Below are 57671 nucleotides of genomic sequence, written 5' to 3' on the forward strand. Positions count from 1 at the left end.
GAAAATATATTAAGTTTGATCAATGAGAGACCGGTAAAACATTGTATAGTATTTTACACAGGATTATGGACTTGACTAAATACATCTTTGGTTGGATGTATTTTCCTTGTATCTCTTTTATACTAAAGTCAAACTTACAAAACTGTTTGACTTTTGTCATTTAAAATAGTGGCGCAAAGGCTTACTTTTAAAGTAAAGTAGTAGTATAAAGAAAAGTATCGGAGGAGTTGATAGACGATGAATGTTGCAGTATCACGAAAATTGATTAATTTTATCTCGATCGTTGGATTGGGAATTTCGATTGCTTTAACCATTTACTTCATCAATTTAGGTGTATTCAAAGATTTGGATTCTTTAAGAGGTTTAGTCGGCGATTCAATCATTTCAGGCCCGATCATTTTCATCTTGATCCAGATTTTGCAAGTTGTCATTCCTATCATTCCTGGTGGGATCAGCACTGCTGCTGGTGTGTTGATCTTTGGCCCATATGCCGGTTTTATTTATAACTACGTAGGGATCTGTATTGGCTCCATTATCATTTTCCTCTTAGGAAGACGCTATGGAAAACCATTCATTCTTTCAATGATCAGTGATAAAACATACAATAAATATATTGGCTGGCTGGATAACCAAAACCGGTTTGAAAAATTGTTTGCTTTAGCTATCTTCTTACCGGTCGCTCCAGACGATGCGCTATGCTTGATGGCAGGGTTAACCAATATCTCAGTTAAAAAGTTTACATGGATCATCCTTTTAGCAAAACCACTATCAATTTTCTTATATAGTATGGCTTTGATTTATGGTGGTCATTTCTTGACTGGTTTATTTGGATAAATCGATAGTGAATGTGCGAGTATCACGTAAACAACATTACGTGGTACTCTCATTTTTTTGAATATACGCTATAATATTGGCGAGTAGGTGATTGAATGTTAATGTATTTGAAAAGAAGTTTAGGAAATGCTTGGGACTTTCTTAAAGGGACTCAGGCCTATTTTCGTGATGTTCTGATTATGCACGGATTTATTTTATTTATTTGTTTGCCCTTATTAGGGAGCACCACACGTTTCATTTTACGTCGTGGAGCGATTGATTATCTGTCTAGTGACAACATTACCATCATTATTTCGCAGCATCCAGGAGTGTTACTTTCTTTGATTGCTGTACTATTGACGATACTATTGCTAGTATATTTTGAATTTACTTTTTTATTGATGAGCGTTTATTTCATCAAAAAACAGGTTCCTGTTTCATTGAAGCAATTATTGGAACTAACTTTTTTTCAATTGAAAAAGATCCGTCCACTGACTTTTCTATTTTTTCTCGCTTATTTTTTACTGATTTTACCCATCAGCGGGTTGAGTTTTAATTCCGATCTACTTTCTAAAGTAAAGATACCTGCTTTTATTATGGACTTTATTTTTACTAATCGTTGGATCGTAGTTAGTACCTTTATTATTTTCTATTTGCTTTTGGCATATATCGGCATCCGCTTGATTTTTGCCCTTCCCGAAATGATTTTACGAGATCGCCCGTTCAAACAAGCGGTAAAAGAAAGTTGGTTGCTCACAAAAGCAAGATTTTTTGCGATATTGGGGCAGTTCATTGTTATTGGTGGCAGTATTTTACTTTTATCGACTGCGGGTTATCTACTGATTATCACTTTGCAAATAATCGTAGAAGAATTTCTACCTGATTATTCCTTGATAAGTGCTGTTTTTGCAATGTCTGTTCTTCAAGGCGTATTGTTGTTCAATATCGTGATGTCAACTGTTGGGATCTTCTACATCATCGTTGATTTCATGGATGATGAAGGATTCCTACCTGATATTCCTAAATGGTTCACACCTCAACCAGCAACTGAGAACTATTCGTTAGTAAAAAACACTGGGATTATTCTGTTTGCTGTATTTTTCGGTATCGGTGTTTGCCTATACAATATGGATTATCTTACCTCTGCCGCGCAAACTCGACCAATAACTGTTTCTCACCGTGGGGTTAGTGGGAATAATAGTGCGCAAAATACACTGGCAGCTTTGGAAAAGACGAACGCCGCATATCATCCTGACTATGTCGAAATGGACGTTCAAGAAACAAAAGATGGACAATTCGTGGTGATGCACGATTTCAACCTACGACAATTGACTGGCGTGGATAAAGCACCGCAAGATTTGACATTGAAAGAACTCGAAAAATTAACGGTTAAGGAAAATGGTGTGGAAGAACCGGTCGTCTCCTTTGATGATTATCTAAAAAAGGCCGATGAACTGAACCAGAAACTTCTCATCGAGATCAAAAATTCAAAAAAAGATTCGAAAGATGTCATTACTCGTTTTGTTACAAAATATGAAAAACATATTTTAGAAAAAAAACATATTTTACAAAGTTTAACTTATCAAACTGTTTCTGATTTGAAAAAAGCTAATCCAAATTTTTATGTAGGATATATTTTACCTTTCAATATTGTTGGTCCTCCAGTCACACCGGCTGATTTCCTTACGATGGAATACAGTACAATCAATCGAAATTTTATTGATTCTGCCCATCAAGATGGAAAAAAAGTATATGTATGGACAATCAATGATTCAGATGCGATTAGCCGAATGATGTTTTATGGCGTTGATGGTATCATTACAGATAGAATGGACCTGTTGAATGAGAATGTTAAGATAACCGATGAAGAAATCACTTACTCTGACAAATTATTGAACTTTGTCTTGGGTGTAGGATAAAAAAAGAATGTGGAACAAATCTAAAAATCAGGTTTGCTACAGACTCTCAAATAAACGGCGTCCAAAAGTCAGGTTTCCAATTTCTCAAACCTACATGACTTTTGTCTCGACCTCTTTTTTAAACAAACGATAAAAGAAGAATCCCAAAATCATCCCTAATTTAAGAATTGATTTGGAAATTCTTCTTTTATTTCTTAAAGTAAACTATTTCCCACATAATCACTTTTTAAACTTCTTTTGATCCTTTTACTGCTCGGACAATCGCTAATATTGCAGGTATAGCAGAAATAACCGCTAAAATAATCCCTAATTTACTTGAACTTTTTCTTTTTTGCATGGTTTTTCGCTCCCTTCTCTCTTAATTTCATTATAGTGAAGTTTACAAAATTACTCAAAAAAATTGTTTATGATACCAATTCCGTTTCACCTACTGAATACATATCACAAAACTTAACTAGTAACCTATACTTTCTGTCATAAATGACTGAACGATCTCTTTGATCGTAACGCTCAACATAAATAACAGCTGTATTCGTATATGTACATTCAACGTAACCGATAACTTCGTAATTTGTACCAATTGGTTTGCATATGTATGACTTACCTATTTCTATTTTGCTCATCAGATTATCACCTTTCAGTTATTCTTTTCTTAGATTTATAATAACAAAAAACAAACAGCTTGAAAACGTTTTATTTTATTTTCCATTAAGAACATCTGATTTTATATAGAGAGACGTAATATGAAAGATAACTCACTCAACTAGTGACTTTTACAAAGTGACGTTATTGTTTGATATTGTAAGCTTCTTGTTCGTGTTATTTACTTGCTAGTCTTATAGAATAAGAATAAGGAGGGCTTTTCTATGATTTATATCCAGGCCGCTATTTTTATCATTTTAATCATCTGTTTACTAATTGGGTTAACTGAAAATTGATACTCACAGTCTTAAATAGCAATTAATTGCTAAAAAAAATAAGAGGTGCTAAACTTGTAATAGATAGGAAAGTTTAACAGAAAATTACTCTATCTATTTACATTAAAAATAAAAGGGAGGAAAGTATATGACATTTACAAAAACGAACATGAAGTATCGTGTTGCATTTGATACAACAACGAACCAATTTATGGCTATCGATGCTTCTAATGAAAAAAATGTTGCATTTGGCGTAACAATTGAACAAGCTGTCCGAGCATTGAACGAATCTAAATAAGGAGTGACTCATTTCTAATGGTAGAAGCCAACTCGGAATCTAATAAACAATAAAAGACGTTTGCATGATATTCAGGCAAACGTCTTTTGTTGTTTATTTTTTTACATTCTTTGCTTTTTTCCACTGTACCCTACTCATCCCTAGAAATATCAAAACGATCGCAGTCTGCATGATAGGCACTCCAGCACCTGTATAGACACTTAAAAAGTACTCTTTTTGTTCTGGCGAATAAGAACAGAACCATGAAACTCCAAATAAAAACAGGAATTGCGTCAGAACTAACCCTAAAAAAATCACCAAAATTGAACAATAAAGTTTTTTATCCTTTTTCGCATGGAAGACTCCAATCGCTAAAAACAGGCTGCTTACTAGAGAAAAGATAAGAATCACACCACTGGTCTTCTGATAAAGTGTAATGAAGATTGTAGCTATTTTTGCTGGTCTCGACAGAACCAAGACCGGTGTGTGCGGGTCTTCACTATTGATCCAATTATTTAATAGAGGGACTCGCAATAATTTTTGTGCTTGCTCTACTTCATCATGTGTACCAAAGCTGTAATTTCCTCCTTGATGGAAGTCTTTGTAAAAAAGATTGTAGGAATATGCTGTTTTAAAAAAGTCGAGCAGTACGGGAACATCACTTGCTATCTTTCCATCTCCAGTTCCCATTAAATAGAACTCTTTCTTTTTCTTCAATTCTCCCGTCTCATATGCTTTTGCTAATTCCTCGTTCACTTTTTTCCAAAAATCATTTGTTTGTTTCGCATTATTATGATAATATCCAGATTCACTGATCACGTCTCTTAATGCCCAAAAAATGATATCTCCTTTTAATTCCTTCACTTTTCCTGCTTCCGTCCAAGCATGCGTAGTATACAATTCATTGATTCGATCAGCTTCTTTTGAAAAAGTTGGCGAAGCCGCCACTGCTTTATTTAGTGCTTCATGTGATACCCAAATCCGACTATTTTTTTCATTTATATCTGTTCCATCATCTAAACGGATCAGATTTTTCATTACTTGCGCAAATTCGCCACTGGAACGGTCATTTAGTGTATTTAGCCCATATAATTCCTCATTCTTATGTCCTAAGAATTGTGACGTTAACATGAAAGTCACTGCAGGAAGTACAAATAAACACAGCTTTCCTACTTTTTGTTTATTGATTTTCAACTGGGCTGTCATCAGTTTTTTCTCTTTTTTTATTTTAAAATCTGGTCCTATAATTATTTGTATAAAACTGATCAATAATGCCATTACAACAAATGGAACCAACCAAATGGAGTCCTCGCGTATAAACCAGTAAAAAGGAAAAATAATGGCTAGTATAGTGATCCACGGTAAAATACTTTTGATGGAGCGATATTTTCTAAAATAGATAGCTAATAAGCAAGCAACTATCACTGTCACTGACGGGATAACAATTGCATTTCGATAGATCCGAGTAGAATATTCAGTTGTAAAACTAATCGGTGAAAACAAGAAATAGAGATAGATAATAAGTAAGTACCTTCGATTTTTAGCAATGGGTCGTAAACTTAATGCCATCAAGAAACTCGCAAGAACATTGAAACTTCCAAATAGTATCGAGTATGGAAGATGCAATTTATTTGCTAAAGCTAGAAACAAACTGTAAGAAATCCCTTTTGAAAGAGTTTTCGAATCGTAATCTCCTAACCAATTCCCTTTTAACAAATTTTGTGCATGATGAATAAACAGCTGATCGTCATACACCGCTGTCATATCGATACTGTATGTTGCTTTATAATATAAGTAAAGACGAAACAATGTAAGTATAATGGCAGTTCCTAGAATAAAGTAAATTGCTTTGCCTTTGCAATAAGTAAGTGCTGCTTGTATTTTCTTCATTGATCAAATCCTTTCCTTCGGTTTACCTCACCTTTTATTCTCCTATTGAGAAAATCATTTTTTACCTGATTCAACATCGTCACCCCTTGATTTGTTCTCAAAATAATTATATCAAAAATAAACTGACAACAATGCAACTTTATGGAAATTTATGTACTTGTTCGCTAAATGAATCTCTGTGATACAGTCCATTAAACCAATCATTGCGTCTGTGATAGGCTATTATTTTTTGAATTTCTTTAAAAGGACAAGTCATTACCTCCCCTCTTTCGGTTAGTCTATTTTCAATGATCAGTTACCTACTATCTACAAATAAAAGATTGATCAATTAATATTCTGAATACAAAGTACTGCATCCATAATACTTATTAAATCAATATGCCGGAAAATAAATAACAAATGTGTTTTATCGATGATCTATTATACTTTTACTATAAAAAATCTCTATAATAAATAAAAATTACTTATTAATTCTAATTAATTAAAGAAAAAATCTTTATTTTCCTGCAAAAAAACGTTCTCATTTTTTAAAATGAAAAAATAAGCATAAAATTATTTGCTGTTTTTTTACAAAATTAATGATAAAATTACAAATACAATAATTAAATTATTGAAGATAAAATTACAATTTCGAACAGGAATTTCATGACATTTTCACAGTATAGTTACATTTTTCTATTCTTAAATAGTTATATCATTCGATAATAATTTAAGTGTGTAGCTTGGTGGGGAAAGTCAAATGCACTTATTATTTAGGTCTATTGCATTCTACCTTAAAATGAAAGCGAAATAATTTTTTTAGGAGGAACTAATGGGTAATTTTTTCGTGTTAATTGGATTTATTGGTTTTTGTTGGGGAATAAGTGGATTGATTAAATCTTTTCATAAAAAGAAAACGAGAAAAAGACCACTACTAATTCTTGGAGCTGCATTCATAGTAATGGCGATTGGTTTTGCTAATGTTCAACCTTCAAACAGCGCATCTAGCTCTGAAGTAAAAATACAGTCCGAAAAAAAGGTTGAAACAAAAAAAGAAAAGCAAGGAAATAACCGCAAAGCTCAAGAAGAAAAACAAAAACAAGAAGATGAGCGCAAAGCTCAAGAGGAAAGGCAAAAACAAGAAGAAATCAATCAAAAAACAATAGATGCTACGAATAAATTAGCTCAAGCTGAGGCTAGCCCAACTAATGAAAATTATCAAGCTGCTTTGACTGCCATTCAGGCTATTCCAAACGGAAATCAAGACTTGTCTAATCGTTTAGTAGTTGTTGATTCAACTATCAAAGCAAACGAGGCAGCTGAACAGCAGAGACAACAGCAAGCGGCGGCTCAAGCACAACAACAAAATAACGAACAAGTTGTTTATATCGCTCCTGATCATGGGACTAAATACCATCTTAATCCAAATTGCTCAGGTTTGAACAATGCAAATTCTGTAGTTTCTATGCCGTTAAGTGAGGCACTTGCCAAAGGCTATACTTTATGCAAAAGGGGCTAGTTAAAAATTTTCAAGGTAACACCCAATTATTCTTTATAAATACTGCAAATAGGTTAGCTAGCTGCTAGCCTATTTTTTATATTTCAATGTCTTCTTTAATCATGAATTTGGCTCTGATCTTCTGATAATCTGAGTATTTTTCTACCCACGTACCCATGCTGCTAAGCATATAGTTCTACTACACCATGTTATAGACTTTTAGAAGAACTAAAAGTCTTGTTGGAACATACGTAGCAACACTGATACACATGCCTCTTCTCTTGTAAACGAAAAAGTAATTAAACAAGCCATCTCCTTGAAGAATCAAGTGAAAGCAGTAGCAAAGCACTCATTGATTTCCATACAAAAAAGACAGTCATTAAAGGACTGTCTTTTTGCTTGTAGTACTAAATATAAAATGATACAAACATGTTTCTATCACTGATTTTTTAAATCTAGCGAGAAATCCTTATCTTACAGGCGTTCGTTCAATTCTTTAGCAAGGTCTTCAAAGCCTGGTTTGCCTAGAAGCGCGAACATGTTTTTCTTATAAGCTTCAACACCTGGTTGGTCAAATGGATTGATGCCATTTAGGTAACCTGAGATACCTACAGCAATTTCAAAGAAGTACATTGTGTAACCTAATGTGTAAGCATCCATTTCTGGAATTTTAACTAATAAGTTTGGCACGTCACCATCAGTATGCGCTAGTAATGTTCCTTCGAAAGCTTTTGTATTTACAAAATCAACTTCTTTTCCTTGTAAGTAGCCTAATCCATCTAGATCTTCTGCTTGTTCAGGAATTGTGATTGATTTACGAGGTTTTTCCACTTTAACGATCGTTTCAAAGATATTACGACGACCTTCTTGGATATATTGACCTAATGAGTGTAAGTCAGTAGAGAAGTTGGCACTTGAAGGATAAATACCTTTTTGGTCTTTTCCTTCTGATTCGCCGTATAATTGTTTCCACCATTCTGAGAAGTATTGCATTCCTGGTTCGTAGTTGATCAGTAATTCTGTTACTTTGCCTTTGCGGTAAAGGATATTACGCATTGCAGCGTATTGATAAGCTTCGTTTTCTTCAAGTTTGTCACTTGAGTATGCTTTACTTGCATCGGCAGCACCTTGCATCAATGCATCGATATCTGCTCCGCTAACTGCGATTGGTAATAAACCTACAGCAGTCAATACAGAGAAACGTCCGCCAATGTCATCAGGAATAACAAATGTTTGCCATCCTTCTGCATCTGCTTCTACTTTAACAGCACCTTTTGCTTTATCAGTTGTAGCGTAAATACGTTTGTTTGCTTCTTCTTGTCCGTATTTTTTAACAAGTAATTCTTTAAAGACACGGAAGGCAATCGCTGGTTCAGTAGTTGTTCCAGATTTTGAAATAACGTTAACTGAGAAATCACGATCTCCGATTACTTCGATCAAGTCAGAAATATACGTCGAACTGATTGAATTTCCGGCAAAGAAGATTTGAGGTGCTTGACGTTTGTCCTCATCTAATAGATTGTAGAATGTGTGATTCAAGAAATCGATCGCAGCACGGGCACCTAGATATGAACCACCAATACCGATAACTACTAATACTTCAGAATCAGATTGAATTTTTTTAGCTGCTTCTTTGATACGCGCAAATTCTTCTTTGTCATAATTCGTAGGTAGGTCGATCCAACCACGGAAGTCGCTTCCTGCACCTGTACCCTCACGTAATACTTTGTCAGCCATTGATACTTGGCTTTGCATGTAACCTAACTCATGTTCATTGACAAATGGTGCAACTTTTGAATAATCAAAATGAATATGTGCCATTTTTTTATTCCTCCTTAAAAGATCAATATACAGGTTATACTTTACGTTTTTTTTTACAATTTTTCAAGCAAATAAGTAATTTGAGGTTAATATTTCCAAGAAATTTTCAATTATTACACCAAACCTTGGGCATACATTACTTTTGCGACTTTTTCAAAACCTGCGACATTTGCACCTAATAAAAGATTTTTTTCATTGCCATATTCCGCAGCAGTCTTACGACAAGTTTGATAAATCGTCTGCATGATCTCATCTAATTGCTGATCGACTTTTTCACTTTCCCACGATAATCGTTGTGAATTTTGGCTCATTTCTAGTGCTGAAACAGCAACTCCACCGGCATTTGCTGCTTTTCCTGGACAGTACCAGACATTCGCTTGTTCAAAGACAGAAACAGCATCAAATGTACATGGCATGTTTGCTCCTTCTGCTACGATCGTTACCCCATTTTCTACTAAATTGTGGGCGAGATCTTCAGTGATTTCATTTTGTGTTGCACAAGGAAGAGCGATTTCTCCTTTTTCCTTTAATGTCCAAACAGAAGCATCCGCATGATAGACAGCAGATTGGCGCACTTTAGCATATTCCGTCAATCTCTGACGTTTTTCTTCCTTGATTTCTTTCAATAAAGAGAGATCTATCCCTTCTGGATCGTAAATATAGCCACTTGAATCAGAGCATGTAACTACTTTACCACCTAGTTCATGTACTTTTTCTATCGCATAAATAGCGACATTCCCACTACCAGAAACAAAAACTGTTTTATTTTCGAATGAATCGTTTTCTGCATGTAAGAGATGTTTGACATAATAAACTAGCCCGTAGCCAGTTGCTTCTGTACGAATCTTACTTCCCCAGAAATCAAGCGGTTTACCTGTCAAAACACCAGCATCGTATTGTTTTAATCGTTTATATTCTCCAAACAAGTAGCCGATTTCTCTTGCGCCTACTCCGATATCTCCAGCAGGAACATCGATAGAAGGTCCGATATGTTTCGACAATTCTAGCATGAAACTTTGACAAAAGCGCATGATTTCATCATCCGATTTTCCTTTAGGATCGAAATCACTTCCGCCTTTTCCGCCACCGATTGGCAAACCAGTCAAACTATTTTTGAAAATCTGTTCAAATGCAAGAAACTTTAAAATACTTAAATTGACACTTGGATGAAATCTCAACCCGCCCTTATAAGGTCCGATAGCTGAATTGTATTGGATTCGATACCCACGATTCACTTGCCAGTTTCCTTCGTCATCTTGCCATGGTACTCGAAATTGAATGATTCTTTCTGGTTCGGTCAGTATACCCAAGATGTTACGATTGATGTATTCAGGGTGTTTCTCTAAAAACTTGGTAGCTGATGGCATAAACTCATCAATTGCCTGCAAAAATTCTTCTTGTCCATTGTCTTGATGATGAAGTTTTTCTTGAATCAATCGTACATACTCTGTTGCATTTGTCATCGTTTCACTCTCCTTTTATGATCTTCTTACATTTTAGCTTATTTACCCTCGTTCCTCAAAACATTTTCTGCTTTCTTTCCTCGAAATATGCTACACTTTCTTTGAGGTGAGAAAATGGAAATGACGTACGATGTAATTGTTGTTGGTGCAGGTACGAGCGGCATGATGGCTGCTATCAGTGCTGCAGAACATGATGCAAAAGTACTTTTGATTGAGAAAAACAAAAAGGCTGGAAAAAAATTATTAATGACCGGCGGTGGCAGATGTAATGTCACGAATAACCGTCCTGTTGAGGATTTGATTGCACATATCCCTGGAAACGGTAAATTTTTATATAGTACCTTTTCTCAATGGAATAACTTTGACATCATGGAATTCTTTGAATCCCAAGGTGTGCATTTAAAAGAAGAAGACCACGGGAGAATGTTTCCTGTGACAAATAAATCAAAAACAATCATTGAAGCATTGCTTCATCGATTAAAGGAACTGGGCGTCACGATGTTATTTGGGGCACGTGTAGAAAAGTTAGTCCATCGAGATGGGAAAATTTATGGTGTACGGACTGAATTTGAAGAATTCAATTCACCGTGTGTTATTTTGACCACTGGCGGACGGACATATCCTTCCACCGGTTCTACAGGAGATGGCTATAAAATCCTGAAAAAAGTTGGGCATACCATTACGCCACTTTACGCAACGGAATCCCCGCTGATTTCAGAAGAACCATTTATCACAGATAAGTCATTACAAGGACTTTCTCTACAAGATATTTCTCTAAGTGTTCTGAATAGTAAAGGAAAAGTAGTGACCGAACATGTGATGGATCTGCTCTTCACTCATTTTGGTATTTCTGGGCCTGCTGCTCTTCGATGCTCCAGTTTTATCAATCAAGAACTGAAAAAAACAGAGAAACCTGTTACTGTAGTATTAGATTGTTTTCCTACACGTTCAGCGCAAGAATTAACGAGTGAACTGACACAAAAAAGCAAGCAATCGAAAAAAACTTTAGCAAATGCTTGGCATGGATTTTTACCAGAAAGACTACTTCTCTTTTTCTTAGAAAAAAGTCAGCTAACAGATCAACTAGGTTTGCACACGACTGAAAAAGAGATTCAGGCTTTCATACAGCTTTGTAAGTCTTTCACTTTCAAAATCAGTAAGACTTTCCCGATTGAAAAATCGTTTGTCACTGGTGGCGGAGTCTCCCTTAAGGAAGTTAATCCAAAAACTTTAGAAAGTAAATTGCTCCAAGGTTTATTTTTTGCAGGAGAACTACTAGATGTCAATGGATACACAGGAGGATTCAACATTACCGCAGCTTTTGCAACTGGACATGTTGCTGGAATGAATGCCGCATTTTTGCGCTAAATGAATATAGAGAAATCAAAAAACAGACCAAGATAATTTGGTCTGTTTTTTATGGTTGTTATTGCTTTTCTTTAGAGGATAAGATCTGCAAACTTCCCATTCGTCAACGTACAGATTGCATCTGGTGCTAGTTCCATTTGAAGTCCGCGCTTGCCAGCTGAAATAATGATCGTTTCATGAGTCTGAGCTGTTTTTTCTAAATAAGTGGGAAATAATTTTTTCATTCCAATAGGCGAACAGCCGCCACGGATATAACCTGTTGTTGCTTCTAGATCTCTTAAGTGAAGCATCTCAACCTTTTTGTTTCCCGATTCCTTAGCTAGTTTTTTTAGATCAAGTTCGTTGTTTCCCGGTATGACCGCTACTAATGGGCCTGTCTTGTTACCAACAGCCACAAGCGTTTTATAGATTCGATCCTCACCATCAGAAAGTTTTTCAGCCACAGCAGCAGCACTCAAATGGTTTTCATCCCACTCATACTCATGCTCTGTGTAAGGGATTTTCTTTTGTTCTACCAAGCGAATTGCGTTGGTTTTTTGTTTCTTTTTTGCCACATTCTCACCTTCAAATTCTATTCTCGCCATTTAAAGTCGTTAGGATCTGCTTTAGCTCCTTGATTGGAATTTGTCCTGGAGCAGAAGCTTTTTCGGTTGTTAAAGCGCCAAATGTCATGACTGATCCAGTTAAATGCCCCGATAAACGAGTGACCATCCCAAGTTCGCTCATGGACATCGTGATCAATGGCATAGAAACAAACGCACCCGCTCGTCTTGTCAATTCCATCAACCGTAATACATCTCGCTCATTATTGGGCATAACTGCAAGCTTTCCAAAATCTGCACCAAAGTGTTCCATCATATTCAAACGATACAATAAAACTGGGTCAGCCGGAGTTTCTTTAAAGTCATGACTGCTGATGATCATTGGTATTCCTAGACTCTTGATTTCTTCCAACAAACCTTTTTCGAGACTTTCAATTTTAAATAATTCTAAATCGACCATGTCGATCAGCCCTGTATGAATAATTGCTTGGTATAAATCATGGTATTCTCGGATCGATATGTCTTGCTTTCCTCCCTCTTCCACAGTTCGAAAGGTAAAAAGCAATGGCAAGCCATCCAGCATTTCTTGTAGGAGTACTAATGTCTCAATCACTTGCTCCTGTTGAAATACGTCTTTGTAACAATCTACACGCCATTCAACTAGATCTGCCCCTGCTTCTTTAGCAAGTATCGCTTCACGTAAAAGTTCTTCACGTGTTTCGCCAGTCATGGGAGCACAAATTTTAGGTTGTCCTGTGCCTATAGTAAGTTTTTTAACTTGGGCCATATTCTAACCCTCCTTCTTATTTCCTGATCTGATAGATAAATACCTTTAGATAATCTCCTTCTGGAAAGGCGTCGATGGTTTGAAAATCCTGCGGCAAGTGATAGTGCCCTATTTGTTCAAATTTGACATTTGCTGAGATGAATTCTTCTTCGATCATCTCTCTGAATTGCTCAGTACTCACGTTCGCTGCATTTGTTGAAGCTATCAGCTGTCCATTATTTGTCAAGATGTCGAGACTGTCTTTTACTAACTCGCCATAATTTTTTGCCACTCGAAAAACTTTTTTCTTATTTCTAGCAAAACTTGGTGGGTCTAGTACGATTAAATCATAAGTCATCTTTTTTCGTTTTGCGTATTTAAAGTATTCAAATACGTCCATAACAATAATCTTTTGTGCCGCAACATCTAGTCCATTCACTTCGAATTGTTCCTGTGTTTTTTTCAAACTACGCTTCGCTAGATCCACACTCGTTGTTTCTAGAGCACCGCCCATCGCTGCAGCAACTGAAAACGCACCTGTGTAACTAAACATATTTAAAACCGTTTTTCCTAAAGCTAATCCATCGATCAAAGTACCTCTAATCTCTTTTTGGTCCAAAAAGATGCCTGTCATGAGTCCTTCATTTAGATAAGTTGCGTAACGCACGCCATTTTCTTTGATCACTAAAGGCTCTGGCGCTTCTTTTCCAAAAATAAAGCTACTTTCCGGTAACTCATTGTTTTCGAAGCGGATTTTTTCATAAGCACCTTGGATTTCTGGATACACTTGTTGAAACGCAGCAACTATTAATTGACGGTAAGTATAAAGAGTCTCATTGTACCAAGAAAAAACAGCAAAGCGATCATAATAATCAATGATGAGTCCGCCAATCCCGTCTCCTTCACCGTTAAACAAACGAAAAGCGTTCGTTTGTTCATCCGATAAAAAAGAAGCACGTTTTTCTTTTGATTCTAAAAATTTTCTTTCAAAAAAGGATTGATCGAATAGTTCGTTTTTTCGACTTAAGACCCAACCAATTCCTTTATTCTGTTTTCCTAAATACCCTTTAGCTAAAAAGTTTCCCTGCTGATCGACTAACTCGATCCATTCCGTTGTTTCTCCACAATTTTGGGCTAGATCTTCTTTTTGGATCAGTGGGTATCCTTTTTTTATACGATTTCCAGCTTTTTTCTTTATTTGTACTTTCATGGACTCACCTACTTTAACTTTTTCATTCCTCAGTATACCAAAAATCAGGTCTTCTGTCTTAGTGCTAGCGTTCACAAAATATAAAGAAATCCTTAATCAGGCATGAAAGCGTTTGGTTTCGATTGACACTTATTTTTCATACTAGTAGAATAAAGGGGAATATATAAAATGAGGAATATTAGCTTCACAACACTCAGAAAATTTTTGAGTGCGGAAAGGAAGATAGATGTTGAAACGAATAAAAACGCCCAAATTTTTGAATAAAAGGCTTGGATTTTTTTCTTTATTAGCTATTTTATTATGGCTAAAAACAATTTTTGCCTACTTATTTGATTTTCACTTGGGCATAGAAAGCGGGATACAATATTTTATATTGTTCATCAACCCGATTGCCACAACTTTACTGTTATTAGGGATCGCACTATACGTGAGACGGACAAAGGCTTCTTATATCACTATGATGGTCATTTATTTTCTTTTGACCCTCCTCCTTTTCTCTAATGTGACTTATTATCGTGAATTTACCGATTTTATCACGATCAATACGATTCTAGGTGCAGGAAAAGTAGCAAGTGGTTTAGGAGAAAGTGCCATCCGTTTGTTCAGACCTTACGATATCCTTTATTGGATCGATTTTGTGGTCATCGCTGTATTGCTGATCACTAAAAAAATCAAGATGGACCCACAACCTATCCGTGCAAGAATGGCCTTTGCCATTTCGACTTTAGCAGTCATGATTTTTTCTGGTAACCTCTTCTTAGCAGAAGCAGATCGCCCAGAATTACTCACTCGTACATTTTCACGCGACTATCTTGTCAAATATCTAGGTCTGAATGCTTTCATGGTTTATGACGGTGTTCAAACGTACCAAACAAACCAAGTCCGTGCAGAAGCTAGTCCGAATGACATGAAACAGGTAGAAAGCTATGTCAAAGAGCACTACGCTCAACCAAATGAGGATATGTTCGGTATCGCCAAAGGCAGAAATGTCATCTATATCCATTTGGAAAGCTTCCAACAATTTTTACTGGATTATAAGTTAAAAGATGAAAATGGTGTCGAACATGAAGTTACACCATTCCTTAATAGCTTATATCACAGTAATAGCACATTTAGTTTCGATAATTTTTTCCATCAAGTCAAAGCAGGTAAAACAAGTGATGCTGAAACACTGATGGAAAATTCATTATTTGGATTAAATCAAGGTTCCTTGTTTACCCAACTGGGTGGCAAAAATACCTTCCAAGCAGCTCCTGATATTTTGAGTCAAACACAAGGTTATACAAGTGCAGCCTTCCATGGTAATGCTGGGACATTCTGGAATCGGAATGAAACATATAAAAACTTGGGATATGATTATTTCTTTGATGCTTCTTACTATGATGTCAATGATGATAATTCATTCCAATATGGCTTGCATGACAAACCATTTTTCCAACAATCTGTACAATATCTAGAACATCTGCAACAACCGTTCTATTCAAAATTTATTGCCGTATCGAATCACTATCCTTATTCGAAATTCACGAATGATGAAGGTGGGTTCCCGTTAGCTTCTACAAATGATGAAACGATCAATGGCTATTTTGCAACTGCAAATTATCTAGATACAGCTGTTGAGGAATTCTTTAATTATTTGAAAGCAAGCGGTCTTTACGACAATTCAGTGATCGTGTTATACGGTGACCACTATGGTATTTCTAATTCAAGAAATAAATCATTAGCTGAGCTTGTTGGCAAAACAAGTGATACTTGGAGCAATTACGACAATGCCCAAATGCAGCGGGTGCCTTACATGATCCATGTACCAGGACAAACCAATGGTGGCATCAATCATACTTACGGTGGTCAAGTCGATGCACTTCCTACTCTGCTCCACCTTCTAGGGGTAGATACAAAGAATTATATCCAATTGGGACAAGACCTGTTCTCTAAAAATCATGAGCAACTTGTTGCTTTCCGGGATGGCGATTTTGTTACACCTAAATATACGTTCTATGGTGGCACGATATATGATAACAACACAGGTGAAGCAATTACTGAGCCAAGCCAAGAAGTACAAAATGAGATTGATGCACTGAAAGAAAAAGTAAACAAACAATTGGCTGTTTCTGATCAAATCAATAATGGCGATTTACTCCGCTTCTCTACGGACACCGGTTTAAAACCAATCGAAGCTACTGATTTTGATTATAAGAAACAACTTGAACAATTGACCGAAAAAGAAAAAGCACTTGGCGATAAATCAACAAGTGTCTTCAGTAAAAACAATAATCAATCAACAAAAAATCTCTACGAAACAAAGACATACCAACAATTACACGGTACACCTTCCACTGAATCATCAGAACCAGCAGAAACAGATAAATAGCACTAAAAGCAAGCTCGATCTATTGGGCTTGCTTTTTTTATCAAAAAATGGAATTCGTTATTTCACTATACGAATTTCATAATTTATTCATATTCATTTTTTATAATTGATTAGAGGTGAAAAAAGATGCGAATTATTCGGTATTCAACAGCTCGTTTAGTCTACTATAAAAAACAGACGATATTTCATTGTCTTTTTTCAAGTATCGCTGCCTTTTTATTGATGCTTGCCTGTAACCTTTACCATGTACAAACGACTATCTATAGTCAAGTACAGGAACGTCTCAATTTTTTAGATATTACCGCAGTAAAAGCAAACTTGCCCTCAATCGTTACGATAAGACAATTCTATTTGAAAGTTATTGTCATACTATTGACTATATTTTCTGTGATGTTCATTTTTTTCTTTCAACGATCGCTTCGTCAGGATAGTCAAGAATTGATCAACTGGCGTTTAGCTGGACTATCTAAAGGAAAAATTTTTCTTTTTATTGCCTGGCAATTGATGTTGCCTCTATTGATTTGTTGTACGGTCTTGTTACTATGGATCGTGCTCTTCCAACGTTCTTACCAAGAAATGATTCAACAAATCAACTTTCTCTGTTTGAAATTCTTTGATATGCCAGATATCCATTCTTTAGCAACTACATCAAAATTAGCTATTCCAATGGATCAACAAACATTCTTCAAGATTGATTTTGTGAATGATCTTTTTCTTATTGACACATTAAAAGGATTTTACCAAACAGTTCTTATGCTGGCAGGTACCAGTATGACCTTGAGTATTCTCCAATTTTCTATATTTTATCATCGGTTAAAAAAGGAAGGATGATTTTTTTTGACACCATTTGATCGTACCCTTTCCAACGGTAAACTCACTGCGATACTCTATCAAAAGAGTGACCACAACAATCTTGAAATTTTGAAGGAACTAAAAAAGCAAGTTTTTCTTACAAGTAAAAATGAACCTCTACTTGTTCAGAAAGATTGGCCATTGTTCCCTTATTTAAAAGTTAAAGATCAAGTACTCTTGAACATTCCCGAAAATAAGCAGTCTCGTTTGATGTTCCAAGAAGAACTAAATCTAGACTCGTTTTTACTAGATCAAGAGCCAGATGATCTTACTCTTTTTGAAAAGATCAAATTACAATTATTACATGCTTTATTAGCAAAAAAACAGCAAATCATTCTAGAAGATTTTTTTGATCTATTAACTGTTGCCGAAACTCAAGAACTGCTTGATTTACTTGAACGTCTAGTCAAAAAGCAAAACGTAGCACTATTACTTCTTACACATGATGAGACGATTGCTCGCAGTCAATACGTAGATTCTTTACAAGATAAATAAAAAGAATGTGGACAAATCTAAAAAACAGGTTTGCTACAAACTCTCGAATAAATGGCGTCCAAAAGTCAGATTTATGGAAAATTTCAAAAAAAAAAACGAACAATACAAAAAACGTATTGTTCGTTTCTTTTCTCCAATTTCTCAAATCTAAATAACCTAAACGACTTTTGTCTCGATCTCTTTTTCCATATACTCTAGAGTTCAACATCTGGCAGTTTAACTGTAAAGGTCGTTCCTTTCCCTAGTTCGCTCTCAACTTCCAATTTACCTTTGTGGAGTCGAACCAATTGCTGAACGATCGGCAGGCCTAATCCAGATTCACCATATTTGGTATTTTTTCTTGACGGGTCTACTTTATAGTAACGATCCCAAATGCTCTTCATCTGCTGTTCTGACATCCCGATACCGGTATCTTGTATTTTGATGATCGTTTCCAGATACCCCTTTTCCAAAGAGATCGTAATCGTTCCATTTTCTGTAAATTGAATCGCATTTTGAATGATATTGACCATGATCTGAACAAAGCGATCATAATCTGCATATATTTCTATATCTGGTTCTGCATTCAGTACCAAAGCATCGCCAGCCGCCTCTGCTTTCGCTTCTAATTGTGCAACGATATTTTCCAGCGTTTCTGTTCCATTGAATTTCTTGATGACCATACTGATCTGATTCGTTCGTATTTTTTCATAGTCTAAATTCTCGTTGACCAAGCGAATCAATCGCTCTGTTTCATTTTTCATCAACTTGATGGCATTGTCCCGTTGATTCTCTGGAATTGCATTATATTCTAACCCTTCAAGTAATCCATTAATCGTCGTTAAAGGTGTACGCATTTCATGCGACGCATCTGCCATAAACTGCCTTCTACGATTTTCTTGCTCTTCGATCTCTGCTTGTGACTCTTTTAGAGAATTCGTCATTTTATTGAAATCATCAGCTAGTTCGTCAAATTCGTCTTTATCATGTACAGGTAATTGAACATCAAAATTACCATTCGTCACTTCTTTTGTCGCATTTCTTAAACGATTGATCCGTTTCACCTGGAAAGCTGCAAATCCATAGCTACCGATAATAGCAATAATACTCGAAAAAATGAATCCTTTGAAAAGATTCAGAGTAACGGAACGTACACTATTATCAATGTTTCTAGCTGGCTGACTAACCACTAATCCGCCATAAAATTCATGGTCTAAGTTAAAAGGAACAAGTGCATAAGAGGTTGCTTGGTTTTGTCCTAAAATATTCTTGTTCGAGGTATATTTTACTTGTCGACCACTTCGCAGATTTTCCCACTGATTCGAATTTATCGAAAAATCCAATATCGTATTATTTGTTGGATAGATGACTCGCTCATTTTTGTCAATAAAAATAAAATTGACATTTTGTTCAGACAATACTTGTTCAGTGAAAAAGAGTGCATTTTGAAATGCTTGATCTTGTGTCATCTGCGGAAATGTATCCGAATAAGTTTGCGTCGATTTTTCAACTGACTCTGCATAACCAAACAATTGTTGATAGTTGTTTTCTTCGATCGTTTGTTTCGTCAATTGTGTAAACGAAACCCCTACGATCAAAATAATCAGGACGATCATTCCACAAAAAGCTAATAATTGTTGATAAAGATACCGCATTAGGCAACACCAGAATCATCAAATTTGTAGCCCACACCCCAAACTGTTTGGATGACTTGCGGCCCTACTTTTTCAATTTTTTGGCGTAATTTTTTGATATGTGCATCAACCGTGCGTTCATCTCCAAAATATTGATAATCCCACACCAATTCCAAAAGTTGTTCCCGTGAAAACACCTGGCGAGGTTTTTTGGCTAACGTAAACAATAAATCAAATTCTTTGGGTGTCAATCCTTCGATTGGTTTTTCATTTAAATAAGCTTCTCGTGTTTTCGTGTTCATTTTAAAATGGTCCGTTTGGATATCAAAATGCTGATCGAAGCTCCCAGCTTCATCTTTTGTTTCAACTAATTCACTGCGGCGATGCAATGCCTTCATACGTGCAATCAAAGTCAACGGGCTAAAGGGTTTTGTAACATAATCATCTGCCCCCATCTCTAAGCCGATCACTTGATCACTCTCTGAATCTCGTGCCGTCAGCATAATGATCGGTACCGTACTGGACACTTTTCTGATCTCACGTCCGACAATCATCCCATCCATCGTTGGTAAATTCAAATCTAACGTCACCATATCCCAGTAGCTCGGTTTCTCTAGAAATGCATCCAGTCCTTCTTTACCATCGTATTTGAATGTTGCTTCCCATCCTTCATTCAAAAAAAACATCTGCATCATTTCTGATACGGATTGATTATCTTCGATCATCAAAATATTCATCTTTATTCCTCCCAAGTTCATCATCCATTTTTTGAAGTCTTTTTTCCGTTAATATAAAAATAGGCATGATTGGAAAAACCAACACCAGCATTTCAATTATAAAAAAATTCGTATGTCCTGTAATTTTTAGCCAATAGCCAATAAGTGCCATCAATAAGCCAAAAAGCAAAAAGTATTTACCACTCGTTTTTTGCGCTAAGCGAAAATGTTCTTCTGACTGGACTGCACGTGGTGAATGGTAGCCATAAAACGGGATATTCCCTTTAGAAGGTACAAGTAAAAATAGTATCCCAATGAATGACAATCCGATTCCGACAGTAAAAAAAATCATCCAATCCCCTCCTAAGTCTCTCCTTCTAGTATACTCTAAAAGTTGGTTTGAACCAATATATTCAGGAATTCTTCACGAAACGTTTGTCTTTTATTCAAACTTTGTTAAGATAGAGTTAATCCAATAATAAAGGGGTTTTTTGTGTGTCAAATTATCGTGCGATTACTTTTTTCGATCTTGATGGAACCTTATTAGATTCTCGTTCAAGGATCACACCCGAAGTGGCAAACGCTATGGAAGCATTGAAAAAAAATAATGTTTTGCCAGTCATTGCGACGGGCCGAACAGAAGCGGAGATCAAGCATATCATGTCTGATGCCGGTATTACTTCTGCGGTAACAATGAATGGTTCCTACATCAGCGTAGATGGAAAAGAAATCCATTCAGAAAAATTCTCTACCGATGAGTGTCAGAGAATGCTCGATCATGTCACTAGCCAAGGTCACCAGTTATCTTTTTATAATCATCAAAATATTTGGTGTACTGGCCACGATCAAACAATGATCGAAGCGTACGATTTCATTCATTCAACTGTTCCAGAAATCAATCCGTATGCTTTCTTGGATCATCCAATCAACATGCTATTGATCCTGTCAAAATCAGGTGATGAATACTACCATGAATATTTTCCAGAATTGACATTTTATCGAAATGGCCCTTACTCTATCGATACCGTCAAAAAAGGGATTTCTAAAGGTGTTGGTGTCAAACATCTAAAACAAGAAATGGATTTGGCAGATGTACCGACATTTGGATTTGGCGATGGTCCAAACGACTTTGCTCTACTAGAAGCCTGTGACAATAAAATCGCTATGGGAAATGCGTATGATGGCTTGAAAGAACTTTCGACCTTTATTACAAAGAAAAATACTGAAGGTGGGATCGTCCACGCATTGAAACATTTCGACTTGATTTAGATCAAACAGGAAATGATGCGGTAACTCCTTATACTAAATACTGTTGGTGCTTACCGTATCATCCAATGTTTCCGTATATAGATGAATTAACTCTTTATCCTTGAAAAAAAGAAAGATTATGGTATACTATGCTTTGTATGAAAATATACGTAACCCTTGTATCTTTACGGGGACGTTACGGATTCGACAGGCACAGTTCGAGCTTGAATTGCGTTTCGTAGGTTACGTCTACGTTAAAACGTTACAGTTAAATATAACTGCTAAAAACGAAAACAACTCTTACGCTTTAGCTGCCTAAAAACAGTTAGCGTAGATCCTCTCGGCATCGCCCATGTGCTCGAGTAAGGGTCTCAAATTTAGTGGGATACGTTAAACTTTTCCGTCTGTAAAGTTTAAAAGAGATTATCAGACTAGCAATACAGAATGCCTGTCACTCGGCAAGCTGTAAAGCGAAACCTCAAATGAGTTGACTATGAACGTAGATTTTTAAGTGTCGATGTGTTTGGACGCGGGTTCGACTCCCGCCGTCTCCATATATGTATTGTTGAGACAGATAAACATGTATGAAAAACGTTGTTAAATCAACGTTTTTTTATTTTGACCAAGAAGAAGAATGAAAAAATTTTGCATTTCTTTCGCATCACAATATCCTTCTAAGAAAAGGGAAATCCAAAGAGTTAATTTATCGAATGGTCCCCAAATGAAATCTTTTGTAGTCTGGATTTTTAAATCTTCTTTTAGTTCACATCAAAAAGCTTAATAATAGCTTGACGTGAATGCTACTTTAAGAATTCTTGTTCATATTCTTGAATGATTTCTTCCGCCCTGAATTGCTCGGATCCACTCAACTGTTGCTTCACATCTTGATACTCTTCCCTCATATTTTCTAAAACTAACGGAGCCTGATACGCAGACCACTCTGACATGGATTTTTCTGGATACTTTTTTTATATTCTGGATAATCCATAATCGTGATCATTACTCATCAACCTTCCAATAATTAAATCCATAAATCTAAATGTTTTTCTTATTTGGTTTATCTGCTATTTTAGTTGTCGACTTTCTCGCCACATTACCACTATTCATTTGATAATATTATTATAAATATCATCATAATTGTATTCTTTAATAAATCCAATTTGCTCGAAATTTTATGTAACAAGTATTAGTCAGCAGTTTCAGTAACAACTAAAGTAATACGGATTTCTGCATTTATTTCGTTTTCTCCTAAAAAATTCCTAAACTATTTTTCGACGGTTCTATTTGTAAACTAAAATTCGACTAACTCATTGACACACATCAGTTTTTAAGTCATCATAAATATATAGTTCATCGTAGATATTGATTTACTATTCCTATGCATTTGTGAATACATGATCATGAAGATCAAGTATATTCTTTAGTAAAAAACTAAAAAGGACTTTTAGGAAGATATCTTATCAAAATTTATGAATGCAAACTGAATTATTCGGAGAAAAATGAATCGGTTCTATTAGAAAGTCTTGTCGCTTTCTTTTATAAAATTAAAACCCGTGTTGCCACACGGACCATCTTTTAAAAATGACAAATCTATTATATCAGAAATGAGGAATCAAGAAATGGGATTATTCGATGGACTAATGGGAAATGCTGCACAACATGATAATAAATCTGTAGAAAACGAACTACAAGGGGTTTTAGTCCCTAATGAAAACGTGGATTTAGCTTTTAAATTAGTAAGAGACTTAATTGTTTTTACAGACAAACGATTGATTATTGTTGACAAACAAGGCGTCACTGGTAAAAAAGTAGAATATAAGTCGATTCCTTATAAATCGATCTCACGTTTTTCTGTAGAAACAAGCGGTCATTTTGATTTAGATGCAGAGTTGAAAATTTGGATTTCTAGCGCTGAACTTCCAGCCGAGAGTCTACAATTCCGCAAGGACAAAAATATTGTAGCTATTCAACAAGCATTAGCTTCTGCTGTTTTATTCTAACTATTGAACCAATCTAACAGTGATCCGTCCTTGTTTTTGACAGAAAATCCACCGAAAAATCAATTTTTTTGATAATAAATAAGTCAATGAGGATTTCACTAACAAACAAAAACTGGAAGACTGAAAATCGTAAAAAAGATTTTCAGTCTTCCATTTCTTTTGTCTTGAGACATATATCCAAAACTCTAGCGAAACGGATTATAAAAGCGTCCGCCATTGATGAACAATAAAGAGATCCCTGCGGCACACAATAAGATTACCAGTAATAATGCCAAATAATCGTTGCGCTTCAAGGGTTTAGCTAACAACCAAGTGCGGCTTTTTTTCTTACCGAAACGACGAAGCTCCATCGCCGAAGAAATCGTTTCGATTCGTTCTAAACTGGAGAAAATCAAAGGAATCGCAATCGTTAAATTGCCACGTACTCGTTTCATCAACGAGGCTTTCTTGGATAGCTCATTTCCTCGAGCTTGCTGTGCTTTTGAAATCGTTCGAAAATCTTCTTGAATGTCTGGGATATAACGCAATGCTAAAGAAAAAGCATAAGCTATCTTATATGATCCACCTACTCGATGAATACTTGATGCCAATTCACTAGGGTTCGTCGTCAAAATAAAGATCAACCCTGGTGGAATCGTGACGAAATATTTGATTAGCAGATTGAACTCATAAAAAAGTTGTTCTTGTGTGAGTGTATACCGGCCGATTCCTTCAAAAATCACATGTCTTGTTCCATAGATCGTCACACCATATTCTGGTGCAAATAGATAAACTGTCAGCAAATTCAAAATCGAAAAGAATGCGATAAATTTCAATACAAAGGAAATCTCACGATACGTAATTTTTGCTGTTCGAAAAAGAATAATAGAGAAAAGCGCAAGAACTAGCAAAAAACGTGTGTCATAAGAAATCATCCCAACTACTGAAATCATTAAAAAACACAACAATTTAGTGAAGCCGCTAAGTTGATGGATCACCGTTTTTTTCGGCAAATAACCGATCAAATTATTATCTGCCATCAGTAGACATCTCCTCATGCTGGATGAATGCCGACACAAAATCGGTGGCATTTGCTAAATAATTGTTTTGTGCCAAACGATAGAGACTCGTTTCACGCAGACTTGCTGAGGCAACTAATTCTGCCGAAGATAAGACATTGGCAGGGGGCTCATCCGCGATGATCTGTCCTTGTTTCAATACCAACGTCCGTCGGGTATGTTCCAACATCAGGTGCATATCATGGGTGATCATCAAGATGGTAATCCCTTGCTGGTTCAACGTGCGTAAAAAGGTCATCATTTCATTATAATGGTAATAATCTTGCCCCGCTGTAGGTTCATCAAGGATCAGCAATTCAGGCTCGAGTACTAAAATAGCTGCAATTGCTACTCGGCGTTTTTGCCCATGGCTCAATGCAGAGATTGGCCAATTACGAAATTCGTAGAGTCCGCAGACCTTCAATGTGTCAAAAACTTTTTCTTGGATCTCCTCAGGATCGACACCCTGGTTCTCCAACCCTAATGCGACCTCTTCAAAAATCATATTCTTCGATAGCATTTGATTGCTATTTTGCAACACGTAACCTATTTTGTCGGCTCGCTCCTTGATACTTTCATTTGCAATGGATTGCCCTTTCCACAATAGTTCACCTGTTTGAAGAGGATAAAAACCTGTGATCAGGTTCGACAGCGTAGACTTGCCTGCCCCATTATGCCCAACAAGACTGACCATTTCTCCTTGATAGAGTGTCAAGTCAATTTTTTTGATGACTTGCTCATCCCCAAAGACAAAGGAAATATTTTTCAGTGTCAGTAATGGCGTTTCTTTTAACGGAATTGCTTTGAATTCTCCCTGATCCTTGGATAATGCCGTTGCTATTTCTGGGGAAACTAGTTGATCGACCTGCGTTAGATCAGAAAACTCTTCCAAAGAAATACCCGCACGTTTCAAAGCAGAGATATACAAAGGTTCGCGTATACCATACATTGTCAAAAGGTTACTTTTTAGTAATTCTGTTGGCGTGCTATCTGCGATGATCGTTCCTTCGTTCATTAGAATAACACGATCGATTGGTGCTGCTAAAACTTCTTCCAAACGGTGTTCGATAATGATTGTTGTAAATTTTTGCGACTGATACAACTGGTCGATCATTTGAATCGCTTCATACCCCGTTTGTGGATCGAGATTGGCTAAAGGTTCATCAAACAAAAGGATCGGCGTTTCATCGATCAACACGCCAGCCATCGTTACACGTTGCTTCTGACCACCAGAGAGATCTTGTGGGCGTTTTTCTAATTGTTCCGATAGATTGGTTTTTTCAGACCAATAATTTACCGCCTTGCGCATCTCCGTTTGCTCAATCATCTCGTTTTCCAATGAAAATACAATATCTTCAGCAACGGTCAAGCCAACAAATTGGCTATCCGTATCTTGCAATACTGTCCCCACATCTAACGAAAGGTCATAGATGGTGGATTCGCCAAACAACTTCCCGTTGATGTTCAAACTCCCAGTAAAACTACCTTTTTCATTTTGCGGGATGATACCATTCAAACATTTCCCTAAGGTAGATTTTCCTGAGCCACTAGGACCCATGATCAAAATCTTTTCTCCTTGTTTGATGGACAAATTGATATTTTTCAGTGTGGGTTCGGCTTGGCTATCATATTGAAATGTAAAATCATGAAACTCGATCATTTTATATCCTCACGTTCTAATCTTCTTTATTTAAGCTACCTTTTTTCGTTTTCGTCTGCGCATAGGCTTTTAGCAAAATAACACCGATAACACCTGTTACAATCGCGTTTGTGATCCCTGCAACGATACCTTGTGTAAAGACCTTGCTTGGTGCCTCTGCATAGATCAAGATATCTCCGATTGGTGCAATCACTACCCATGTAATCAAATTGGCGATCGTTTCACCAACAAGAAACGTCCCAATTTCTTTTTTCCCAAAAGTTCCTTGTTCGATCGGGATACGTTTAGCTAACAAGCCAAAGAAGACACCTAAAATACCTGAAGCAATAATCCATGACCACCATGCCCCATAGGTCGTCAAGTCACCAAGTGCATGGCCGATAAAGCCTGCTAACCCTGCAACGATAGGGCCATAAACAACGCCTAACAATGCCAAGAAAGGATACGCCGTTGCGATATCCGTATTAGGAATCCCTGTTGGAATAGTTACGAAACGTTTCAAAATGAAGAAGACCGCTGCGCCGATACCAATTGCTACAATGTGTTTTACCGTGAATTTCTTACTCATACTTTTTACCCCTTTTTTAATTAATACGTAATAAGTGCTTCTTTTCTTAGTTCTTTGTCAGTTCGATCGTCCAGTCATTGCCTGTTCCGATCTTATATACAGCTGAAAATGAATCCAGATTGATCCCCTGACCCAACGTTCAATAATGAATTGATGTATAATACCGATTTTTTTGACGCTACTTGAGCAAACGAACGTCCAAAGACAACCTCATCTTGGTAACGGACTATACCTTGATAGTATATTTTTACTAGTAAACTTTGTCCATATTCAATTTGCCAATTTTTGAAAAAATCCACCGGAATATTCGTCCAAAGTGAGCCGAAACGAATATCGGTGATATCGATCGTACCTGTCGTCTTATGTTCATTTTGAATAGGAGCAATCAATATGTTACCAACTTGCTCGTTGGAATAACTGAACCTAGTTCGTCAAATCGTACATTTCCACTAGCTAGTCGAGCCCCCTTGTATACATAGACATCGCGTCCATGGAATGTATGACTTTCTGATGAACCAAGCAAGTGCTGTGTTTCTTCATCAATTTGACTGACTTCTTTGGTTCCTACGTATTGTGCCAAATATGTCAATGTCCCATTGTCTGGCGTGATAATATATTGCCCATCTTTTAATTCTGCCACGACACTTCGACGCGTTGAACCAACTCCAGGATCAGCAACCGAAACAAATACCGTGCGCGCTGGCCAATAACTTGCTGCTTGCAATAGACGGTAACTTGCATCATGAATATTGTATGGTTCAAACTCGTGAGTGAGATTATTGATGATCAAGTTGGACTCAACTTGATAAGCCACTCGATACATTGCATTTACCGGACCCTCTTGCAATCCAAAATCGGTTTGTACTACCTAAAAAGCCTGCCATAATTCGTCCACCTTCCAATTCTTTATATCCGATGAGTCTCTTTATGAGATAGTCATCCTTGCTTAAAAGCAAATACAAAAAATGCCCCTAGCAAAAAATTTGCTAAGGGCATTGGACATGCGTTACCACCTTTAATCATAAAATCCTCACAGATTTCATCTCGATCAGTACCCAAAAAGTTTGCATCTTGGAGACTGTGCCTTATTAACGGGGACAACCGTATTTCCTTCATAAATTCGGGAAATCCGCTCAAAAGCCATTTTCAAGTAATTGATGCGCATCCCCTCTCACCAAGCAGGAATTCTCTTTAGCGTACATGGTTACTCTACTTTCTTTTTCATCGCGTTTTAATGATTGGTAATAAAATAACAGAGTTCATTTGATTTGTCAATCAAGAATAAAATTTTATTTTTATTAATGGTGAAAATAAACCTAATTAAGATTGGTTACTTACTATTAGGAGGTCGAGACAAAAGTCGGTTAGGTTTGAGAAATTTCAAAAAAACTGACTTTTGGATGCCATTTATTCGAGAGTCTGTAGCAAAACTGAGATTTGTCCCAGACTCTATTACTGAATTTCCGATGTAAAATGAACCGTTTCAAGCATTCTTCTTAATTGCTCAGAGCGCTATCAATATGATACTAGTGATGAATTAAGAAACAACTGCATGTTCATAAATTCTAGCTGGTGTGGTAAATACCGCTTCAATCTCATGCAATGCACAAACTTCCGAATACTTTGCGACAACTTTACCGCATTTTTCTAATATTTCTTCATGGTCGCACTCTTGGTATTCCTCTACACATAAAACGATACAATTTTCCATTTTACTGATCACTTCACCAATTACTTTGTTTTTTAAGCCAATCGGTCGGCAAGCATATTTTTGTCCTAAAATGATTTCTTCGTTACTCATATCTCATCCACCTTTAATCGTTTTATCATTTTATAAAATGATAATAACATTGAAATTAGATTATGAAAACTAAAAACTATTATAATATTTAAAAAAAATAAGGCAATAGTAACAATACTTTCACCTCATCCGCTAAATTTTGAGAAATCATAGAAACAGAAGGACTTTCATCGAAAAAATAAACAACATTTTCAAAAATTGAACCGCAACTCTCTCAGTTTCTTCTTATTTTTTTCAGCTCGACACTGCTATTTCATCCTCATTTTTTATTTAGAAATAACACTAATTGGCATATTTTCAACTAAAAGCGCTACATATTTCTCCAAGTTTTCTTGATCGATGTGGTCGTAGCCATTGGTGACGCCACAGTCAATGTCTAATACTCCGATCAATTGGTCGTTTTTGACCATTGGTACGACGATTTCAGACTGCGCTGCTGAATCACATGAAATATAGTTTTCATGGGTTTTAACATCGTCAACGATCAATGAGATCCGTTTTTGTGCAGACTCCCCACAAACACCCTCGCCCATTTTGATTCGCGTACAAGACACTCGTCCTTGGAAGGGTCCTAAAATCAATTCTTCGCCCTCGAAAAGATAATAGCCGGCAAAAACTGTTTCTGGTAGGGTCTCATTTAAAAGTGCGGAAGAATTGGCTAAGTTAGCTAACCAATTGTCTTCAGCTTCCAATAGTCCTTCTTGCTGTAATAATAATATCTGGTATGCATCCTTTTTTTGTTTCTCTGTCCACATGACCCCATCCACTCCTTCTATGCAAGAAATTATAGCCTAGAAATTGTGGTCTGACTAGTCTATAAATTTAAAAGAGTTGAAAAATTTGTTTTTTCCGCATGCCACCGCTTTCTATTCATCCTCAAACAATAAAAGAGCGTGAGAAAAAGCCAGTCACACTTTTGTCCCACGCTCTCTCATTTTTATTGGTAACACAACCACGATTGCTTGATTGCCGTATCTATTCTGCTTGTTGGATTTCTTTTTCCAAATCTGCATAGTCGATTTCACTTTGAACAAAAGTCGAATCATTTACTGGAAAATGTTGGACCAAGCTTTCGATTTGGCTACTTTCAACAGTACCATTCGCTAATTCAAATTCCATGACATGCCCACCAAATTTTCTGGTATCATCAATAAAATGCAAATGGAACCCAGCTGCTGCTACACCTTGGAATAGTTCTGGGGTAAAAAATCCTACGAGCGTACCTTGGACATTCTCTTGATAGAACTCCGGTTGCGATTCAGAAATTTTGGCTAATCTTCGATAAGGTTTTTCTTGTTTTGGCATGATTCGGATATGCATTTTTTTGAAGGTTCCTGTGATTTTTATCGCTAAAAACAAGTTTTTCCCATCTTCTTTGTCAAGGATGTCTTTCTTTAATGTTTCGCCTTTTGTTGCTGCTGTTACATCAAATGAACGATCGGCTGTGAAGTCTGTAATGGCAGAATAAGGCGTCAGTTCCTCTCCTGTCAATCGTATGACTGCGCCATCAGAACGACCTTGATAGGCTTCTCCATCCAAGAAAATGACTTCTCCATCTAATCCATGTAATGTGCCTAGTCCCAACGTTCCATGTTCGAGTACTTGACCGATCGTTTCAGTTCCATCCATCAAGCCGGCCATCAATGCGCCTAAGGTTCCGTGTTGATACAATACCTTTTCACTCATGCTCGCATCTCCTTAATAAAATTGATCTGGTAAAATCGTTTCGCCTAATTTTTCATTGTCACGGTAATCAATCGGAATATCGATGATCACAGGACCTTCTGTTTCAAATCCTTCTGCTAATGCTTTATCCAATTCTTCCACATTTGTCACACGTAACCCTTTCGCACCAAATGCCTCTGCATATTTTACAAAATCAACTGGGCCAAAGTTGACACCAGATGAACGTTGATATTTCATGATCTCTTGAAATTCTACCATGTTGTAGCGACCGTCATTCCAAATCAAATGAACGATATTCAATTTTTTGCGTACTGCTGTTTCAAGATCTTGTGCAGAGAACAAGAAACCGCCATCCCCTGATACTGAAATGATTTGTGTATTTGGTCGAACTAACGCCGCAGAAATAGCCCAAGGTAAGGCAACTCCTAATGTTTGCATACCGTTACTGAACAATAGATGACGTGCTTCATAACTTCTAAAATGACGTGCCATCCAGATATAATGACTACCGACGTCAACAGTTACAGTCATGTCATCTGTTACTTTTGCTTGAAGTGTATTGATCACTTCTAATGGGTGCAAGATTCCTTCTTCACTTTTTGATTCAACGATATCTCTTGCCGCAAGTTTTTCTTGTAAAGAAGCAAGATATTCCTTCGCGTCAACAGATACTTGTTGAGGCTCTAAGGAAACAGTCAATAGGTCTAATGTTTCTGAGATATTTCCGATCAATTCTCTTTCAGGCTGCATATACGGATCAATTTCTGCTGGCGTTTCATCAATCACAATAATGCGCGCATCTTTTTCGGCATTCCAGTTTCTTGCTTCATATTCGATAGGGTCGTAGCCAATTGCAATGACCAAATCACTACGTTTCAACAACATATCTCCAGGTTGGTTTCTAAATAGTCCGACTCTACCAAAGAAATGTTCTTCTAACTGACGAGAGATCACTCCTGCTGCTTGAAAGGTTTCTACTACAGGCAAGCCTGTTTTTTCAACTAAATTCCTGATTGCTGTGGTTTCTTTTTCACTTGACCCACGCATTCCTACAAGCAGGACGGGTAATTTAGCTTCACGGATACGTTCAGCCAAATAGTCGATATCTAAAGCTGATGCTGATCCCAATTGAGGGTCTCTCAAAGGTTGGATTACTGCATTTTTAACAGGTGCATCAACTACATCTTGTGGGATACTGATGAAGCTTGCCCCCTTTTTAGAGCTTTTTGCCATACGATAGGCATTTGCGATTACTTCAGAAATCGTTTCTGGATCTTGGATTTCAGCACTATATTTTGTGATAGGCTGGAACAATGCCGCGTTATTCATGCTTTGATGTGTCAATTTTAGCAGATCACTACGTTTTACTTGACCAGCAATTGCAAGAACAGGATCACCTTCTGCAGTAGCAGTAACTAACCCAGTTGCTAGGTTGCTTGCTCCTGGTCCACTTGTAGCAATCACTACGCCCGGTTCACCTGTGATACGCCCGATTGCTTGAGCCATAAAAGCCGCATTTTGTTCATGTCTAGTAACGATCAACTCAGGGCCGCCATCTTCTAGTTCATTGAACACACCATCGATTTTTGCACCTGGAATCCCAAATACATAATTCACATGATGATTGATCAGACTTTCTACTACAGTTTTAGATCCTTGTTTCACTTTATCAGCCATTGTTTTTCTCCTTTTTCATTCCATTTAATTAAAAACAGAGACATTGATTAGTACAGTTTTAAAACCTGTTTCAAAATGAAGTTTAGCACTAATCAAGCAATTTGTGTAGTGATATGTAAAAAAAGATAGCGATAGAAGTGATACACTTCAAAAATAAGCAGGAATCCAAAAAACACTTTTCACATTTTTGAGGACTTCGATTTTCCCTTTGACAGTTTGCTTCTGTACTTTTCTTCAAATTTAAAGGATGAGCTAAAAGTAATTTTTACTTTAGTCTCATCCTCTTGGCCTATTCTCATGAACGATACGTCTTACCTAAAATATTTAATCCGATCACACGATCTTCCATGTGTGCGATTTTTGGTAGATGTCCCCAAGTCCCATAGCCATTTTTTTCAAATAGGCGTTGACTTGCTTGATTGATATCAAAAATAAAGGCTAATACTGTTTCAATCTTCAGACGTGACAACTGACTTTCGACAAAATGCAACGCTTTTTGCCCAAGTCCAAGCTTCTGACAGAATTGATCAATGTAAATACTGATTTCTACCGTTTGATCATAGGCTGGCCGTCCATAAAAATCACTAAGACTGATCCAACCAACAACTTCTCCTTTTTCTTCGATAAGCCATAAAGGCCGATGATCAGGGTGATGCGCTTCAAACCAGTCAATTCTTGACTCTACTGTGATTGGTTTCAAATCTGCTGTAGCCATCTTGCCAGGAATTGCTTGATTATAGATTTCAACGATTCGTGGTAGTTGCTCTATGGTTGCGTTCAAAAAATTCGTCACTGCTTCTATCATCCCATTCATATTAAGGTAAAATTTTTTAAGGACAATTATAGCATTAAGCACGTTAGATAGCCATCCTTGATCGTCAAAATAAAAAAAGGCGAGATCAGCTCATTTTTTCTGATTCCATCTGTTCAAATATCCTATAAGAAAAAGCTGGCGATGCGAACAGGGATACTGCATCTAAAACCATTTGCCACCGACTCTCTTCGATTTTTCTAATGAAAGCGACAAGCATACATGATATGATAGAGGTAATAAAAAATTATCAGGTGATAAAATGGATAAAAATAATTTGAATTTTTATAGTTCATTAGTCAAATTTCTTGGCCAAGCTTTAGGTGAAAATTATGAAATCGTTCTACACAATCTTGAAGAGGACCACTTTCATATTGCCGCCATCGAAAACAATTATATCAGCGGTCGAGATATCGATTCACCGGTAACTGGATTCGCTTTGGACTTGATTCGTTCAAAAAAGCATCTGACACAAGACTATTTAGTGAACTACAAATCCCAGACAATCAACGGAAAAAATTTGAAGGGTGCTACTTTTTTTATTCGAAATGATCAAAATGAATTGGTTGGATTGTTGTGTATCAATCAGGATATAAGTAAATATCAGCAGTTGTCACAAGAAATACTGGGATTAGCTGGCTTAGCAAAAGAATCACACTCTCATATCGCATTAGACACTGCTTTATTCTCTGACTCTGTTGAGATCTTGGAAGAAACGATTGAAGGAATCATTTATTCGATTGTTTCGCCAGACTTATTGAATCAACAAATCACGCTAAATAAAGATTTAAAAGTTGAGATCATTCGTCAGTTAAATGAAAAAGGGGTATTCCAAATCAAAGGGTCAGTCTCACAAGTGGCTAAGATCCTAAATATTTCTGATCCAAGTGTCTATCGCTACCTTAAAATAGCCGAAAAAACAAAATGAAAAAGAAAGGACGAGCGTGGGACAAAAGTAAGAAACACTTCTATCTCATTCTTTAAAAACGAATAAACGGTGGGCGCAGAAGCAACTCCTTCTTAAATAAGCCGAAATTCACAAAAATTTGAAAAGCAATTTTCGTGAATTTCTTCTTATTTCTCGGAGTTAAACACTTCTGTCCCAACCTCATCCTTTCTACACTTTTTTTCTTTTATTTATTCTTCACTTGTCTTTTTCGTTACTGGTGCCAAGAAAGCTTCCTTATCAAATGTCCCTTCCCACTTATCTACCATGATGGCAGAAACCATCGCACCAGCTACATTCAACATGGTACGTCCCATATCAACGATCGGATCGATCCCAAAAATCGCACCGATACTTGTCAATGTGTGACCAAAACCTAATCCATTCAATGTAACGGTTGCAGCGACTGTCGCTGTACCTGGTACGCCGGCTATACCAATTGAGCCAACTGTAACTACGACCACCACTAAAATATAAAAGGAAAGGTTCATTTCTGCACCAACAGCCGAGCCCATCAACACACCTAACATCGCAGGGAATACCCCAGCACACCCATTCATTCCAATCGATGTTCCTAATGTAGCGACAAAATTTGACGTCTCCAATGAAACACCCAGATCTCCATTCAATGTTTTTAGTGTATAAGGCAAAGTACCTACACTAGAATGGGATGAAAAAGCGAATAATAGAGTCGTGAAGGCGTTCTTATAAAAGATCCACGGGTTGACACCCAGTACCATAAGAAGGAACACGTACACGATAAGCATGAGTATAACACCTGTATATAATGCTACGATAAAGCCGATCATCCCCATGATTGCTTGGATACCTCTGGAAATGATCGTATTACTCACTAATGCTACCACACCGTAAGGCATCAATTTGATGACATTTGTCAGCACCGAATTCACAGTCACTTTCAAGGAATCAAGCAGAGTCACAAAGGGCGCAACTTGTTCTGGTTTTTTTACTTCTAAAAAACGGATCGCGCCGGCAAACATTGCCGCAATTATCACGACTGAGACAATACTACCATTGTTCCCCATGACACTGATGATGTTATTAGGCACAAGATTAAGGAAAAATTCCGGGAAACTTTGCGAAGCGATATTAGCCATGTTTTCGACTCGTTCTGCTGCCAGATCACCAGCAAACTCTGCACCATTCAGTTGAAACAGCTTCACAACAAGTATACCTAACAATGCAGAGATCGCAGTTGTTCCGAGTAATGTGGCAAAAGTTTTCCCTGTTAGATGCTTCAGGCGCTCGCCTTTTACTTCCACCACGACTTTGATGATCGATAAAAACACGACCGGAATAGCTAATAATTGGATCATTTTTAAAAAGCCCGATCCAACTAATGCATACCATGTATTGATTTCTGTTCGAGCAAATTTCGCATAGACTTCATTAGTGGAACCAACTAGATCCACAACAACCCCTAAGATCAGACCCAGTATCAAAGCATAGATCATTCGTTTTGAAAAATTGACTCGTTTATCTTTCATATATTTCATGATAGCTAATGAACCTAACAATAAGACCAGTCCAAAGACTGTATAAAAATTACTTAGTTTTAAAAATTGAGTAAAAAAAGGGGCATCGATCACTTTATCCATCTCCTTTATTTTGCAGTATTTGCAACGACATTGATTGCTTCCCACGTGGAAGCAAATGGAGGAGCGTACGCAAAATCAATAAATCCTAGTTCTTTAGTCGTCATTTGTCCATATATTGCCACAGCTAACCCTGTTGAACGGAGTACCGTTTCATTTTTACCAAATAATTGGGCTCCATACACTACTTTTGTCTGTTTGTCGTACACAAGCTTGATTTTTATTTTTTCCTGCACACTATAATAGTTCGAATGGTTTGCTACCTCTACGCAAGTAGTACTGTAGTCCAATTTTGCTTGTTGTGCTGTCTTTTCTGTAAGCCCGACACTAGCGGCTTCATAGTCTCCGATTTTGATCGCACTACTACCTAATGCACCTACGTATTCTTCTGTTACCTTCTCGCTACTGATATTGATCCCCACGATTCGTCCCATTTTATTCGCTGTCGTAGCTAATGGTAGATAAACATCTCCCAACAAACGGTGAGGTATCGAGGCACAGTCACCGGCGGCAAAAATGTCTTTTTGCGAAGTTCGTCCGTAAGTATCAATTCTGATAGCACCATTTTCCAAACAATCGAGTTGTCCATCCAAGAATCCAGTATTCGGGGTGAATCCTATTGCAAACAGCACTGCATCAGTTTTATATCGCTGTTTACTTGTCTGTATAGCATGGACACGCCCATCTTGCTGCTCTATAGCTACTACTGACTCTCCTAAATGGAGGTTCACACCTTTTTCTTGGATCGCTTCTGCTATTTTCTCTGAAAATTCCTGATCGAATGTTCGGTTCATCAATTCTGTTTTTGTTTCAATTATATGTACTTCATTTCCTGTTTTCACCAATTGGTCCGCTAATTCCAACCCAATAAAACCACCACCAACGATGGTGATTTTTCTATAGCTCGGTAGCGCTTGTTTAAATCTATTGATCTCTGATAATTTAGTTGCCGTATAAACATCCTTGGAGACACTGCCCGCAATAGCTGGAAGCAATGGACTGGCACCTACCGCCAACATCAGGCGATCATATTTCTCGTAGAATCGTTCATTTGTTGCTAGATCCTCCACTAGCACTCGTTTCTTCTCGCTATCTAACGCTTGAGCTTTGTGCTTTAATAACAAACGAATGCCCAAGCGCTCTATTTGTTCTGGTGTCCTTGCAAACATTTCGTTTTCATCACTGAATTCCTCCCCTAAATAATAGGGAAGTCCACATGCCCCGAATGAAACATACTCTTCTTGTTCAATCACGATTATTTCAGTGGATGGGTCCAGACGCTTAGCCTTTGCTGCTGCACTCATGCCGGCCGCTATCCCACCGATGATCACAATCTTCATTTTCCCCCTCCTAACTTTCTTCCATTAGAATCAGTTCGATCTCGATCAAAGCACCTTTCGGCAGAGCCCCTACTTGAAAAGCAGAGCGAGCAGGAAAACGCTCACCAAAATATTCTTGATATACTTGGTTGAATGTTGCAAAATGTTCAATATCCGCCAAAAAACAAGTAGCTTTTACAATATGATCAAAAGTTAGTTCTAAATCCTTGAGTATATCAGTTATATTTACCATTACCTGCTTCGTTTGTTCTTCGATCGTTGAGCCACTTAGTTGATCTGTTTTTGGATCTACTGGCAATTGTCCTGAAATAAAAATAAAATCATTTGCTCGACGGTACTTCTCATAAGGCATTTTTATTTCTTCTTTCGTCATTGTTCCCTCCTTGAGTGATAAATTTTTATCAAAAAAATATTCCAATAAAAAATTATCACAATAAGCCATATCAGTCAAATGTTTTTTAGTTTTTTTATATGTAGAAAAATTAGTATAATTGTATATTTTTATAATAAACGACGTTATTAAATGAAAAATATCTTTGATAATTTTTTATCAAGAAAACGTTGACATAGAGAGAATGAGTATGCTACTTTTAATGCGCAAATGAAAACAAACTTTGGAGGAACGATTCATGAAAATCAATACGAAGTTACTGCATGACTATCCGATGATCGACCCTGTTACTGGTGCTTCATCCATCCCCAAATACCAAGCATCGACTTTTCATCAGCAAGATGTCTTTACCCATACAGGATTTAGCTATACGCGTTTTGGGAACCCTACGGTCGAAACTGCTGAAAAATGTATTGCCTCTTTAGAAGATGCTACTTTTGGATTGGCCTTTTCTTCTGGGATGGCTGCCATCAATGCGGTCTTGTTTTTACTGTCAAAAGGTGACCATCTGGTATTAGGAAAAAACATTTATGGTGGCACCTTCCATAGCATCCATTTGTTTCTTTCACGATTTGGGATTGACTGTACATTCGTAGATGAAACAGATAATGATTCTTGGGAAAAAGCAATTAAAAAAGAAACAAAAATGTTTTATATCGAAACACCTTCAAATCCATTATTGACGATCACTGACATTAGAAAAGTAGCGGAAACTGCCAAAAAACATGGAATTCTTACCGTTTCCGACAATACTTTTATGTCCCCACTCTCGCAACACCCTTTATCCTTAGGCGTAGATATCGTCATACATAGTGCAACTAAATTTATCAATGGACATAGCGACGTAGTAGCTGGCTTAGTTGCTACAAATCAAGAAGCAATTTATAAAAAATTAAAGGAGCATCAGATCGCATTAGGTGGGATCTTAGGACCAGAAGATGCTTGGCTACTATTGCGTGGAGTAAAAACGATGGGATTACGAATGGAGAAATCCATCAAGAATGCTTCTAAAATCGCCACCTTTCTATCTGAACACACTAAAGTAAAAAAAGTCTATTATCCTGGATTAGCACAACATCCAGGGTATCAAGTGCATCACCAACAATGTGAGAACTCTGGAGCAATTCTCTCTTTTGAATTGGAAATGGTCGATCAGATCCAGTCTTTATTTACTAACTGTCGATTGCCAATCGTTGCGGTCAGTCTTGGTGGCGTGGAATCGATTCTTTCTTATCCCTGGGCAATGTCACATGCGAGTATGCCAGAAGAAGAACGGCTAAAAATGGGGGTGACGGAAACACTCGTCCGTCTATCTTGTGGGATAGAAGATGAAGAAGACTTAATAGAAGACTTGGCACAAGCACTTGAATGACAGTGTGCTGATACAATGTTTGAGACAACAGTTACAGTAAGAAAAGAATGTAGGACAAATCTAAGTTTTACTACAGACACTCGAATAAACGGCGTCCAAAAGTCAGTTTTTTCGTAAATTTCAAAAAACGAGCGTGGGACAAAAGTAAGAAACACTTTTGTCTCAACATCGTTTTTCTCACCATAGTTTTTAATATTTGTTTGATCATTTTGTCTATGCTTTTTTCTTTAATTTTGATATTCTTATTAGTGGACATTTGGTTTTCCTTCTATGACTTGGTTTGGTGATTTAATTATAGGGCAACCAGATGTCTTTTTGTTATAAAAAAATAATTGGTGTTCCTACTCCTAAGAGTAACAACACCAATTATTATAGAACCCAATTTCTCAAACCTAAACGATTTTTGTCTCGACCTCTTTTTATACATTCTTTATTTCTTTACTAGGAGTCGATCGTAATTTTTTATTTTCCCTTCTAATCGATCAAAACATTCCTGCATCTCTTCGATTTTTTTCGCTAATTGCTGACTCTCTTCAATCAGCAAATCTTTTCGTGCTTCGATTGTTTCATTTCCTTGTTCACATAATTTATTGTAGGTGATCAAAGAGTCGATCGAAAGACCCGCATTGCGCATACAAATGGTAAAATCTACCCAATTCAAGTCTTCTTCCGTATAATCTCTGATGCCTCCTTTTGTCCGATGAACAGGAGGGATCAACCCAATCTTTTCATAATAGCGCAAGGTATCTGGAGATATTCCCTTTTTTTCACTTACTTCTCTGATATTCACTAGTTGTTCACCTCATTTTAACTGATATGTATGGTCCTTTGATCAAGATCAAACATCCAACTAATGGTGCAATTGAGATCTGCTTTTGTTTGATTGGAGGAAACCATTTTCTATTTTGTTACTAATCAATCGTGTTCGTAAAAAATAGCTTGATTCTCTAAGTTCATACTTCTCACGATATACTAAAAGAATCATACGTTTCTCCAAGTCAAATTGCAAATGAAAATTTTTAAGATCAAATGTCAGTTATTTCCGTGATGGACAACAAATATGAACAGACTCTCCTCAATCAGCTATGATAATCAGTGTTCCTTATAGGTATCATAAAGCGATTATCTTAGTCATATGGTAAACTTTACAGTATAAAATCTACTCAAAGGAGGTCATGATGATGTTCCTTTTTCGTGCAACACTTAAATTGTTTCAAACATTTTTTTCTATTTTGAGAAAAGAAGAAATGCGGGCACTGCTTTCTGTAATGTTGATTACTTTAACCATTGGTACGTTCTGCTTTTCTTTTCTCGAAAAAGTATCCTTATTTGACTCTTTTTACTGGAGTTTCATTACACTGACCACTATCGGTTTTGGTGATATCCATCCTGTTACAGTATTAGGAAAATTATTCACCATCCTATACGCGACATTCGGATTAGGAATTATGAGTATCTTTATTTCGATCCTAGTGAAAAATTACGTCCATACCTATGATTCAAGACACCACAATCATTGAAACTGTTGATGCCAGTAACTAGAATAACGAGTAATCAATTGATCGAGCGCCTGCATCTCGAACGGGCGCTCGGGATCGTCTGCCCAAATGCCAAACATGCTTCCAATAATCGGCAATTTTTCAACAGCCGCTGGCACCTGACTTATCTTGGTCCTTTCGATGCCCTCTAGCACTTGTTCAAAATGGTAATACCCATCTTTTTCTGTATTACGCCCAATCACCCAGTACCAGCTGTCATTCGTATTCAACAAACGATGCCCTTTAGCTAGTAAAAATTCTGGTGGGCATACTTCATACCCCTTCCAACCAGCTGTCCAATATGCAACGATGATCGCGGGGTCAAACTGCCCATAGCGTTCATCTGCATTATAGTAGATACCATCGTTGAAGACGATTGGTTCCATTTTATTGTTTTTGACCATTGCGGCAAGTTCATTCGTATAGTCTATAAACTTCGCATAATCCCCTTTATCTAGGAGTCCTAGCCACCCTCCTTCTGTTTTTACATCGTTCGCATACTCATCACAGCCAAGGTTGAAGTAATCTACTTTTCCCGAAAAATAGTCTATATATTTTTTTACTAATTGACGCGTAAAGTCAACCGCTTCTTGATTCGCTAAATCGATGGTACTTCGTGATGTGCGAAAAGCAGGAGCTTGAATACCTAAATGTCTCATTCCCTCAACTATAGCATCCATGTGTCCGGGACTATTAATTACCGGTATCAGTTCGATGCTTCGTTTTTTTGCGGATTGCAACAAATAGTCCATATCTTTTTGCGATAAATAACAGCCATTTGGATCATCATAATATTTTTTCGTTCCTTTGATTAATGCCTCTTTTACCTTTTCACTTTCATAGTATTGGACTTGTCCATTGATCGCCATGTCGTCCAAGATAAAACGTAGTCCGTTGTTTGCTAAAATCACTTCGATTCCTGTAAAACCAGCTTGAGAAGCTTTTTCAATGATGGTTTCCAATTGTTCTTTTGAAAAATATTTTCTGCCTGCATCGATCGAAAGTATTTTTTTCACAGTGCCCTCCTTATTTAAAACGTTTTCAAGAAAAACTATAAGCTACTTTAGTAAAAAAATCTACTCCTAATTAAAGTAACTTGTAGAAAAGTGAGATAAAAGCAAAGAATACTTTCACCCCACATTCTAAATACGAATAAACACCCAAGGCAGAACCAATCTACTCAAAATAGGCTGTAATTCTCAAATAGTCGGATCATAATTTTCGTGACATTTTTCTTCCTTCTTGTATCTATGCTTCCATTTGATTCTTTCCACAGATATTTTTATGTCACCCGTAAAGCTTTTGTTTTTGCCAAATAAAAAGGTCTAAGGTAAGCAACCGTATTCGAAAGAGGCAAAATATCCTTATTCAAGCAGACATTCAGTTCTTTCTCAAGATAGTTTCGACGGATACAGATCCTTTCCCATAACTCAGGATAATTTTCTTTGATCGAGGTACGAAGGTCTTCATCTGCAATTGCTACACATTCTTCTGCACTGACCCCAGTATAACCGGGAACAGATGGGATAATATCCAGTTGGAAAATCATGCCACTAGCAAGGCATTCTGTGGAATCCTCATAGATAGGAGAGGCCATCCATTCCTCATCGGCTGTTAAATGTCCAGGATTCAAATGCCAATGGAACAGCTGCTTCGGTAATACAGATTCAATCAATTGATACATTTCTTTTCCGATCAAACCAACTCTGAGATTCTCAAGCCAAGTGACAATCGCCTTGAAATAAGGTTTCGCTACCCGCTCTAAATAATCGGCTTGCTCCACAGGTAACTCCTCTGCTTTTTCAACAACGAATCCTGTTCGACTAGAAAGCCCTCCTTTAAACCCAGTCGTCAAAGACAAGGCATCACCTTGTTTGATTTTTTTATGTGTGGGGTAGAGATTAGCATAGTCAAAGCGCGTTCCTGTAGCTGCGATCGTGACCACTGTATTGGTTTGCCCCTCGCCATTCAGTTGTTCTGCCACTTCAACTTCTTTGATACCAACTTCAATTTTATTAAGTGCGTTGAGCATACATCTTGATGCTAAATTTGCTCCATACTCATAATGCGCAAGTTCATTTGCATTATTTTCTCTACGAACACCGTTTTCTCCAATCATCAGATAAACAGCATTTATAAGTTCAGTTTTGGCATCAATAGCTTGTCTGATCGCTTCAACAATGAAATATGGAAGGTCAAATAATTTGGAAGCGGCAACTTTCTGAGTCTTGAACATCTTCCAACCGATCAATCCGATCTTATTTTTTTCCTTAAACCCTAGAGTAGCAAAAATTTCCGCTAAAGATTCTTCATTTGTCATCGGTTGATTTGGTAGTGAAAAAGGCGGATAATGGATCAATTTCGTTGAAATCCTTGAATGAGCATGCATCTTTAGATTTTCATTCCCTACGATCAAAGTATCGTTGCCACTTGCTTCAACCACCAATAATCCCTCTTCAAATCTTGGAATAAATCCTGTCAAATATTCAAAATTCGCTCCATGTTCTTTGTCTGCATAAATAACTAGTGTATCGATTCCTTCTTCTTTCATACGTGTGATCAACTTATTTTTTCTTTCTTCCATTGTTTCTTCAGTCAAGAAAACAGGTGGGACATCTAAAAATGTCATTGGCTCCTTCACTGTGGTTAGAATGATTTTTTTGCTCATCTTTTCGTGCTCCTTTTCTCTAAACATACGCAAATTACATGATTTTGAATTAATGCTTCCTCTAGCATTTTTGATAAAGGACGATCCGTAACTAGCACATCGATTTCCGCCAACTCACATACTTTAAAGAACCCAGTTTTGTCCAGCTTCGTATGATCCGCAATAGCAATGACAGTAGCGGCTTGTTTGACCATCTGTCTTTTGACCAATCCTTCCTCTTTCGTATGGATGAACACTCCCTCACTTGATAAAGCATAGATTCCAAGAAGAGTATAATCTACTTTATATTGCTTCAATTGTTCAATCGTTTCTGTACCATGAAGAAACAATTGCGTCTTGTGTAGTTTTCCAGGCAAAAGAGAAATAGTCGTGCCATTTAATTTTGCTAGTAACATTGCATGCACCAAGGAATTTGTAACAGCATTTATTTTTTTATCAGATAAATGATGGATCACATTCTCAACTGTAGTGGAAGAATCGAAGATGACCGAACAGTTCTCTTCAATGAATGAACTTGCTTTTTCACCCAATGCGATTTTCACTTGATTGGCTTTGCTTGCTCGTTGTTCATAGTCAAAAATAGGTGCTTTTTCTTCCGGCAGAATTGCCCCGCCGTGTGTCCTCCGTAAAAATTTTTGTTTTTCTAGTTTAATCAAATCGCGACGGACCGTATCTTTTGATACACCTAGCTCTTCTGCCAAATCCTCTATAGTGACACTCTGATGTTCTTTTAAACTATTTTTTATCTTCGTCAAACGATCTTCCATCAGCATGAAATCGCCTCCTAAGTGATAGTTTAATTCGCCGTGCATTTTTTTGCAACATTTTGCAATATATTACCCGTTCTTTCATGGTATACTTTGCTTGAACTTGTACCTCTATATCAACCAGTATAATGAAAGTTGGGTAATCAATGAAGATCATACCGCCTAAAATCACGGCACAATTAGAAAGTAAGCATTTCTCAGATATTTTTTATGAAGAAGATCCCATTCTCGAAATGTGTACTGTTTCTGGTTCTGAATTCACGGATTCGTCCCTTGAACGGCCACGTTTTTATCATATGGAATTTGACCACTGTCTTTTTACGAATACTGATTTCAGTATGCTTGAAGTTGTTGACGTTCGCTTCAAGAATTGCGATTTTTCGAATGCTGATCTTTCCAAAGCATCGATTCATCGCACGGAATTCGTCAATTGCAAACTCTTAGGGACGTCTTTTCCTGAATCCTCGATCCACCATGTTACTTTTCAAGATTGCATCTTAAATCTTGCAACTTTTGGTTTTTCAAAACTCGAAAACATTCGCTTTGTCCATTCACAATTGAAAGGAACTGATTTCTATCGATGTAAATTCAAACATCTGGCTTTTGATACATGCGATTTAAATGAAGCTAATTTTGTGCAAACTCCTTTAAAGGGGGTTGATTTGAGTACTTCTTACTTTGAGACCTTAACTGTTTCAATGGATGATCTAAAAGGATGCAAAGTCTCGACTTATCAGGCTTTACGCTTCTCCACTTTGATGGGCTTGATCATCAAAGAATAACGTCATGAAAAAATTGCTATGCTGTTCTTTCGAATGACAAATGTAGTAGGGTATATATTCTGAAAAATAAAAAAATGGTCAGGACACTTGGAGAAACGGTATAACGTTTCTTTGCGTTCTGACCATCTTTTTGACTATAAAGGAAATGAGTCCCCCTCAATAAAATTAGTATAAATATGTTCACTTTCGACTGTTTCTTCTTGAATCAAATGAATGATCTTTTCTGCTGCGACCATCCCCCAGCGATGCTTAGAATAGGCGATCGTCGCTAGTCGAGGTTGTACAAAAGCGCCTAATTCTGAATTATCAAATCCGATGATCCGAATATCCTGCCCAATTTCATAAGGTGTTTCCTTCACATATTTGTACACGCCGATCGCCATTTCATCATTAAGCGCAAAGATATCAATAGGAAAGTTTTCTGATTGTTTGATAATTTCTTTTGCTGCTTGATAGCCAGATGGTTCAGTAAAATCCCCTTGAAAAACTTCATACGTTATTCCGAAACGTGCTAATTCTCTCTGACTGATAGTCAACCGTTCTTGACTATCATAGCCATTTTTTGGGCCAGCAATCAAATGTACTTTTTTAGAATGACCATTAAAAAATTGTTCGACCGCTAATGTTGTTCCTCCACGATTATCTAAAAGGACTTGTCGCACATTTTCATGTACCATGATCCGATCCAGAATGACGATTGGATGCCCACGATCAGCAAAAGTCTGGATTTCTTCCGTTGAAAACGTCCAATCCAAAATAATCGCTCCGTCCACCATTTTTTCTGGGATAAATAAATGAGATTTATGACCGCTGCAGACGATCATCTCATAATCAAATAGTGCTAACCCTTTTTTGATTCCTTCAAGCAGTTCGCCGTAAAAACTTCCTCCATAATCGGCCAAATAGACACCGATGATTTTTGTTTGGCGCCGTTTTAGTGTTCGAGCTGCCATGTTAGGAACATAGTTAAGTTCATTTGCAATCGCTTGGATACGTGCTCTTGTCTCTTCAGTTACTTTAGGACTTCCATTAAGTGCATAAGAGACTGTTGAGATCGAAACACCCGCTTTTTTTGCAATATCTTTGATTCCTGCCATGGTCTGCTCCTTTCTAATGATAAATTTCAATCACTGAATTTTCTTCAAGAGACGAAAGTACTTCCTTTTTTTTGAGAATCAATCCACCTTCGCGGTAGGGATTTTCTTCGAGATCAAAAGAGAGTGCTTTTCCGTCAATTGTTACTTTAGCTGGTGCTTCGGGATAAAATTTGATTGTGATATTTTTTCCAAGCAATTGATAACGTAGCTCTAAACCCTCGAGTTCTTTCGGTAGTACAGGATCAAACACAAGTGTTTCTTCCTTAATCCGTACCCCTAAAACCGTTGTGATCAACTGATTCAAATAGATTCCCGGACCACTAGAATAAATACGCCAACCGCCTTTGACACCAACTTCTCCATTCTTAAGTTTACCAAAATTTTTCTGAGATTCATACCTTGTTCTAAAGTTCCCATCTGAACTACTGAAGTAAGCATTTGCCTGTCTTAATTCAGCATTGTGAACATTTTCTCTAATTTTTATTGGATTGATTGTCTTTAGTGCATGCCACGTTTGGTCTCTCTGCCCAATTTTTGCCATTGCTTCGGTATAGCGAATGTGTGCATGGACATATTGTAAGCCGATCTCACGGCCAAAATTTGCTGCTTGTTCTGCCCGCTTGAAATTCGTGCTCACTCCACCATGATAGGCTGCAGGACGATCCATCAAACGTACTCCGTCAGGGAAAAGCAAGTGGAACTTGATGATTCTTAGATGATGCACCACTTCTTCTGGCGACAAGATTTCAGCGATCATGCTACGAGTCATTGGGAGTAATCGATACTTGATCCCTGTTTTCGTATCCTTTGGATGAATGATTGACTCCACTTCATTTACATTTTCCATATAAATAAACCCTGGGATCGTCCCATCTTTTAGCATGAATTTTTGGAAATCTTTTTTGATCTTTTCGGCTAACTCATTTAAATAATCACTATAATCAGGCGCATATTTTTTAAGAAGCATTCCTAATTTTTTTATCACTTGATATGTTAGAGCGACTGTCCAACTACTTGCCATTTGTTCCTTTAGTCGATTATCGTAGGGTTGGAGTGTATCGTCCCAGTCACCATCTCCATAACAGGATAAATAGGTTCCAGGAAGAAAGTGGCTCGTGATATAAGTGATTTCTTTTTGCAAATGATCCATCAATGGATAACGTTCTCGTGTTTTGTGAAAATTAGCATAGGAGGTATAAGAAATTTCTTTTTGTAAAATGGTCATGTCGCCTGTTTGCTCCAAGTAGTCTGCGACGACTTTCAGTGGCCAGACAATAACATCTCCATGGCTTTCAGTGGCTTTTTGCTCTTCGTATCTATCAAACATGAACCATTGTGGCCAATGACCATCTTCGATAAATTGATTTTCAAATAAATGTTCAATGATCGATACCACTACGTCTGGTCGATTGACAGCTAAGAAAAATTCTGCTGGTCCTTGAGAAACATCGCGAGTTCCCCACGCGGCACCACCAAACTGTTCTAGTCCATGTGGAGATAGATAATGTACCAACATATTGTGTGTATACCACCGAGTGAGTAGATTTATTTTGTCCATTGAGAGAGAATCATGACGTAATTCAAATCGATGGATCAACTGGTCAATAAAATCTTGATACTCCTCTTGTGCTTCATCAAAGGTCACAAGCCCATTCTCTTTTTCGTTTTCCCCACTTAAGCTACCATGAATAGTTAATGAAAAGCCAGTTGTATCATTAAATGTCATGACAAGCAAATCAGCAGATCTCGTAAATAGCTGCTCATCATTCGTAAACTCAAAAGCGTTGTCACTTTCTATATAATACGTCAATTTTGGATAGTATTCCTCTGTAGGCGAATTTTCTCCGGTTATTTTTAATTCATTGTATTGCCTACTTACTTTATAAGTTGCTTTCTCCTCTGGTCCCATCAATAAATGGTTCGTTACTACTCAGCTATAGGATTTCTCTCCTTTTACTTCTAACAGGATCTCTCTGGTGTCTGGCAAGGTATACGTACGAACTTGAATTAGTTCTTCTGGCAATTGATAATACCAAGTTGCCGAATTCAATCCCATTTCAAAAGCAGAGGGCATCGTGAGCAGTCGCCACTCTTCATCTACCAAAAGATAGATACGTTGTCCAGAGCGTTTCATCACATTCAACGAATTCCGACTATTGCTCATCAACTTGTTCATCGTTGTATTTCCCAGCACAACTTGAGAATTAAAAATACCATACATATAGACTGTCGTACTTAACAAAGGCTGATCCATCTTTAAATCCGTTCCACTTAATAGAATATGCCCATGCGCCCGTTCCATCTCCAACTCTTTTTTTGTAGGACTACGTGATGCCCATCTTTTGTAAAGAAAGAATACGTTTGATTGTCTACTACTTCTACTTCTTTTTGTTCTGGAAACCAGATTTTGATTGTTGCTTCGCTTAACTCACTTCCTACAAGTGGTCGACCTATTTTTTTATACCCACTTGTTACTTTTGGTGGATGTTCAAATGTCAGAGAACGATATGCCTCAATTAACTCAGTTTCTATAGAGACTGGTTCAGTGACTTCTTCTTGCTGGTTTTCTTTTACTGCACTATAAAAAACAATTTCTGCAACTTCATCCCTCAGTGTAATTTGTTCAGTCTGTAAAGCAACAAAAGCAAATTCATATTGGTATACTTCATTTTCTAAGCATTCTTTTTTCAAACATTCAGGTTGATTCGTTAGCTTATACTTTCGATCAAAAAACTGATAACCATCAGTTGAAAACCCAACTGTCTTCTGGAAACAGCCTTGTGAAATGGTAGGGAATTTCCCATTTTGCGGTTGGTTCTGTCGTGAAGTGATCACAAATTTATCCTTACTTTTTGTAACATGATGGTCAATATACTGCGACACATACGCTTCATTCGCAGTAACTGTGGTTTTATTAGCTAAACCTAAATCTTGTCCGTAAATGATATCTACTTGCCCTTTTCCAGAAAGAAGCACTCGCCAAAACCATTGGTTATTTGTTGCTAATTTAAAATCAACCTGATAATTGATTTCTTCAAAATCACCTTTCCATGTTTGCTGGTCTTGAGAAGAATAGAATGTACTCAGACTATTTGAACCAACCATTGATGCATAATGATATCCATCTTTTGTTTTCTTTCTTAGATATAATTGATTTAAACTACCGTCTAAAGTGTTTCCTTCCAACTGGTTGATCATAAAATCAAAACTGTTGATTTCTTTGATATCGCCTGTATCAAGAAAAGTGATAGTGGTGTTGTCTCGACTTTGCGTTTGCATTGAATGATCCTTTCTTAGCTATTCATTTAGTTCGGCGGGAACAATTAACACATCTCGGCTATTCCCACCTACCATGATAGTGAATTTGCCGCCCTCACTTCGGCGTTTCTGATCAGAATGAACATAGCGAACCATGGCTTCTGTCAGCTCAAATCGTACGAGCTTTTCTTCATTCGGCTCCAACCAAATTTTTTTAAAATCTTTCAACTCTTTCACAGGTCGTACCACTTCACCGATAAGATCTCTTATATACAACTGAACTGTTTCTTCTCCTGGCATACTTCCCTCGTTCTTAACGCTTACCGAAATCTTCAATGGCGTTTGCGCATCAAACCATATCTGTTCAACTTGAAGATTACTATAAGCGAATTGGGTATAACTAAGACCAAATCCAAATGGATACTTTGGATCATTTCCTACATCTAGATATTTGGAAACATATTTTTCATTCGGCGCAGAATCATAAGGACGTCCTGTACTATCTGAATTGTAAAAAACTGGTACTTGACCCACTGTTTCTGGGAATGACATACTTAAACGTGCACTTGGATTATAATACTCCCACAGGATTTCTGCTAATGCATTACCTCCTTCCGTTCCAGGCATCCAAGCTTGAACGATTGCTTTAGCTTGGGAAATCCCATTTAAATCTAATGGACGTCCACTATATATAGTTACAACAACATTAGGATTTACTTCAGCAAAAAGACGTGATTTACTTAAACCATAAGCCACTACTGCGCAAAACAAGGTATGTGTAGCTGCGCCAATGACTGTCTTTAAAACGGATATCAGGAAAGCTCTTGGGATACTACTATCTGAAAGTACCTTTCGATAATTTTCGATTGTAAATCCTTTGGGCCATAGAACTAGTCCTTCACTTGCCAAACCTGAACTAGAAGAAACCGAAGAAACAAGAATATTCCAGATGGGCACAATAATCAATAATGAAAATAGCACCAAGATCAATGTGTTAAAAACATAGAACCATTTATTTTCCTGCGTTTTTCTTCTTATCAATAGTTAACTCCCTCCTTATAAAGTGACTGATCTGCCATTATTCATTTTTCTTGTCATTCGATCAGTGAGGATCAACAATATAATCGAGATAATAGATATTCCTAAACTAACTGCTGTTGCGTAAGAAAAATTCCCTTGAGTTAATCCCATACGATAGACAAAGGAGTTGATTACTTCTGATTTATTTTGATTTTGAGCATTCATCAACACGAGTGTTTGATCTAAGTTCGACCCCAGTAAACCACTGACATTCAAAATCAGATTCAAAGAGATTATGGGTGTCAATAAAGGAAGAGTGATGGTTCGAATTTGTGTAAGTTTTGAAGCCCCGTCGATTCTAGCAGCTTCATAAAAAGTTGGATCAATCCGTGACATTCCCGCTAAGTACAAAATTGTTCCCCATCCAACTTCCTTCCAAATATCTGAAAGTACAGCGATCCACCAATATTTATCAGGGTCAAGTAAATGATTGACTCCTTGATCCATCAATCCCAGAGCCATTAGTACCTGATTGATAAAACCGTTAGTGGAAAGCCATGAGATCATCATACCTCCCAATACGATCCAAGAAAAAAAGTGAGGAATGTAAGAAACCGTTTGGATAACTTTTTTCAGCCGTCCGTCTTGCATTTCAAAAATCATTATTGCTAAAATGATAGGAATAGCAAACCCAAGTAATAATTTCATTAAACTAATTGCCAGTGTGTTACGAACAGCTTCCCAGAAAAAACTATCTTCCATAATGATTTTAAAGTTATCCAGACCGACCCAAGGAGCCGATGACATCGTATCAACGATCGTATAATTCTTAAAAGCAATAATGACGCCATAAATCGGAATATAGTTAAAGACAATCATAAATGCTACACCTGGAATTACCATCCAATGTAGTTGCCGCTGGTCATAAAACTTTTTAAGTTTCTTCATACACGTTTTCCTTTCTTTTTAGTGAAACGTTTCTACAAAAATGATCATAGGCTTTCTCTTCTTGTTTGTAAACCCTTACAAAAAGTTTTTTTCTTAAATAACGGCAAATTCAAAGGATTATATCTCAATTTATTTTTATATAAATTATTGTAAGTTTTACTGAAAGTTGACGATTATTCGCTTATTTAAAGATAACAATAGAAACGTTTCACTTATAAAAATAGAAAAAAACGCCTTTTTTATAATTTAAATAACTACAAAAAAGTGTCTTTTTACTTTACGGTTCCATCGATTTTTTTGACAGTTCTGTCGATCTTTATTGAAAATAAACATACTTTAGCCAATTGTCAATTGTTTGGTCTGCCTTGCTGACACGAGAACCGCGAATGGCTAAGCCTGTTTTGATCATTGCTTCAGGACATGCTTTACGGAGTTGATCCAGACTATGGCCGAATGAAGAACCTTCATGTGTACAAAAAGGATAGATTATCTTCTTCGTGGTTGACGTAGTAGCTAAGAAACTCTCGACTGCTTGCGGATAACAGCCCCACCAATTTGGATAGCCTAAAAATATGATGGATTCTGTGAGAATACCAGATGGGATTGCTTGGATGCGAGGCGATATGCTTTTTTCTTTTTCTAGTTTTGCCTTTGCTACTGCCTCTGGATATCTACTTGGGTAAGGATCGATCGTTTCTACTCCATAGATTTGTCCATTCACTTTTAGTGCGATTTTCTCAGCTACTATCTGGGTGTTCCCTTTAGTAAGCAACTGATGGGTACCATTGATCAAGTTCTCTTCTGCTCTAGAAAAATAAACGATAGCGGCCATTCTTCCACCTTCTCTCGTTTTTCATTTTACTGGCGGAAACTAAAAATGTATAATACCTAACTACCGAAATATATATGCTTACTAAGTATAGATGTGAGAATTTTTCAATTTAAAAACGCAGTGCTGAAACGGTGGATCAATTCTTTTACAACTGGTGAAAGGGAGCGTTTCTTTTTCCATACAAGTACGCAATTTGTTTCAATCGTTGGTGACAAAGGCAAAAATCTTAACGTATCTACTTCTCGGCCAGTGATGGCGCCTTCAATCACAAATGCTGAACCAACATTATTTTCAACTAATGAGAAGATGTTGAATATCAAATTAAACGTACCGATGATCGTTAAATCTGTTACGTCTTTTTCCATAAAGCGACTTAACAATTCTTGAACTTCCGATCTCTTGGAAATGAGTAATGGTACGCCTTGTAGTTCATCTTTTGTGAGCTCTTCTTTTTGCGCTAAAAAAGAATCTGTTGAAACTAAAAGACCCCATTTTTCTTTTCTTGGCAAAACAATCGTTTCATATTTTTCTGTTGAAACTGGCTCCAGCAAGATCGCTAAATCCAATAATCCCTTATCTAAACGATCAGTTATCTCATCCCCAGTTCCACTATACAGATCGAAATGGACTTCGGGATAATCGCTGAGAAGTTCTTCTAGCATCATAGCTAAAGTATCTGAATTATCTGCTTCAACGCACCCAATCGAGAAATGACCACTGAATAATTGATGTTTCCGATTTTTAAATTCGCGCTGCGTCTGTTCTGTCAAATTCAATATTTCTTCTGCACGATCTTTTAAAAAGCGCCCCGCCTCAGTTAAAACCATCTTGCGTTTTTCACGAATAAATAATTCTGATCCTAATTCTTCTTCTAGTTCTCGTAATTGTCGACTCAATGTTGGCTGCGTGAGATGCAGAACTTCCGCTGCTTGCGAAATCGTTTCCTCCTGCGCAATTGTATAAAAATATTTCAATAAACGAATTTCCATTTGTCCCCTCCATGACTCATTTTCTCTCTTATTATCCTCGTTTAAGCCTACTACTTAGAGTATACTCTAAGTCAATGTTTTTTGCGTGATCGTATAGTAACTTACACTGAATTTCCCACTATTTTTTTCATTATTGTCCCTAAAAAAGACAAATTATGGTTGACTTACCCTATCCTACAAGAATATAGTAATAACAATTATTTATTTGAAAGGAGAAAAACAATTTGAATGGTAACCTTAATCAACGTACAGCCATTACTGATACTCTACCTACAGTTTTCGGCTACATTGGAATCGGTATTGCTTTTGGTATCGTCGGAAAGGCAGCGGGTTTTTCACCTTTTGTCGTAACCCTCATGTCTTTGCTGATCTATGCAGGGTCTGCACAGTTCATTACTGTCACCATGCTAGTTTCTCACAGCCCGATCCTGTCGATTATTTTTTCAACTTTTTTAGTAAATGCGCGCATGATCTTGATGAGTATGACTTTAGCGCCTTTCTTTAAAAAAGAATCACTTGCTAAAAATCTGTTTCTGGGTACTTTGTTAACAGATGAAAGTTTTGCTTTAGGAATGAATAAATTGAATCATACAAGTGGAAAATTGAATTTTTCATGGATGAATACTGCAAACTGGATAGCTTATCTTACATGGGTAATCTCCACATTTATCGGTTCAGTCATTGGTAATCTGATTACTGATCCAAATAAATATGGACTAGACTTTGCAATCGTTGCGATGTTTATTGGCCTACTCTATCTACAAGTCATCAGTGACCGTTCCCTTCATCACTTACTGCAATTATTAGTTATTTTGTTTACATTGATTCTCGTTTATCTTGGTTTGATCGTTATTCCAAGTAATTTATTGATAGTAATTGTGACCTTACTTGGTTGCGGATTTGGAGTGATAATTAAACATGCCTTCTTTTGATTTTACATTACTGACGATTGTCGGCTGCGGAATTGCTACTTGGTTATCAAGAACTGTTCCTTTTGCCTTATTAAAAAAATTTGACTTACCTGCTCCATTGTTGGAATATTTGGGTTTTGTTCCTATTGTGATCATGTCTGCTTTATGGTTCAATAGTCTCTTTATCCAAGATTTAGGTCATTTACCTCAAATAAATATGGAAAATCTACTTGCTTCTGTCCCTACGATCCTCGCTGCGATACTTTCTAAAAGTCTGCTCGTGATCGTGATCATTGGGATCATTTCGCTTGCAATCATTCGACTGTATATTTGAGTCACCGATTATATGGACTTCTAGATAGCCAAACTCGAGGCAGGATAAGTTGATTTGCTTAAAAAAGTTGAACAAAAACAAATAGTAATGCAAAGCTAGTTTTCAAAAAATAGAACGGATCATCTTATACGAAGTATAAACTCATTTAGATGATCCGGCTTTTCATTGAATTGGTTTGATCAACTTTTTCAATCTATTTGAATCGACTGTACAAATGTCGGACAAAACTAAAAATCAGTTTTGGTACAGACTCTCGAATAAACGGCGTCCAAAAGTCAGGTTTTTCGTAAATTTCGAAAAAAGAGGCTGGGGCAGAAGTGTTTAACTTCGAGAAATAAGAAGAAATTCACGAAAATTGCTGTTCAAATTTTTGTTAATTTCGGCTTATTTAAGAAGGAGTTGCTTCTGCTCCCACCGTTTATTCGTTTTTAAAGAATGAGACAAAAGTGTTTCTTACTTTTGTCCCACGCTCTTGTCTCTCCAATTTCTCAAACCTAAACGACTCTTGTCTCGACCTCTATTTTTACAAATGTGCCTCTCATTTAGAAACTACAATATCCGTACTCAACGCTTTAAGTTCACCAACAATCGAAGAATGCCTCAGTTCAATAAGTAAATCTAAGATTATTTTACAATTCTCAATGGCTTGGCCATCCCTGCTGTTTCTTTTTATGGATAAGATATTGTCAAAATATTTTGCTAATAATCGATGGAAAAATTCTTTATAGTCTGAACTAAGTAGCTGTAATTGATAGATCAAGACTTCTGCATAATCAAAATAGCCATGGCGGATAGCTTGAGTAATTACGTTTACCAGCATCACACAAAATATCTCTCGTCCCTTGTCATATTCAACATATAAAGGAAAAGATTTGGATAGGTTACGAAATAAAGGAAAATGTTGTTCAAAATCCAAAAACTCAATCGTGTTTCCAAAAAACTGGATCTCTCTTAATGTCCAAGTTTCAATTTCCACTAGATAGTTTTGAATCATTTCACGATCTTCTTCGATTGTTGCTGAACCATCAAACCTTCCTGTTCGATTAAAATTCTCGATTGCCTGTATACGACATCTTATTTCTGCAAATCGTAACTGATCAATCACTCTAATTTTATCTGCATATTTTTTTAAAAGTTCATACAAAGATTTTAGATCATGTGTATTAGAATACTTGGATAGTTTATAGATGTAAGCAGAATAATCATTTAAAAGATATCCCTTGTCTATGAACAGAAATTCATCTATATCCATTGACAAACGATCTAATATCTCAATCAAAAGGGTCGTCGCTATACTATGTTTTCCTTTTTCAAATTCTATAGCATACGATTTAGAGATGATGTCCTGATAGATTGCTTTTTGGGAGTATCCTTTACTTATTCGAATTTCTCTGATCTTTGGACCAAAATTCATAGAATTCCTCCGTTCTTATAAGTGGGCTCGTCTAGCTAAATCAAAGATTGCTCCCAATTGTAACACACAGTAGTCAAATTCCTTGATCGTTTGGCTTTTCTATCACTACTCTTCCTTAAAAAACTGGTTTTTTTGCTAAAAATTATCAAGTGATCTTTGGTCAAAAAAATTTCTAAAAAATCATTTCATTGAAAGTAGAATAACAATGAATGCTATCCAATCATATGCAACATGGACAAAATAACCAGCCCATATCGAATCACTCTTTAAAGTTGCCACTGTAAAAGGAATCCTTCCTACACCAATGATTAAAAGGCATTGCAACAGATTCCATTGATAAGTCGGTAAATGCAATAATCCGAATATCACATAAGAAACAAGAATCTCAGCTACTATTGCTTTCCTCGTCCCACCAAGTAAGTTTGCCACAATAACTAAGATAACGATTGCCAAAAGTTCTTCTCCTAATAGCATTGGCAAGGTTTCGATGATGAAGGTCGCGGATAAGTGATCTGTAACTTCATTGGCTGCAGTTGACGCGTGTAAGATATTTTTTACAACAGACGACATTACTAAACTTAAAACAATCGCACAAGCATGCTAACTAGAAAAGTAAGTATTCCTTTTTTGGGTTTCTTGAAACCGACTTTTAAGCCTTCTATTCCAAAAAGACTATATAATCCTACAAATCCTCCAGCTGCCAGTAAAATACTTTCGATGATAGGTACTCCTACTGTTAAGATAGCATACCCGATCATTAAGCTAAGGATAGCTATAGGAATACCTATATTGTTCATTTTTTGTCGTTAATTCTTTCATTATACATTTCCTTTCTTACTTTTCTAATTAAGTCATATTTTTCACCTTTTACTTACTGGTCGTTATAGGAATTTTTATTTAAACAAATGGTACCTATTCCTACTAGTAGTAGAAATAGTCCGCTCCATTTCATCACTGCAGATCGTTTCCTATTTTCTCCTTTTTTAGGCAGTTCCTTTCGAAGCATCTACGCTGTTGAACTACTCGAAGAGTTTTTTATAGTTGAATCAATTGTTCCTTTTTCTATAGAGACATCATTTTCCGTATTTTCTCCTTCAGTCATCGTGGACAAATTGTCCTCTTTTTGTGAAACTTTTGGTACAGATTCATTACTATTATGATTCTGAGGTTCTTCTTTTACTTCTGTTAAAGAAATATCTGCTTTAGCTGAGCTAGATTCTACTAATTTGTTGCTTGTTCCACCTTTTCTTTTTTCATTACTTATTTGAGTAGGCACACTTGTTTTTTCGGAAAACAAAGTACTTGTACTTGAAGATGTGTCCTCTACCATATCTGCCTTCTTATTTGGGGTAGAAGGCACAGATTCGATTACTTCACTTGTTGATTCAATCGTTTCTGATTCTTTCACCAATTCATGATGAATGAGATCCGCTACTTTTTTTGTTTCATTTTGAGCATACCCCTGCCTATCAAAGCCCATTCCTCACCATCCTCAGTATATGCAACCTGTCCATCATTACTAATCACTTTAACCCCATTCAATGTATCATATCCCTCGATTGTCGTTGCCTGTGTTCTCGTGACAACTCCTATTACACCAAAAACTCCAAACAATACTAAAAAACAAGTGATAAGATTTTTTTACTATCCTTCATTGACTACTCCTTCAATCATTAAATTATTTGTCTATTATAGATGGGGAGTTTATCGTATTCTTTTTTTAGTCCTATATGTCAGATCTCTAAATGCAAAAGTAAACCATTGTTAACAAAAAAATTTCTTAATTGATATTCCATTTTATGTATAGTACTGAATCATCAAACAGTTTCTTATTTTAATGATCCACTAAATTTAGTAATAGTCTTTTACAATAACTTGAAAAAAAGATTTCTCTATTTTTGTACATACTAAAAAAGCGATGAACATCTGTGTTACAAGATGTCCTGTCGCTTTTTTAATCGACTCCTTATCTTTCACTAAGATCAATAAGGACTTTTATGGCTAAAAAGATTACTTTGTTGTATCAATGGTGGCTTTGATGATGTTTGATTTTAGATTGTCTGTCTGGTAAAGATAGTATGTTCACCAATCATGTCATTCAATGCAGTTTTCATATGTGCAAGATGTTTAAATCGCAATTCTTCGTAATCGATCTTAGTTTTATCTAAAATTACGTGCTTTTTAAAAATCATGTGGGGTATTTCTAAGATAAATGGGTGCGCGAATGAGTTTGGTAAAAGATTGCTATAAGTCAGTAACAATGACGCAATCGTATGTAAGTCAAAGATTCGATCATCAAATCTAGCTCGATAAACAGCAAATTCATCTCCGTTGGCATATTTGGAAAAACAGCTTGCTTGTTTGTTCGTATAAACTAAATGGTCTTTTTTGAAAAAAACGACTCCATCTTGTTGAAGTAATGAGATGATGAGATGGATAAATGGTTTGAT

Annotated in this window: 51 protein-coding genes, 1 other RNA gene, 3 pseudogenes and 1 other annotated feature (1 of these 56 running past the window's edge); of the genes and pseudogenes, 17 read left to right on the forward strand and 38 right to left on the reverse strand. The window is 36.8% G+C overall.

The features are described 5' to 3' along the window. Positions 1 to 237 precede the first annotated feature (237 nt). Together DVW83_RS07020 and DVW83_RS07025 are read left to right on the forward strand one after the other, a co-directional pair. The gene (locus DVW83_RS07020; RefSeq protein WP_104661053.1) at positions 238 to 834 is read left to right on the forward strand and encodes a TVP38/TMEM64 family protein; all 597 of its coding nucleotides are present in this window, start codon (positions 238 to 240) and stop codon (positions 832 to 834) included. A gap of 95 nt (positions 835 to 929) precedes the next feature. Then, the gene (locus DVW83_RS07025) at positions 930 to 2732 is read left to right on the forward strand and encodes a glycerophosphoryl diester phosphodiesterase membrane domain-containing protein (protein ID WP_104661052.1); all 1803 of its coding nucleotides are present in this window, start codon (positions 930 to 932) and stop codon (positions 2730 to 2732) included. 404 nt (positions 2733 to 3136) lie between these two features. On the opposite strand, the gene DVW83_RS15955 is transcribed toward DVW83_RS07025, so the two are convergent. Next, the gene (locus DVW83_RS15955) at positions 3137 to 3355 is read right to left on the reverse strand and encodes a hypothetical protein (RefSeq protein WP_104661051.1); all 219 of its coding nucleotides are present in this window, start codon (positions 3353 to 3355) and stop codon (positions 3137 to 3139) included. A 442-nt stretch (positions 3356 to 3797) separates the two neighbouring features. Here DVW83_RS15955 and DVW83_RS15215 point away from each other — a divergent pair, with 442 nt between their 5' ends. After that, positions 3798 to 3947, forward strand: coding sequence for a hypothetical protein (locus DVW83_RS15215; protein ID WP_005879449.1), 150 nt, complete (start codon positions 3798 to 3800; stop codon positions 3945 to 3947). A gap of 93 nt (positions 3948 to 4040) precedes the next feature. Here DVW83_RS15215 and DVW83_RS07035 read toward each other — a convergent pair whose 3' ends face one another. After that, a complete protein-coding gene (locus DVW83_RS07035; protein WP_104661050.1) occupies positions 4041 to 5816 on the reverse strand; it encodes a glucosyltransferase in 1776 nt (591 codons plus the stop codon). An 811-nt stretch (positions 5817 to 6627) separates the two neighbouring features. Here DVW83_RS07035 and DVW83_RS07040 point away from each other — a divergent pair. Continuing rightward, a complete protein-coding gene (locus DVW83_RS07040; protein ID WP_104661049.1) occupies positions 6628 to 7314 on the forward strand; it encodes a hypothetical protein in 687 nt (228 codons plus the stop codon). 453 nt (positions 7315 to 7767) lie between these two features. Here DVW83_RS07040 and DVW83_RS07045 read toward each other — a convergent pair whose 3' ends face one another. Then, positions 7768 to 9114: a glucose-6-phosphate isomerase gene (locus DVW83_RS07045; RefSeq protein WP_104661048.1), complete on the reverse strand. Its 1347-nt coding sequence runs from the start codon at positions 9112 to 9114 to the stop codon at positions 7768 to 7770. 113 nt (positions 9115 to 9227) lie between these two features. Beyond that, on the reverse strand, positions 9228 to 10577 hold the full coding sequence (gdhA, locus tag DVW83_RS07050) for an NADP-specific glutamate dehydrogenase (protein WP_104661047.1): 1350 nt from the start codon (positions 10575 to 10577) through the stop codon (positions 9228 to 9230). A gap of 114 nt (positions 10578 to 10691) precedes the next feature. On the opposite strand from gdhA, the gene DVW83_RS07055 reads away from it, so the two are divergent. Next, the gene (locus tag DVW83_RS07055) at positions 10692 to 11945 is read left to right on the forward strand and encodes an NAD(P)/FAD-dependent oxidoreductase (RefSeq protein ID WP_104661046.1); all 1254 of its coding nucleotides are present in this window, start codon (positions 10692 to 10694) and stop codon (positions 11943 to 11945) included. 71 nt (positions 11946 to 12016) lie between these two features. Here DVW83_RS07055 and ybaK read toward each other — a convergent pair whose 3' ends face one another. Genes ybaK through DVW83_RS07070 form a run of 3 tightly spaced genes read right to left on the reverse strand, consistent with a single transcriptional unit; the run spans position 12017 to position 14463 of the window. After that, the gene (ybaK, locus tag DVW83_RS07060) at positions 12017 to 12499 is read right to left on the reverse strand and encodes a Cys-tRNA(Pro) deacylase (protein WP_174784264.1); all 483 of its coding nucleotides are present in this window, start codon (positions 12497 to 12499) and stop codon (positions 12017 to 12019) included. Between the two features lie 10 nt (positions 12500 to 12509). Next, positions 12510 to 13274, reverse strand: coding sequence for a type I 3-dehydroquinate dehydratase (gene aroD / locus DVW83_RS07065; protein ID WP_104661044.1), 765 nt, complete (start codon positions 13272 to 13274; stop codon positions 12510 to 12512). Positions 13275 to 13290: 16 nt separating this feature from the next. Next, complete coding sequence (locus DVW83_RS07070; RefSeq protein ID WP_104661043.1) at positions 13291 to 14463, reverse strand: class I SAM-dependent rRNA methyltransferase; 1173 nt, start codon at positions 14461 to 14463, stop codon at positions 13291 to 13293. A 229-nt stretch (positions 14464 to 14692) separates the two neighbouring features. Here DVW83_RS07070 and DVW83_RS07075 point away from each other — a divergent pair, with 229 nt between their 5' ends. From DVW83_RS07075 to DVW83_RS07085, 3 genes are all read left to right on the forward strand, one after another. Then, positions 14693 to 16834: an LTA synthase family protein gene (locus DVW83_RS07075; RefSeq protein WP_104661087.1), complete on the forward strand. Its 2142-nt coding sequence runs from the start codon at positions 14693 to 14695 to the stop codon at positions 16832 to 16834. Between the two features lie 126 nt (positions 16835 to 16960). After that, entirely contained in the window at positions 16961 to 17665 is a 705-nt protein-coding gene (locus DVW83_RS07080) for a hypothetical protein (RefSeq protein ID WP_137239177.1), read from the forward strand. Between the two features lie 6 nt (positions 17666 to 17671). Beyond that, on the forward strand, positions 17672 to 18181 hold the full coding sequence (locus DVW83_RS07085) for a hypothetical protein (protein ID WP_104661041.1): 510 nt from the start codon (positions 17672 to 17674) through the stop codon (positions 18179 to 18181). Between the two features lie 194 nt (positions 18182 to 18375). Here the strand turns inward: DVW83_RS07085 and DVW83_RS07090 are convergent, their stop codons facing one another. Genes DVW83_RS07090 through DVW83_RS07100 form a run of 3 tightly spaced genes read right to left on the reverse strand, consistent with a single transcriptional unit; the run spans position 18376 to position 20862 of the window. Continuing rightward, positions 18376 to 19815, reverse strand: a complete 1440-nt coding sequence (locus DVW83_RS07090; protein ID WP_104660705.1) for a sensor histidine kinase — start codon at positions 19813 to 19815, stop codon at positions 18376 to 18378. After that, a complete protein-coding gene (locus tag DVW83_RS07095) occupies positions 19815 to 20531 on the reverse strand; it encodes a response regulator transcription factor (RefSeq protein WP_104660706.1) in 717 nt (238 codons plus the stop codon). The genes DVW83_RS07090 and DVW83_RS07095 overlap by 1 nt, the downstream gene beginning before the upstream one ends. Further along, on the reverse strand, positions 20506 to 20862 hold the full coding sequence (locus DVW83_RS07100; protein ID WP_104660707.1) for an SdpI family protein: 357 nt from the start codon (positions 20860 to 20862) through the stop codon (positions 20506 to 20508). The genes DVW83_RS07095 and DVW83_RS07100 overlap by 26 nt, the downstream gene beginning before the upstream one ends. Positions 20863 to 21005: 143 nt before the next feature. Between DVW83_RS07100 and DVW83_RS07105 the strand changes: the two genes are divergently transcribed. Together DVW83_RS07105 and ssrA are read left to right on the forward strand one after the other, a co-directional pair. After that, positions 21006 to 21779: a Cof-type HAD-IIB family hydrolase gene (locus tag DVW83_RS07105; protein WP_104660708.1), complete on the forward strand. Its 774-nt coding sequence runs from the start codon at positions 21006 to 21008 to the stop codon at positions 21777 to 21779. A gap of 168 nt (positions 21780 to 21947) precedes the next feature. After that, positions 21948 to 22315, forward strand: a transfer-messenger RNA (tmRNA) gene (ssrA, locus tag DVW83_RS07110). A gap of 243 nt (positions 22316 to 22558) precedes the next feature. Here the strand turns inward: ssrA and DVW83_RS07115 are convergent. After that, complete coding sequence (locus DVW83_RS07115) at positions 22559 to 22705, reverse strand: hypothetical protein (RefSeq protein ID WP_224784465.1); 147 nt, start codon at positions 22703 to 22705, stop codon at positions 22559 to 22561. Positions 22706 to 23377: 672 nt separating this feature from the next. Between DVW83_RS07115 and DVW83_RS07120 the strand changes: the two genes are divergently transcribed. Continuing rightward, positions 23378 to 23758: a PH domain-containing protein gene (locus tag DVW83_RS07120; RefSeq protein WP_104660709.1), complete on the forward strand. Its 381-nt coding sequence runs from the start codon at positions 23378 to 23380 to the stop codon at positions 23756 to 23758. 185 nt (positions 23759 to 23943) lie between these two features. On the opposite strand, the gene DVW83_RS07125 is transcribed toward DVW83_RS07120, so the two are convergent. The 9 genes and pseudogenes from DVW83_RS07125 to DVW83_RS07165 form a co-directional block, all read right to left on the reverse strand. Then, positions 23944 to 24777, reverse strand: coding sequence for an energy-coupling factor transporter transmembrane component T family protein (locus tag DVW83_RS07125; protein WP_005876744.1), 834 nt, complete (start codon positions 24775 to 24777; stop codon positions 23944 to 23946). Next, a complete protein-coding gene (locus DVW83_RS07130) occupies positions 24767 to 26455 on the reverse strand; it encodes an ABC transporter ATP-binding protein (protein WP_137239179.1) in 1689 nt (562 codons plus the stop codon). The genes DVW83_RS07125 and DVW83_RS07130 overlap by 11 nt, the downstream gene beginning before the upstream one ends. Positions 26456 to 26471: 16 nt before the next feature. Continuing rightward, positions 26472 to 27023, reverse strand: coding sequence for an ECF-type riboflavin transporter substrate-binding protein (locus tag DVW83_RS07135; RefSeq protein ID WP_005876741.1), 552 nt, complete (start codon positions 27021 to 27023; stop codon positions 26472 to 26474). A gap of 46 nt (positions 27024 to 27069) precedes the next feature. Further along, positions 27070 to 27907, reverse strand: a pseudogene (locus DVW83_RS07140) (SAM hydrolase/SAM-dependent halogenase family protein). A gap of 101 nt (positions 27908 to 28008) precedes the next feature. After that, positions 28009 to 28257, reverse strand: a binding site (T-box leader). Positions 28258 to 28560: 303 nt separating this feature from the next. Continuing rightward, complete coding sequence (locus DVW83_RS07145; protein ID WP_104660713.1) at positions 28561 to 28824, reverse strand: hypothetical protein; 264 nt, start codon at positions 28822 to 28824, stop codon at positions 28561 to 28563. Positions 28825 to 29090: 266 nt separating this feature from the next. Continuing rightward, positions 29091 to 29579, reverse strand: coding sequence for a GAF domain-containing protein (locus DVW83_RS07150; protein WP_104660714.1), 489 nt, complete (start codon positions 29577 to 29579; stop codon positions 29091 to 29093). Positions 29580 to 29799: 220 nt separating this feature from the next. After that, positions 29800 to 30510: an acetolactate decarboxylase gene (gene budA, locus DVW83_RS07155; RefSeq protein WP_104660715.1), complete on the reverse strand. Its 711-nt coding sequence runs from the start codon at positions 30508 to 30510 to the stop codon at positions 29800 to 29802. A 12-nt stretch (positions 30511 to 30522) separates the two neighbouring features. Then, complete coding sequence (alsS, locus tag DVW83_RS07160; protein ID WP_104660716.1) at positions 30523 to 32187, reverse strand: acetolactate synthase AlsS; 1665 nt, start codon at positions 32185 to 32187, stop codon at positions 30523 to 30525. Between the two features lie 295 nt (positions 32188 to 32482). Then, positions 32483 to 33043: a GNAT family N-acetyltransferase gene (locus DVW83_RS07165; RefSeq protein ID WP_104660717.1), complete on the reverse strand. Its 561-nt coding sequence runs from the start codon at positions 33041 to 33043 to the stop codon at positions 32483 to 32485. Between the two features lie 217 nt (positions 33044 to 33260). Here DVW83_RS07165 and DVW83_RS07170 point away from each other — a divergent pair, with 217 nt between their 5' ends. Beyond that, complete coding sequence (locus DVW83_RS07170; RefSeq protein ID WP_104660718.1) at positions 33261 to 33926, forward strand: helix-turn-helix transcriptional regulator; 666 nt, start codon at positions 33261 to 33263, stop codon at positions 33924 to 33926. A gap of 209 nt (positions 33927 to 34135) precedes the next feature. Here DVW83_RS07170 and DVW83_RS07175 read toward each other — a convergent pair whose 3' ends face one another. From DVW83_RS07175 to DVW83_RS07185, 3 genes are read right to left on the reverse strand one after another with little or no spacing between them, the layout of a single operon-like run. Then, complete coding sequence (locus tag DVW83_RS07175; protein ID WP_137239181.1) at positions 34136 to 35554, reverse strand: cation:dicarboxylate symporter family transporter; 1419 nt, start codon at positions 35552 to 35554, stop codon at positions 34136 to 34138. A gap of 14 nt (positions 35555 to 35568) precedes the next feature. Continuing rightward, positions 35569 to 36900: a CoA-disulfide reductase gene (locus tag DVW83_RS07180; protein WP_137239183.1), complete on the reverse strand. Its 1332-nt coding sequence runs from the start codon at positions 36898 to 36900 to the stop codon at positions 35569 to 35571. Positions 36901 to 36910: 10 nt separating this feature from the next. Next, positions 36911 to 37273 (reverse strand): Rid family detoxifying hydrolase, encoded by a 363-nt coding sequence (locus DVW83_RS07185; protein WP_104660775.1) that lies wholly within the window; start codon positions 37271 to 37273, stop codon positions 36911 to 36913. Between the two features lie 256 nt (positions 37274 to 37529). On the opposite strand from DVW83_RS07185, the gene DVW83_RS07190 reads away from it, so the two are divergent. After that, complete coding sequence (locus tag DVW83_RS07190) at positions 37530 to 38663, forward strand: trans-sulfuration enzyme family protein (RefSeq protein WP_104660776.1); 1134 nt, start codon at positions 37530 to 37532, stop codon at positions 38661 to 38663. Between the two features lie 369 nt (positions 38664 to 39032). On the opposite strand, the pseudogene DVW83_RS07195 reads toward DVW83_RS07190, so the two are convergent. Next, positions 39033 to 39453: pseudogene (locus tag DVW83_RS07195) on the reverse strand (MerR family transcriptional regulator). A gap of 391 nt (positions 39454 to 39844) precedes the next feature. Between DVW83_RS07195 and DVW83_RS07200 the strand changes: the two are divergent. Next, the gene (locus DVW83_RS07200) at positions 39845 to 40183 is read left to right on the forward strand and encodes a potassium channel family protein (RefSeq protein WP_224784466.1); all 339 of its coding nucleotides are present in this window, start codon (positions 39845 to 39847) and stop codon (positions 40181 to 40183) included. On the opposite strand, the gene DVW83_RS07205 is transcribed toward DVW83_RS07200, so the two are convergent. From DVW83_RS07205 to DVW83_RS07215, 3 genes are all read right to left on the reverse strand, one after another. Next, positions 40177 to 41217, reverse strand: a complete 1041-nt coding sequence (locus DVW83_RS07205; protein WP_137239185.1) for a family 20 glycosylhydrolase — start codon at positions 41215 to 41217, stop codon at positions 40177 to 40179. The two genes, DVW83_RS07200 and DVW83_RS07205, sit on opposite strands and share 7 nt — an antisense overlap. A 266-nt stretch (positions 41218 to 41483) precedes the next feature. Beyond that, positions 41484 to 42869 carry a M24 family metallopeptidase gene (locus DVW83_RS07210; RefSeq protein ID WP_104660780.1) on the reverse strand — a complete coding sequence of 462 codons (1386 nt, stop codon included), beginning with the start codon at positions 42867 to 42869 and terminating at the stop codon, positions 41484 to 41486. Then, entirely contained in the window at positions 42866 to 43642 is a 777-nt protein-coding gene (locus DVW83_RS07215; RefSeq protein WP_104660781.1) for a DeoR/GlpR family DNA-binding transcription regulator, read from the reverse strand. The genes DVW83_RS07210 and DVW83_RS07215 overlap by 4 nt, the downstream gene beginning before the upstream one ends. 140 nt (positions 43643 to 43782) lie before the next feature. Between DVW83_RS07215 and DVW83_RS07220 the strand changes: the two genes are divergently transcribed. Next, a complete protein-coding gene (locus DVW83_RS07220; RefSeq protein ID WP_104660782.1) occupies positions 43783 to 44418 on the forward strand; it encodes a pentapeptide repeat-containing protein in 636 nt (211 codons plus the stop codon). 134 nt (positions 44419 to 44552) lie between these two features. Here DVW83_RS07220 and DVW83_RS07225 read toward each other — a convergent pair whose 3' ends face one another. The 6 genes and pseudogenes from DVW83_RS07225 to DVW83_RS07250 form a co-directional block, all read right to left on the reverse strand. Continuing rightward, entirely contained in the window at positions 44553 to 45515 is a 963-nt protein-coding gene (locus DVW83_RS07225; protein ID WP_104660783.1) for a LacI family DNA-binding transcriptional regulator, read from the reverse strand. A 13-nt stretch (positions 45516 to 45528) separates the two neighbouring features. Next, positions 45529 to 48794 (reverse strand): annotated as a pseudogene (locus tag DVW83_RS07230) (GH36-type glycosyl hydrolase domain-containing protein). 18 nt (positions 48795 to 48812) lie between these two features. Continuing rightward, entirely contained in the window at positions 48813 to 49814 is a 1002-nt protein-coding gene (locus DVW83_RS07235; protein WP_104660784.1) for a glycoside hydrolase family 3 C-terminal domain-containing protein, read from the reverse strand. Positions 49815 to 49829: 15 nt separating this feature from the next. Further along, complete coding sequence (locus tag DVW83_RS07240; protein ID WP_104660785.1) at positions 49830 to 50741, reverse strand: ABC transporter permease; 912 nt, start codon at positions 50739 to 50741, stop codon at positions 49830 to 49832. A gap of 316 nt (positions 50742 to 51057) precedes the next feature. Further along, the gene (locus DVW83_RS07245) at positions 51058 to 51573 is read right to left on the reverse strand and encodes a flavodoxin (protein ID WP_137239187.1); all 516 of its coding nucleotides are present in this window, start codon (positions 51571 to 51573) and stop codon (positions 51058 to 51060) included. Positions 51574 to 51677: 104 nt separating this feature from the next. Then, positions 51678 to 52562, reverse strand: a complete 885-nt coding sequence (locus tag DVW83_RS07250; protein WP_104660787.1) for a LysR family transcriptional regulator — start codon at positions 52560 to 52562, stop codon at positions 51678 to 51680. A 224-nt stretch (positions 52563 to 52786) separates the two neighbouring features. Here DVW83_RS07250 and DVW83_RS07255 point away from each other — a divergent pair, with 224 nt between their 5' ends. Next, positions 52787 to 53494, forward strand: coding sequence for an AzlC family ABC transporter permease (locus DVW83_RS07255; protein WP_104660788.1), 708 nt, complete (start codon positions 52787 to 52789; stop codon positions 53492 to 53494). Next, positions 53481 to 53807 (forward strand): AzlD domain-containing protein, encoded by a 327-nt coding sequence (locus DVW83_RS07260; RefSeq protein WP_104660789.1) that lies wholly within the window; start codon positions 53481 to 53483, stop codon positions 53805 to 53807. The genes DVW83_RS07255 and DVW83_RS07260 overlap by 14 nt, the downstream gene beginning before the upstream one ends. 538 nt (positions 53808 to 54345) lie before the next feature. Here the strand turns inward: DVW83_RS07260 and DVW83_RS07265 are convergent. The 5 genes from DVW83_RS07265 to DVW83_RS07285 form a co-directional block, all read right to left on the reverse strand. Then, a complete protein-coding gene (locus DVW83_RS07265; protein ID WP_104660101.1) occupies positions 54346 to 55221 on the reverse strand; it encodes a helix-turn-helix domain-containing protein in 876 nt (291 codons plus the stop codon). A 180-nt stretch (positions 55222 to 55401) separates the two neighbouring features. After that, positions 55402 to 55791: a CPBP family glutamic-type intramembrane protease gene (locus DVW83_RS07270; RefSeq protein WP_104660100.1), complete on the reverse strand. Its 390-nt coding sequence runs from the start codon at positions 55789 to 55791 to the stop codon at positions 55402 to 55404. An 8-nt stretch (positions 55792 to 55799) separates the two neighbouring features. Continuing rightward, entirely contained in the window at positions 55800 to 56018 is a 219-nt protein-coding gene (locus DVW83_RS07275) for a hypothetical protein (protein WP_104660099.1), read from the reverse strand. A gap of 209 nt (positions 56019 to 56227) precedes the next feature. Next, positions 56228 to 56701, reverse strand: coding sequence for a hypothetical protein (locus tag DVW83_RS07280; protein WP_104660098.1), 474 nt, complete (start codon positions 56699 to 56701; stop codon positions 56228 to 56230). Positions 56702 to 57272: 571 nt separating this feature from the next. Beyond that, a protein-coding gene (locus DVW83_RS07285; RefSeq protein ID WP_137239189.1) for a hypothetical protein crosses the window boundary here: on the reverse strand, positions 57273 to 57671 show its 3' portion. It continues 141 nt past the right edge of the window; the window shows 399 of its 540 coding nt (coding positions 142-540); its start codon lies beyond the right edge, outside the window; the stop codon is at positions 57273 to 57275.

Origin of the sequence: Enterococcus sp. VV15 (assembly GCF_005236045.1) — a bacterium.
Lineage (GTDB): Bacteria > Bacillota > Bacilli > Lactobacillales > Enterococcaceae > Enterococcus_B > Enterococcus_B durans.

Excerpts from the sequence above, each read along its gene's own strand:
- budA (WP_104660715.1), bottom strand. The coding sequence starts at position 30,510 with ATGAGTGAAAAGGTATTGTATCAACACGGAACCTTAGGCGCATTGATG.
- DVW83_RS07020 (WP_104661053.1), top strand. The coding sequence starts at position 238 with ATGAATGTTGCAGTATCACGAAAATTGATTAATTTTATCTCGATCGTT.
- DVW83_RS07240 (WP_104660785.1), bottom strand. The coding sequence starts at position 50,741 with ATGAAGAAACTTAAAAAGTTTTATGACCAGCGGCAACTACATTGGATG.
- DVW83_RS07025 (WP_104661052.1), top strand. The coding sequence starts at position 930 with ATGTTAATGTATTTGAAAAGAAGTTTAGGAAATGCTTGGGACTTTCTT.
- DVW83_RS07130 (WP_137239179.1), bottom strand. The coding sequence starts at position 26,455 with ATGATCGAGTTTCATGATTTTACATTTCAATATGATAGCCAAGCCGAA.
- DVW83_RS07125 (WP_005876744.1), bottom strand. The coding sequence starts at position 24,777 with ATGGCAGATAATAATTTGATCGGTTATTTGCCGAAAAAAACGGTGATC.
- DVW83_RS07145 (WP_104660713.1), bottom strand. The coding sequence starts at position 28,824 with ATGAGTAACGAAGAAATCATTTTAGGACAAAAATATGCTTGCCGACCG.
- DVW83_RS07275 (WP_104660099.1), bottom strand. The coding sequence starts at position 56,018 with ATGAACAATATAGGTATTCCTATAGCTATCCTTAGCTTAATGATCGGG.
- DVW83_RS07070 (WP_104661043.1), bottom strand. The coding sequence starts at position 14,463 with ATGAAAGTACAAATAAAGAAAAAAGCTGGAAATCGTATAAAAAAAGGA.
- DVW83_RS07090 (WP_104660705.1), bottom strand. The coding sequence starts at position 19,815 with ATGCGGTATCTTTATCAACAATTATTAGCTTTTTGTGGAATGATCGTC.
- DVW83_RS07245 (WP_137239187.1), bottom strand. The coding sequence starts at position 51,573 with ATGGCCGCTATCGTTTATTTTTCTAGAGCAGAAGAGAACTTGATCAAT.
- DVW83_RS15955 (WP_104661051.1), bottom strand. The coding sequence starts at position 3,355 with ATGAGCAAAATAGAAATAGGTAAGTCATACATATGCAAACCAATTGGT.
- DVW83_RS07120 (WP_104660709.1), top strand. The coding sequence starts at position 23,378 with ATGGGATTATTCGATGGACTAATGGGAAATGCTGCACAACATGATAAT.
- DVW83_RS07190 (WP_104660776.1), top strand. The coding sequence starts at position 37,530 with ATGAAAATCAATACGAAGTTACTGCATGACTATCCGATGATCGACCCT.
- DVW83_RS07200 (WP_224784466.1), top strand. The coding sequence starts at position 39,845 with ATGTTCCTTTTTCGTGCAACACTTAAATTGTTTCAAACATTTTTTTCT.
- DVW83_RS07260 (WP_104660789.1), top strand. The coding sequence starts at position 53,481 with ATGCCTTCTTTTGATTTTACATTACTGACGATTGTCGGCTGCGGAATT.
- DVW83_RS15215 (WP_005879449.1), top strand. The coding sequence starts at position 3,798 with ATGACATTTACAAAAACGAACATGAAGTATCGTGTTGCATTTGATACA.
- DVW83_RS07040 (WP_104661049.1), top strand. The coding sequence starts at position 6,628 with ATGGGTAATTTTTTCGTGTTAATTGGATTTATTGGTTTTTGTTGGGGA.
- gdhA (WP_104661047.1), bottom strand. The coding sequence starts at position 10,577 with ATGACAAATGCAACAGAGTATGTACGATTGATTCAAGAAAAACTTCAT.
- DVW83_RS07210 (WP_104660780.1), bottom strand. The coding sequence starts at position 42,869 with ATGAGCAAAAAAATCATTCTAACCACAGTGAAGGAGCCAATGACATTT.
- DVW83_RS07045 (WP_104661048.1), bottom strand. The coding sequence starts at position 9,114 with ATGGCACATATTCATTTTGATTATTCAAAAGTTGCACCATTTGTCAAT.
- DVW83_RS07215 (WP_104660781.1), bottom strand. The coding sequence starts at position 43,642 with ATGCTGATGGAAGATCGTTTGACGAAGATAAAAAATAGTTTAAAAGAA.
- DVW83_RS07100 (WP_104660707.1), bottom strand. The coding sequence starts at position 20,862 with ATGATTTTTTTTACTGTCGGAATCGGATTGTCATTCATTGGGATACTA.
- alsS (WP_104660716.1), bottom strand. The coding sequence starts at position 32,187 with ATGGCTGATAAAGTGAAACAAGGATCTAAAACTGTAGTAGAAAGTCTG.
- DVW83_RS07115 (WP_224784465.1), bottom strand. The coding sequence starts at position 22,705 with ATGTCAGAGTGGTCTGCGTATCAGGCTCCGTTAGTTTTAGAAAATATG.
- DVW83_RS07250 (WP_104660787.1), bottom strand. The coding sequence starts at position 52,562 with ATGGAAATTCGTTTATTGAAATATTTTTATACAATTGCGCAGGAGGAA.
- DVW83_RS07220 (WP_104660782.1), top strand. The coding sequence starts at position 43,783 with ATGAAGATCATACCGCCTAAAATCACGGCACAATTAGAAAGTAAGCAT.
- DVW83_RS07265 (WP_104660101.1), bottom strand. The coding sequence starts at position 55,221 with ATGAATTTTGGTCCAAAGATCAGAGAAATTCGAATAAGTAAAGGATAC.
- DVW83_RS07150 (WP_104660714.1), bottom strand. The coding sequence starts at position 29,579 with ATGTGGACAGAGAAACAAAAAAAGGATGCATACCAGATATTATTATTA.
- DVW83_RS07185 (WP_104660775.1), bottom strand. The coding sequence starts at position 37,273 with ATGACGAAAGAAGAAATAAAAATGCCTTATGAGAAGTACCGTCGAGCA.
- DVW83_RS07055 (WP_104661046.1), top strand. The coding sequence starts at position 10,692 with ATGGAAATGACGTACGATGTAATTGTTGTTGGTGCAGGTACGAGCGGC.
- DVW83_RS07180 (WP_137239183.1), bottom strand. The coding sequence starts at position 36,900 with ATGAAGATTGTGATCATCGGTGGGATAGCGGCCGGCATGAGTGCAGCA.
- DVW83_RS07080 (WP_137239177.1), top strand. The coding sequence starts at position 16,961 with ATGCGAATTATTCGGTATTCAACAGCTCGTTTAGTCTACTATAAAAAA.
- DVW83_RS07035 (WP_104661050.1), bottom strand. The coding sequence starts at position 5,816 with ATGAAGAAAATACAAGCAGCACTTACTTATTGCAAAGGCAAAGCAATT.
- DVW83_RS07280 (WP_104660098.1), bottom strand. The coding sequence starts at position 56,701 with ATGGGCTTTGATAGGCAGGGGTATGCTCAAAATGAAACAAAAAAAGTA.
- DVW83_RS07270 (WP_104660100.1), bottom strand. The coding sequence starts at position 55,791 with ATGTCGTCTGTTGTAAAAAATATCTTACACGCGTCAACTGCAGCCAAT.
- aroD (WP_104661044.1), bottom strand. The coding sequence starts at position 13,274 with ATGGCCCAAGTTAAAAAACTTACTATAGGCACAGGACAACCTAAAATT.
- DVW83_RS07170 (WP_104660718.1), top strand. The coding sequence starts at position 33,261 with ATGGATAAAAATAATTTGAATTTTTATAGTTCATTAGTCAAATTTCTT.
- DVW83_RS07135 (WP_005876741.1), bottom strand. The coding sequence starts at position 27,023 with ATGAGTAAGAAATTCACGGTAAAACACATTGTAGCAATTGGTATCGGC.
- DVW83_RS07225 (WP_104660783.1), bottom strand. The coding sequence starts at position 45,515 with ATGGCAGGAATCAAAGATATTGCAAAAAAAGCGGGTGTTTCGATCTCA.
- DVW83_RS07095 (WP_104660706.1), bottom strand. The coding sequence starts at position 20,531 with ATGAATATTTTGATGATCGAAGATAATCAATCCGTATCAGAAATGATG.